The 55,630-nt window shown below is 60.6% G+C and carries 59 protein-coding genes (1 of these 59 cut by a window edge); 27 read left to right on the top strand and 32 right to left on the bottom strand.

Annotated elements, in window-relative coordinates:
- Together BMZ24_RS15375 and BMZ24_RS15370 are read left to right on the top strand one after the other, a co-directional pair.
- A protein-coding gene (locus tag BMZ24_RS15375; protein WP_161949185.1) for a PilZ domain-containing protein crosses the window boundary here: on the top strand, positions 1-43 show its final stretch. 293 nt of this gene lie to the left of the window's left edge; only the last 43 of its 336 coding nucleotides appear in the window; its start codon lies off the left edge, out of view; the stop codon is at positions 41-43.
- A gap of 97 nt (positions 44-140) precedes the next feature.
- Positions 141-485, top strand: a complete 345-nt coding sequence (locus BMZ24_RS15370) for a PilZ domain-containing protein (RefSeq protein ID WP_092193648.1) — start codon at positions 141-143, stop codon at positions 483-485.
- Positions 486-609: 124 nt separating this feature from the next.
- On the opposite strand, the gene BMZ24_RS15365 is transcribed toward BMZ24_RS15370, so the two are convergent.
- From BMZ24_RS15365 to nifH, 11 genes are all read right to left on the bottom strand, one after another.
- Positions 610-1,806 (bottom strand): D-alanyl-D-alanine carboxypeptidase family protein, encoded by a 1,197-nt coding sequence (locus BMZ24_RS15365; protein ID WP_092193647.1) that lies wholly within the window; start codon positions 1,804-1,806, stop codon positions 610-612.
- Between the two features lie 455 nt (positions 1,807-2,261).
- Complete coding sequence (gene nifB, locus BMZ24_RS15360; protein WP_092193646.1) at positions 2,262-3,518, bottom strand: nitrogenase cofactor biosynthesis protein NifB; 1,257 nt, start codon at positions 3,516-3,518, stop codon at positions 2,262-2,264.
- 216 nt (positions 3,519-3,734) lie between these two features.
- A complete protein-coding gene (locus BMZ24_RS15355; protein WP_092193645.1) occupies positions 3,735-5,087 on the bottom strand; it encodes a nitrogenase component 1 in 1,353 nt (450 codons plus the stop codon).
- Positions 5,080-6,483 carry a nitrogenase iron-molybdenum cofactor biosynthesis protein NifE gene (gene nifE, locus BMZ24_RS15350; protein ID WP_092193644.1) on the bottom strand — a complete coding sequence of 468 codons (1,404 nt, stop codon included), beginning with the start codon at positions 6,481-6,483 and terminating at the stop codon, positions 5,080-5,082. The genes BMZ24_RS15355 and nifE overlap by 8 nt, the downstream gene beginning before the upstream one ends.
- A 168-nt stretch (positions 6,484-6,651) precedes the next feature.
- Positions 6,652-6,954 carry a (2Fe-2S) ferredoxin domain-containing protein gene (locus tag BMZ24_RS15345; protein WP_092193643.1) on the bottom strand — a complete coding sequence of 101 codons (303 nt, stop codon included), beginning with the start codon at positions 6,952-6,954 and terminating at the stop codon, positions 6,652-6,654.
- Between the two features lie 17 nt (positions 6,955-6,971).
- The gene (locus BMZ24_RS15340; RefSeq protein ID WP_092193642.1) at positions 6,972-7,334 is read right to left on the bottom strand and encodes a NifB/NifX family molybdenum-iron cluster-binding protein; all 363 of its coding nucleotides are present in this window, start codon (positions 7,332-7,334) and stop codon (positions 6,972-6,974) included.
- Between the two features lie 46 nt (positions 7,335-7,380).
- The gene (gene nifK, locus BMZ24_RS15335) at positions 7,381-8,757 is read right to left on the bottom strand and encodes a nitrogenase molybdenum-iron protein subunit beta (RefSeq protein ID WP_092193641.1); all 1,377 of its coding nucleotides are present in this window, start codon (positions 8,755-8,757) and stop codon (positions 7,381-7,383) included.
- Between the two features lie 12 nt (positions 8,758-8,769).
- Positions 8,770-10,410, bottom strand: a complete 1,641-nt coding sequence (gene nifD / locus BMZ24_RS15330; protein WP_092193640.1) for a nitrogenase molybdenum-iron protein alpha chain — start codon at positions 10,408-10,410, stop codon at positions 8,770-8,772.
- 45 nt (positions 10,411-10,455) lie between these two features.
- Positions 10,456-10,830, bottom strand: a complete 375-nt coding sequence (locus BMZ24_RS15325) for a P-II family nitrogen regulator (RefSeq protein WP_092193639.1) — start codon at positions 10,828-10,830, stop codon at positions 10,456-10,458.
- Between the two features lie 2 nt (positions 10,831-10,832).
- Positions 10,833-11,189, bottom strand: a complete 357-nt coding sequence (locus BMZ24_RS15320; protein WP_092193638.1) for a P-II family nitrogen regulator — start codon at positions 11,187-11,189, stop codon at positions 10,833-10,835.
- A gap of 181 nt (positions 11,190-11,370) precedes the next feature.
- Positions 11,371-12,201, bottom strand: coding sequence for a nitrogenase iron protein (gene nifH / locus BMZ24_RS15315; protein ID WP_092193637.1), 831 nt, complete (start codon positions 12,199-12,201; stop codon positions 11,371-11,373).
- A gap of 310 nt (positions 12,202-12,511) precedes the next feature.
- Between nifH and BMZ24_RS15310 the strand changes: the two genes are divergently transcribed.
- Both BMZ24_RS15310 and BMZ24_RS15305 read left to right on the top strand, forming a co-directional pair.
- Positions 12,512-13,633 (top strand): LeuA family protein, encoded by a 1,122-nt coding sequence (locus BMZ24_RS15310; protein ID WP_092193636.1) that lies wholly within the window; start codon positions 12,512-12,514, stop codon positions 13,631-13,633.
- Positions 13,634-13,786: 153 nt separating this feature from the next.
- Entirely contained in the window at positions 13,787-13,972 is a 186-nt protein-coding gene (locus BMZ24_RS15305; protein WP_092193635.1) for a hypothetical protein, read from the top strand.
- Between the two features lie 35 nt (positions 13,973-14,007).
- Here the strand turns inward: BMZ24_RS15305 and BMZ24_RS19560 are convergent, their stop codons facing one another.
- The 4 genes from BMZ24_RS19560 to BMZ24_RS15285 all read right to left on the bottom strand — a co-directional run bounded on the left by BMZ24_RS19560 (position 14,008) and on the right by BMZ24_RS15285 (position 18,571).
- A complete protein-coding gene (locus tag BMZ24_RS19560; RefSeq protein ID WP_161949184.1) occupies positions 14,008-15,231 on the bottom strand; it encodes a tetratricopeptide repeat protein in 1,224 nt (407 codons plus the stop codon).
- A gap of 597 nt (positions 15,232-15,828) precedes the next feature.
- Positions 15,829-17,085 carry a TRAP transporter large permease gene (locus BMZ24_RS15295; protein ID WP_092193633.1) on the bottom strand — a complete coding sequence of 419 codons (1,257 nt, stop codon included), beginning with the start codon at positions 17,083-17,085 and terminating at the stop codon, positions 15,829-15,831.
- Positions 17,085-17,576 (bottom strand): TRAP transporter small permease, encoded by a 492-nt coding sequence (locus BMZ24_RS15290; RefSeq protein ID WP_092193632.1) that lies wholly within the window; start codon positions 17,574-17,576, stop codon positions 17,085-17,087. The genes BMZ24_RS15295 and BMZ24_RS15290 overlap by 1 nt, the downstream gene beginning before the upstream one ends.
- Positions 17,573-18,571, bottom strand: a complete 999-nt coding sequence (locus tag BMZ24_RS15285; RefSeq protein WP_092193631.1) for a TRAP transporter substrate-binding protein — start codon at positions 18,569-18,571, stop codon at positions 17,573-17,575. Before BMZ24_RS15285 ends, BMZ24_RS15290 begins: the two co-directional genes overlap by 4 nt.
- A gap of 367 nt (positions 18,572-18,938) precedes the next feature.
- Here BMZ24_RS15285 and phnC point away from each other — a divergent pair, with 367 nt between their 5' ends.
- From phnC to BMZ24_RS15250, 7 genes are all read left to right on the top strand, one after another.
- Complete coding sequence (gene phnC / locus BMZ24_RS15280; RefSeq protein WP_092193630.1) at positions 18,939-19,781, top strand: phosphonate ABC transporter ATP-binding protein; 843 nt, start codon at positions 18,939-18,941, stop codon at positions 19,779-19,781.
- 182 nt (positions 19,782-19,963) lie between these two features.
- Positions 19,964-20,929, top strand: a complete 966-nt coding sequence (phnD, locus tag BMZ24_RS15275) for a phosphonate ABC transporter substrate-binding protein (RefSeq protein ID WP_092193629.1) — start codon at positions 19,964-19,966, stop codon at positions 20,927-20,929.
- Between the two features lie 61 nt (positions 20,930-20,990).
- Entirely contained in the window at positions 20,991-21,794 is an 804-nt protein-coding gene (phnE, locus tag BMZ24_RS15270; protein ID WP_208599865.1) for a phosphonate ABC transporter, permease protein PhnE, read from the top strand.
- 13 nt (positions 21,795-21,807) lie between these two features.
- Positions 21,808-22,944, top strand: coding sequence for an alpha-D-ribose 1-methylphosphonate 5-triphosphate diphosphatase (locus tag BMZ24_RS15265; RefSeq protein ID WP_092193628.1), 1,137 nt, complete (start codon positions 21,808-21,810; stop codon positions 22,942-22,944).
- A 110-nt stretch (positions 22,945-23,054) separates the two neighbouring features.
- The gene (locus BMZ24_RS15260; protein ID WP_092193627.1) at positions 23,055-23,759 is read left to right on the top strand and encodes a DUF1045 domain-containing protein; all 705 of its coding nucleotides are present in this window, start codon (positions 23,055-23,057) and stop codon (positions 23,757-23,759) included.
- Positions 23,760-23,867: 108 nt separating this feature from the next.
- Complete coding sequence (locus tag BMZ24_RS15255; protein WP_092193708.1) at positions 23,868-24,101, top strand: CopG family transcriptional regulator; 234 nt, start codon at positions 23,868-23,870, stop codon at positions 24,099-24,101.
- A complete protein-coding gene (locus tag BMZ24_RS15250; protein ID WP_092193626.1) occupies positions 24,088-24,351 on the top strand; it encodes a type II toxin-antitoxin system RelE family toxin in 264 nt (87 codons plus the stop codon). The genes BMZ24_RS15255 and BMZ24_RS15250 overlap by 14 nt, the downstream gene beginning before the upstream one ends.
- 20 nt (positions 24,352-24,371) lie before the next feature.
- On the opposite strand, the gene BMZ24_RS15245 is transcribed toward BMZ24_RS15250, so the two are convergent.
- The 9 genes from BMZ24_RS15245 to phnG form a co-directional block, all read right to left on the bottom strand.
- Positions 24,372-24,980 carry an LbetaH domain-containing protein gene (locus BMZ24_RS15245; RefSeq protein WP_225940327.1) on the bottom strand — a complete coding sequence of 203 codons (609 nt, stop codon included), beginning with the start codon at positions 24,978-24,980 and terminating at the stop codon, positions 24,372-24,374.
- Positions 24,977-25,540: a phosphonate metabolism protein/1,5-bisphosphokinase (PRPP-forming) PhnN gene (gene phnN, locus BMZ24_RS15240; RefSeq protein WP_092193625.1), complete on the bottom strand. Its 564-nt coding sequence runs from the start codon at positions 25,538-25,540 to the stop codon at positions 24,977-24,979. The genes BMZ24_RS15245 and phnN overlap by 4 nt, the downstream gene beginning before the upstream one ends.
- A gap of 679 nt (positions 25,541-26,219) precedes the next feature.
- Positions 26,220-27,362, bottom strand: a complete 1,143-nt coding sequence (locus BMZ24_RS15235; protein ID WP_092193624.1) for an alpha-D-ribose 1-methylphosphonate 5-triphosphate diphosphatase — start codon at positions 27,360-27,362, stop codon at positions 26,220-26,222.
- Positions 27,363-27,365: 3 nt separating this feature from the next.
- Complete coding sequence (phnL, locus tag BMZ24_RS15230; protein ID WP_092193623.1) at positions 27,366-28,058, bottom strand: phosphonate C-P lyase system protein PhnL; 693 nt, start codon at positions 28,056-28,058, stop codon at positions 27,366-27,368.
- Between the two features lie 7 nt (positions 28,059-28,065).
- Positions 28,066-28,839 (bottom strand): phosphonate C-P lyase system protein PhnK, encoded by a 774-nt coding sequence (gene phnK / locus BMZ24_RS15225; protein ID WP_092193622.1) that lies wholly within the window; start codon positions 28,837-28,839, stop codon positions 28,066-28,068.
- The gene (locus BMZ24_RS15220; protein WP_092193621.1) at positions 28,839-29,693 is read right to left on the bottom strand and encodes an alpha-D-ribose 1-methylphosphonate 5-phosphate C-P-lyase PhnJ; all 855 of its coding nucleotides are present in this window, start codon (positions 29,691-29,693) and stop codon (positions 28,839-28,841) included. Before BMZ24_RS15220 ends, phnK begins: the two co-directional genes overlap by 1 nt.
- Positions 29,683-30,873: a carbon-phosphorus lyase complex subunit gene (locus BMZ24_RS15215; protein WP_092193620.1), complete on the bottom strand. Its 1,191-nt coding sequence runs from the start codon at positions 30,871-30,873 to the stop codon at positions 29,683-29,685. The genes BMZ24_RS15220 and BMZ24_RS15215 overlap by 11 nt, the downstream gene beginning before the upstream one ends.
- The gene (gene phnH, locus BMZ24_RS15210; protein ID WP_092193619.1) at positions 30,864-31,469 is read right to left on the bottom strand and encodes a phosphonate C-P lyase system protein PhnH; all 606 of its coding nucleotides are present in this window, start codon (positions 31,467-31,469) and stop codon (positions 30,864-30,866) included. The genes BMZ24_RS15215 and phnH overlap by 10 nt, the downstream gene beginning before the upstream one ends.
- Positions 31,469-31,918: a phosphonate C-P lyase system protein PhnG gene (phnG, locus tag BMZ24_RS15205; RefSeq protein ID WP_092193618.1), complete on the bottom strand. Its 450-nt coding sequence runs from the start codon at positions 31,916-31,918 to the stop codon at positions 31,469-31,471. The genes phnH and phnG overlap by 1 nt, the downstream gene beginning before the upstream one ends.
- A 102-nt stretch (positions 31,919-32,020) precedes the next feature.
- Between phnG and phnF the strand changes: the two genes are divergently transcribed.
- Both phnF and BMZ24_RS15195 read left to right on the top strand, forming a co-directional pair.
- Positions 32,021-32,743, top strand: coding sequence for a phosphonate metabolism transcriptional regulator PhnF (phnF, locus tag BMZ24_RS15200; RefSeq protein ID WP_092193617.1), 723 nt, complete (start codon positions 32,021-32,023; stop codon positions 32,741-32,743).
- Positions 32,744-33,238: 495 nt separating this feature from the next.
- Entirely contained in the window at positions 33,239-34,114 is an 876-nt protein-coding gene (locus BMZ24_RS15195) for a hypothetical protein (protein ID WP_092193616.1), read from the top strand.
- 95 nt (positions 34,115-34,209) lie between these two features.
- Here BMZ24_RS15195 and BMZ24_RS15190 read toward each other — a convergent pair whose 3' ends face one another.
- The 6 genes from BMZ24_RS15190 to BMZ24_RS15165 form a co-directional block, all read right to left on the bottom strand.
- Complete coding sequence (locus tag BMZ24_RS15190) at positions 34,210-34,662, bottom strand: methyltransferase family protein (protein ID WP_161949183.1); 453 nt, start codon at positions 34,660-34,662, stop codon at positions 34,210-34,212.
- A gap of 121 nt (positions 34,663-34,783) precedes the next feature.
- Positions 34,784-36,466, bottom strand: a complete 1,683-nt coding sequence (gene ettA / locus BMZ24_RS15185; RefSeq protein WP_092193706.1) for an energy-dependent translational throttle protein EttA — start codon at positions 36,464-36,466, stop codon at positions 34,784-34,786.
- A 127-nt stretch (positions 36,467-36,593) separates the two neighbouring features.
- The gene (locus BMZ24_RS15180; RefSeq protein ID WP_092193614.1) at positions 36,594-37,262 is read right to left on the bottom strand and encodes an amino acid ABC transporter permease; all 669 of its coding nucleotides are present in this window, start codon (positions 37,260-37,262) and stop codon (positions 36,594-36,596) included.
- The gene (locus BMZ24_RS15175) at positions 37,259-38,032 is read right to left on the bottom strand and encodes an amino acid ABC transporter ATP-binding protein (RefSeq protein WP_092193613.1); all 774 of its coding nucleotides are present in this window, start codon (positions 38,030-38,032) and stop codon (positions 37,259-37,261) included. The genes BMZ24_RS15180 and BMZ24_RS15175 overlap by 4 nt, the downstream gene beginning before the upstream one ends.
- The gene (locus tag BMZ24_RS15170) at positions 38,032-38,700 is read right to left on the bottom strand and encodes an amino acid ABC transporter permease (RefSeq protein WP_092193612.1); all 669 of its coding nucleotides are present in this window, start codon (positions 38,698-38,700) and stop codon (positions 38,032-38,034) included. Before BMZ24_RS15170 ends, BMZ24_RS15175 begins: the two co-directional genes overlap by 1 nt.
- A 91-nt stretch (positions 38,701-38,791) precedes the next feature.
- Complete coding sequence (locus BMZ24_RS15165; RefSeq protein WP_092193705.1) at positions 38,792-39,535, bottom strand: ABC transporter substrate-binding protein; 744 nt, start codon at positions 39,533-39,535, stop codon at positions 38,792-38,794.
- 215 nt (positions 39,536-39,750) lie between these two features.
- Here BMZ24_RS15165 and BMZ24_RS15160 point away from each other — a divergent pair, with 215 nt between their 5' ends.
- The 4 genes from BMZ24_RS15160 (at position 39,751) to BMZ24_RS15145 (ending at position 42,377) form a co-directional block, all read left to right on the top strand.
- On the top strand, positions 39,751-40,644 hold the full coding sequence (locus BMZ24_RS15160; protein WP_341864731.1) for a DMT family transporter: 894 nt from the start codon (positions 39,751-39,753) through the stop codon (positions 40,642-40,644).
- Positions 40,645-40,870: 226 nt separating this feature from the next.
- Complete coding sequence (locus BMZ24_RS15155; protein WP_092193610.1) at positions 40,871-41,128, top strand: RNA recognition motif domain-containing protein; 258 nt, start codon at positions 40,871-40,873, stop codon at positions 41,126-41,128.
- A 154-nt stretch (positions 41,129-41,282) separates the two neighbouring features.
- Positions 41,283-42,005, top strand: coding sequence for a CHAP domain-containing protein (locus BMZ24_RS15150; RefSeq protein ID WP_092193609.1), 723 nt, complete (start codon positions 41,283-41,285; stop codon positions 42,003-42,005).
- A 3-nt stretch (positions 42,006-42,008) separates the two neighbouring features.
- Positions 42,009-42,377 (top strand): cupin domain-containing protein, encoded by a 369-nt coding sequence (locus BMZ24_RS15145; protein ID WP_092193608.1) that lies wholly within the window; start codon positions 42,009-42,011, stop codon positions 42,375-42,377.
- A 924-nt stretch (positions 42,378-43,301) separates the two neighbouring features.
- Here BMZ24_RS15145 and gpmI read toward each other — a convergent pair.
- Both gpmI and rsfS read right to left on the bottom strand, forming a co-directional pair.
- Positions 43,302-44,834 (bottom strand): 2,3-bisphosphoglycerate-independent phosphoglycerate mutase, encoded by a 1,533-nt coding sequence (gene gpmI / locus BMZ24_RS15140; RefSeq protein WP_092193607.1) that lies wholly within the window; start codon positions 44,832-44,834, stop codon positions 43,302-43,304.
- On the bottom strand, positions 44,831-45,193 hold the full coding sequence (gene rsfS / locus BMZ24_RS15135) for a ribosome silencing factor (RefSeq protein ID WP_092193606.1): 363 nt from the start codon (positions 45,191-45,193) through the stop codon (positions 44,831-44,833). Before rsfS ends, gpmI begins: the two co-directional genes overlap by 4 nt.
- A 278-nt stretch (positions 45,194-45,471) precedes the next feature.
- Here rsfS and BMZ24_RS15130 point away from each other — a divergent pair, with 278 nt between their 5' ends.
- The 10 genes from BMZ24_RS15130 to BMZ24_RS15085 all read left to right on the top strand — a co-directional run bounded on the left by BMZ24_RS15130 (position 45,472) and on the right by BMZ24_RS15085 (position 55,534).
- Entirely contained in the window at positions 45,472-46,773 is a 1,302-nt protein-coding gene (locus BMZ24_RS15130) for a phenylacetate--CoA ligase family protein (protein ID WP_092193605.1), read from the top strand.
- A 51-nt stretch (positions 46,774-46,824) separates the two neighbouring features.
- The gene (locus BMZ24_RS15125) at positions 46,825-47,256 is read left to right on the top strand and encodes an ACT domain-containing protein (RefSeq protein WP_092193604.1); all 432 of its coding nucleotides are present in this window, start codon (positions 46,825-46,827) and stop codon (positions 47,254-47,256) included.
- A gap of 200 nt (positions 47,257-47,456) precedes the next feature.
- Positions 47,457-48,350: a radical SAM/SPASM domain-containing protein gene (locus tag BMZ24_RS15120; RefSeq protein ID WP_092193603.1), complete on the top strand. Its 894-nt coding sequence runs from the start codon at positions 47,457-47,459 to the stop codon at positions 48,348-48,350.
- Positions 48,351-48,403: 53 nt separating this feature from the next.
- A complete protein-coding gene (gene nudC / locus BMZ24_RS15115; RefSeq protein ID WP_092193602.1) occupies positions 48,404-49,354 on the top strand; it encodes an NAD(+) diphosphatase in 951 nt (316 codons plus the stop codon).
- A 132-nt stretch (positions 49,355-49,486) separates the two neighbouring features.
- A complete protein-coding gene (locus BMZ24_RS15110; protein WP_092193601.1) occupies positions 49,487-50,602 on the top strand; it encodes an NAD(P)/FAD-dependent oxidoreductase in 1,116 nt (371 codons plus the stop codon).
- Entirely contained in the window at positions 50,592-51,590 is a 999-nt protein-coding gene (locus BMZ24_RS15105; RefSeq protein WP_225940329.1) for an ABC transporter ATP-binding protein, read from the top strand. The genes BMZ24_RS15110 and BMZ24_RS15105 overlap by 11 nt, the downstream gene beginning before the upstream one ends.
- On the top strand, positions 51,581-52,795 hold the full coding sequence (locus BMZ24_RS15100) for an ABC transporter substrate-binding protein (protein ID WP_092193600.1): 1,215 nt from the start codon (positions 51,581-51,583) through the stop codon (positions 52,793-52,795). The genes BMZ24_RS15105 and BMZ24_RS15100 overlap by 10 nt, the downstream gene beginning before the upstream one ends.
- Before the next feature lies 1 nt (position 52,796).
- Positions 52,797-53,660: an ABC transporter permease gene (locus BMZ24_RS15095; RefSeq protein WP_092193599.1), complete on the top strand. Its 864-nt coding sequence runs from the start codon at positions 52,797-52,799 to the stop codon at positions 53,658-53,660.
- Positions 53,657-54,439, top strand: a complete 783-nt coding sequence (locus BMZ24_RS15090; protein WP_092193598.1) for an ABC transporter permease — start codon at positions 53,657-53,659, stop codon at positions 54,437-54,439. The genes BMZ24_RS15095 and BMZ24_RS15090 overlap by 4 nt, the downstream gene beginning before the upstream one ends.
- Positions 54,440-54,493: 54 nt before the next feature.
- Positions 54,494-55,534, top strand: a complete 1,041-nt coding sequence (locus tag BMZ24_RS15085; RefSeq protein ID WP_092193597.1) for a GSU2403 family nucleotidyltransferase fold protein — start codon at positions 54,494-54,496, stop codon at positions 55,532-55,534.
- Positions 55,535-55,630 lie beyond the last annotated feature (96 nt).

Genomic DNA, 55,630 nt, shown 5'->3' with positions numbered 1-55,630 from the left:
GGAGCGTGAACTGCCGCGCAGAATGGTGCTGACTGAGCAATAATCGCGTCCATTCTCCTTGTGTTGTCTTCGCGCATCCTCTATAGACCCAGAAAATTTGGCTTTTCCAAAAAAACCTGCCGCAGCGAGAGGACCTTTCCATGGCTCATGAGATGCAGAAAAACAGGAAATGGAAGCGCTTCGGCTGTCTGCTTCCGTGCAGGATCATCCCGCAAAACGAGACCGACATGGTCGTCTCGGCACGGATCATAAACATCGGCCGAGGCGGTCTGCTCATCGAAGCCGACTATGGTTTCAACATGGGAGACAGGGTCATCGTGGCGGCAGCGAATGCGGGGTTCGAACGCTTCGAGGCCATCGAGGAAGTGCACGGGACCGTGCGCTGGGGACAAATCGACGACAGTTCACTGATGGGACTCTATTACATCGGGGTCGAATTCGACGAACTGCTCCCCCTCAAACAGGCGGTGGCCGACCAGGACTGACTCGCCTCTTCACCACGATTGGGTCACACAGTCGGGCTTGTTTCAGACGCCAGGCGGCGCGCGCAAAAAAAGGGATTCCGTGAAATCCCTTTTTTTACGCGTACCGACAAGGCTCGGACGCCGGTCAGGCTTCCGGCTTCTTGGCCGCGCCTGAAGGCTTTTTGGCGAGCTTCTCGTCCTTGGCGGCTCGCCGGAATCCGTAATCAAGCAGCCGGGCCGTCTCACGCTGACGCACGGCGGAATTCTGGGCCCCGAGCACCACGGCCACAAGCCGAGTCTTGCCGCGCTTGGCCGTGGCCGTGATATTGTAACCCGCGTCACAGACAAAACCGGTCTTGAGCCCGTCCACGCCCTTGTAGGTACGCAGCAAGGTATTGGCGTTGCGATGCGTCGCCCCATGATACGTGTGACTCGTCATGGAGTGCACCTTCAGCGCTTCGGGAAACGTGCGCAGATAGGCCACGGACAGCTTGGCGATGTCCCGGGCGGTGGAAAGCTGGCCCGATGCGGGCAGGCCGTTGGGATTCTTGAAGCGGCTGTTGATCATGCCGATCTTCTTGGCTTTCGCGTTCATCTGCGCCACGAACTTGGAAGGATCGCCCTTGCCGAAATATTCGGCCACGGCCACGCAGGCATTGTTGGCCGAAACCACGCTGATCCCCTTGATAAGCTCGCTCAGCGGGACTTTTTCATTGCGTTTGAGACGCATGCGCGACCCTCCGGTCTTGACGGCCGTGGCGCTGACGGGAATGGGCGTCGTAGGCGCGAGCTTGCCCTGGGCCAGGGCTTCACGAATGATGTACAACGTCAGGAGCTTGGTGATCGATGCCGGCGCGATGGTCTTGTCCGGATTGTGCTCGTAATAGACTTCTCCGGTGGACATGTTGATCAGCAATGCGGCCTGCGCGTTCAGGTACAGGTCCTTGGAGGTGCCCGGCTTCACGGCCTGCTTGGCCGGTTCGACCTTGTCGGCGAGGGATTTCTTGGCCTTGGCTTCTGCGGCCTGCGGCTTGGCGGCCTGCTTCGGAGCGGGCGTTGTGGCTTGCTCTGCCGCTTCGGACTTGGGAACGGCAGGCTTGGTCTTGGATGAGGCGGTCTTTTTGACTGGTGGCTTGGGAGCGGACGAAACGGCTTCCACGGGCTCGGTCCGAACCAGGGCCTGAGTGTCGGGACCGGCGGCCTCGGGCCTCGGCACCACGGAGGCCCGGAAGACGTGCGATCCGGAAGACGCAAATGCGGAAAAGCCGATTCCGGCCAATCCGCTGATCAGGGCATATACGATCAATAAGATCAGAAATCGCGTAGCGCATTTTTTCGTCATGGGCCTTGCCTTTACGGTTCAAGTACGTAGCGGTCAAGCGCCGAACGGGCGAAGAGGCCAAAACAAACACAACATATTCAGTCGGTTATCAAAACAAAACACATCCTGCGCAATGAACGGCAAGTGCATGTCAATTGCCAAGATGCAAGTGCCTTACATGCAACACCCTCATTTTTCAACAAGAAACGGAAAAAATAACCAACTAAGGACGTGCGGCCTCATCGCTCCAATCAAACCTGAACGACATAGTTCCATCCTTCATACAGCACAAAGTCGCTTTCAAGACGCACCTTAAAGAATCGGAAACAGGACCCCGGTTTGCACGGGGCAGCGCCTGACGTTCTATTTCACCGGCAGAATTTCAAAAAAGAAGGCCATCAGCGGTTTCGCGTGAACGCAAAATGGCGACAGGAGTCCCTGCCGCCATTTTACGCTCACGCATCACGAAACATTGTTCATCCGCAGCCGCTCCCCATGCCTGCACATCCTGCCTTGTGGGTGCGCGTCTTGTAACGCATGATGTCCCTTCCCTGATAATGTTCCGTCACGATGTCGGAAATCAAGCCCGTGCATTCAAGCACCATGATCCCATGCTCCCCAAGAACCTGCCGGGGTTGCTTCCCGGCCGCTTCGACCAGGACCAGGGAACAGTCATGCAGGATTTCGGCAAGCCTGTGCCAGCGATCCGGTCCGCAGCCCACTTCCGGCGCCAGCCTCTCCTCGATCATGCGCGCGCCCTTGCCATGGGGGGCCCAGATCTGAAAACCGGGCGCCTCGCCCAGGTGCATGTTGACAAGCATCCCTTCCCGCGTGGCCACGGCCACATAAGGCCTGGCGTCCTTCGTGGAGCCGCAGGCCAGCTTGTTCAGGGTCGGGATCAGTTCGCTGGAGCGGTCCGAGCACAAGAGGCCCACGGCATCGGCCCGGCAGCGCTTGCAATGGGTCATCTGCGGCACCAACTCCCCGCCTTTTGCCCTCAGTTCATGGATGAGCGCCTTGGTCGGCTCTTCCATTCCGGCAAAGGGCGTGTCCGCCGTCGGATGCAACGGAATGAGATTCTGGATGTCCGCGCCAAGTTCCGCGGCCACCTTGGCCACCTCAATCAGATGATGATCGTTCACGCCGGGGATGATGATGCTGTTCACCTTCACGGTGATGCCCTTGGCCTTGAGCAGACGGATGGATTCGAGCTGGCGTTCGAGCAGAATCCTCGCGCCCTCGACGCCCCGGTAAACCACCTTTCCGACCCGGACCCAGGAATAGATCTTCGCGCCGATCTCCGGGTCCACGGCGTTCATGGTCACGGTCACATGGGTCACGCCCAGCTCGGCCAGGCGGTCCACATGCTCGGGCAGGGCCAGCCCGTTGGAGGACAGGCAATAGAGCATGTCCGGATATTTCTCGTTGATCCGCTCGATGGTCTCGATGGTGCGCTTGGCCTCGGCCATGGGATCGCCGGGCCCGGCAATGCCGACCACGGTGATGCGCGGCTCTTTCTTCAGGACTTCATCCAGGTATTCCACCGCCTTGTCCGGAGGCAGGATCGCGCTGGTGACGCCCGGCCGGGACTCGTTCACGCAGTCGTACTTGCGGTTGCAGTAGTTGCACTGGATATTGCAGCCGGGGGCCACGGGCAGATGCACACGGCCGCAGGAACCTGAAGTCTCTTTATTGAAACAGGGATGCTTTGATCTGTCTTTTGCTTCGGACATGGGGTTCTCCCTTGTATGTTGATGCGTCTGTGACGCAGATGAAAGCTGAAGATGGATTCCCGCCTTCGCGGGAATGACACAAACGCTTTGCGGCTGGCGGTGCCTGATACCTTGACGAATTCCCGATAGATGCGCGCAAGCAGCGCTTCGCCCCGATGTCATTCCCGCGAAGGCGGGAATCCATGCCGTTCAATCCTGGCAGTTCAAAAACCCCGCCTACAAATACCCATACCCCACCGGGCACTCGTCCTGGCTCTTCTCCAGCACGGCGTTGACCAGCATGTCGTAGAGGGACAAAGCGCCTTCGTAACCGACATGCAGGATGCGCTGGCCCCCGAAGCGGTCATGGATGGGAAAGCCGACCCGGATGAGCGGGATGCCTGACGCCCGGGCCAGCTTGTAGCCTTTGCTGTGGCCGACCAGCAGATCCGGAGCCAGTTCGGCGGCCTCTTCCTCGATGTCCTTGAAATCCGCGCCGCTCCTGATCACGGGCATGTTCACGCAGACATCGCCGAGGGCCTCGGTGACCGCTTCCCTGAAACGCTCGCCCTGGGTGCCGGTGGCGGCCAGGACCGGCTGGATGCCGATCTCGCCCAGAAAGGAGCACATCGCGATCACGAAGTCCTCCTCGCCGTAAACCACGGCCCGCTTGCCAAAAATGTACTTGTGCCCGTCGACCATGGCGTCGAGCAGCCTGCCCCGGTCAAAGGCGTCCTTTTCGGGCATGTCGCAGCCCGCGAATTCGCTCAAAGTGTCCATGAAGCCGTCCGTGGCCCGAAGGCCGATGGGGATCATGGTCTTGCGGGCCGGAACCCCGAACTTGCGCTCAAGCACTCTGGAGGCCGATTCCGCCAGCCCCCCGGACATGCCGAACTCGATGGTCCCGGCCGCGCCGCCCATGGCCCGGATATCGGCCACGGGCGTGCCGCCGTCGGGCAGGGAGTGGTAGTCGTCCCAGATCACGCCATCCATGGTCCGGGAGAGGTCGGGAAGCATGGTGAAGCGCACGCCGGAGCGTTCGCCCAAACCGCGCAGGAAGCGATAATCCGCCGGGGACAGGAAGCCGGGCAGCAGATTCACGCCGCCGTGGGAGGCCCCCTTCTCCTTGACCACCTGATCGGCCAGGGAACGCACGGCCGCGTGCCAGCCTTCCATATGCGTGCCCGAGTAGCTGGGGGTGGACACATGGACCAGCTCCGGCAGCGGCAGATCGGCAAATTCCTCACGAAATTCATACAGATAGCGGCCGACATCGTCGCCGATGGTCTCGGTCAGGCAGGTCGTGGCCACGCCGACCAGATCCACGTCGTACTTGCGCATGACATTGAGGATGCCCTTCTTCAGGTTCGGCCCGCCGCCGTACACCGCGCTCTTCTCGCCCAGGGCCGAGGAGGCGATGTCCACGGGTTCGCGGTAATGGCTGATGATATAGCGCCGCATGTAGGTGGCGCAGCCCTGGGAGCCGTGCAGAAAGGGGACGGCGTTCTCGATACCCTTGAAGACCAGGGCCGCGCCCATGGGCGTGCACATCTTGCATGCGTTGGTGGTGGAAACGTAGGTGTTAGCCATTGACGGCCTCCTTGGGGGTGCAGGTCACGCGGGCGGATGTGGCCGGACGCGCGTTGCGCCGGGGCATGAACCTCCAGATCGGACTCATGACCGAGGCGTGGATTTCCCTGGCGAAATTGTACATGCCGATGAAGCCTTCCAACGCAATCTTGCGCTCGTGGTTGTGGTCGCAGAAACCGACGCCCAGCTTGTAGGCAATGGGCCGCTCCTTGACCCCGCCAACGAACACGTCCACATCCTTTTCCTTGATGAACTGGGCCAGTTCGAGGGGATTGGCGTCATCGACGATGATGGTCCCGGGATCGGAGATGGCGGCCAGCTCCTTGTAATCCTCCTCGGTTCCTGTCTGGGAACCGACCACGACCACCGACATGCCGAGGTGCCTGAAGGCCTTGACCAGCGAGAAGGCCTTGAAGGACCCGCCCACGTACATGGCCACCTTCTTGCCTTCGAGATCGCGGCGCAGCTCGGCCAGCTTCGGCATCAGCACGGAAAGCTCCCCGCGAACCAGCTCCACGGTCTTGGCCTTTATTTCCGGATCCCTGTCCGAGAAAAAATCGGCCACCTTGTAGAGTGAATCGGCCATGTCCTCCACGCCAAGGTAGGATACCCGCTGGTAGGGAATGCCGTATTTCTCCTCCATCATCTTCGCCAGCTCCATGGTCGCCCCGGAGCACTGCACCAGATTCAGCGCCGCGCCGTGACAGCGCCGGATATCGTCCACCCGCCCGTCGCCGGTGATGTTGGCCACGGTCTCGACCCCCATCTTCTTGAAATATTCGCGCACGATCCATGTCTCACCCGCCAGGTTGAAGTCGCCAAGGATGTTCACGCTCATGGGCGAGATGCCCGTGGTGTCGCCCGTGCCCACCAGGCGGAACATGGCCTTGCAGGCGGCGGCGTAGCCTTCGCGCTTGTTGCCCTTGAAGCCTTCGCTCATGACCGGCAGGACCGTTATGCCCGTGTCTTCGGAAACGCGGCGGCACACGGCCTCCAGGTCGTCGCCGATGAGGCCGACGATGCAGGTCGAATAGACGAAGGCGGCCTTGGGATTGTGCAGGCCGATGAGTTCGCGAAGGCTTGCTTCGAGCTTCTTCTCGCCGCCGAAGATGACGTCCATTTCCTGCAGGTCCGTGGAAAAGCTCAGGCGGTGCAGCTGCGGACCCGAGGAGATGGCCCCCCGGATGTCCCAGGTGTAGGTGGCGCAGCCGATGGGGCCGTGCACGAGATGCAGGGCGTCGGCTATGGGATAGAGCACCACCCGTGAACCGCAAAACACGCAGGCCCGCTGGCTGACCGCGCCGGCCAGGCTGGGGCGGTTGCACGCCATGGCAAAGGGCTCTTCGCCGATACGGTGCATCTGGCTTTTCCGTTCTTCGAGTATGGTCTTGTTCATGGTGTGCTCCTTGGGGCGGTATCGCTGTGTTTGCGCCCGAAAATTCATCTCTGTATGGCCGCTTGGCCCATCGATCCAAAAATGTGGCTCATGGCTCCCGAATCCGCCGCAGGGCCGATGGAGGAGACCCTCCGGCGGATTCGGGGCAAAAATTCAATCAGTCAAAACCTAGGACAAAAGATATTCGGCGCAGGGCTCGCCCGCCTCGATTCCGTCCAGGATGGCGTCGATGGCCTCTTCGCTGTCCACGCCGCCAAACCACCAGTTGTCGGGCTGGACGACCATGATCGGACCCTTTTCACACAGCTTCATGCAGCCCGTAGCCGTGATCAGGATATCGAGGCCCCGGGCCAGGATCTCTTCTTCCATGTACTGCAGGAATCCGTCGGTCTGCTTGAAGCACACGCCCTTGGGGTCGCCCCCGGCGCGAAAGCTCTGGCAAACGAGAATCTGTTTTTCGGGAATGGCCATATCTGTCTCCAAATTTTTTAAGAGTGATTTTCCGGCGCAAAATCCGCCGAACCATAAAGCTGGCGCACCAGGCTGAGCACGAAGCCTTCGGCCTCGATGACCGTGAGGCCCTTGGCGGCCAGGACTTCGAGGGGCTTTGGGCCTACGCTCGCGACCAGCAGGTAGGCGCAGTCGCTCAAGACCTCGGCCACCCCTTCCCAGCGGATGCTCCCGCCGCCGGGAGTCGGCGCGGGCCGGGTTCCGAGGAGACCGACCATGCCCTGGTCACGGCCGTAGATCCTGAACTCCCGGACATGGCCGAGATGCATGTCCACGGTCTTGCCGGTGCTGCTGGCCACGGCCACCAGCGGTCGATTTCCCTGGGGAGGCGCGAAAGTCATGATCCTGCTCCTTCAAGAGGCGGCGGGTCGCCCCGCCGCCGGACATCTAGTAGACGAGTTCAAACTTCTCTTCCGTTTCATCACGATCCGTGCGGGTCAGGATGAGATCGAGGATTCTGGTCAGCATGTGCAGCCCGCCCTTGTAACCGACGGTCGGAAAGTACTGGTGGCCGACGCGGTCGAAGATGGGAAACCCGAAGCGCAGGAACGGGATGTCCTCGTCGCGGGCGATGTACTTGCAGTAGGTGTTGCCGATGATCAGATCCACGGGCTCGTTCTTGATCCACTGATGCAGCAGGAACATGTCCCCGCCCGCCTTGACGTTGGCCTTGTAACCGGCCTCGGACGTGATCTCGTCGATGCGCTTCTCGAACTTGTTGCCGGGGGTTCCGGTGACGATATGCACGGGCTTCATGTCGATGGAGGCCAGGAATTCGGTCAGGGCGATGACCTGATCGGGATCGCCGACCAGGGCCACCTTCTTGCCGTGAAAGTACTGGTGCATGTCGGAGATCAGATCGACCAGCTGCCCGCGCTCGAAGGCGATGGTGTCGGGCACGTTCACGCCCGCGACCTTGCGCAGGGTGTCTATGAAGCGGTCCGTGGCCTTGAGGCCGAAGGGCATGTCGAGCACGGTGCAGGGCACCTTGCACTGGGTGTCCAGCCAGCGGGCCGCATCGGCCGAGCACCATTCGCCAAGGGCCAGGGTGCCGATGGCGTCGCCGGAGGCGACGAGATCCGCGACCGGAGTGCCGCCATCGGGGAACATCTTGTATTCGCCGTTCAGCGCGCCGTTCAGGACGCCGGAGGTGTCCGGGAAGAGGATGATGTCAAGACCCATGAGGGTGGCCATGCGCCTCACTTCCTCCATGTCCGAGGGCTCGACCCAGCCGGGAATGATGTTCACGCGGCCGTTCTTCTTGCCGGTGTTCACGGCGAAGCCCTTGGCCATGCCCTTGACCATGTTGGAGAAGCCGGTGACATGCGAGCCCACGTAGCTTGGCGTATTGGCGTAGATCACGTGCTTGCCTTCGGGCACCTTGCCGCTCTTCTTGGCCTTGTCGGTCATCTGCGGCAGATCGTCGCCTATGGTCTCGGACAGGCAGGTGGTGTGCACGGCGATGACGTCGGGCTCATAGACGGTGAAGATGTTCTCGATGGCCGAGACCAGGTTAGCGCCGCCGCCGAAGACCGAGGCGCCTTCGGTGAAGGAGCTGGTGGCGGCCGAAACGGGCTCCTTGTAGTGTCGGGTCAGTGCGCTGCGGTGATAGGCGCAGCAGCCCTGGGAGCCGTGAGAATGCGGCAGGCAGCCGTGAATGCCGAGCGCCGCGTACATGGCGCCGATGGGCTGGCAGGTCTTGGCCGGGTTGATGGCCAGGGCGCTGCGTTCCTTTATTTCCTTGGGGGTATGTCTAAGTAGCATGATTATTTCCTCTTATTCCCAGACGTACGTGGCGGACAGTTCCGGGTTTTCCTGCCAGGGGGCCTTCATGTAACTCCAGACCTTGCTGTTCACGAGGCGGTCGATCTCGTGATAGAAATTGACCGCACCCTGAAAACCGGCATAGGGGCCGCCGGAATCGTAGCTGTGCAGCTGCTTCATGGGGATGCCCAGCTTCTGGATGGAGAACTTTTCCTTGATGCCCGCGCAGAAAACATCGGGTTTGATGATTTCGACCAGCTTTTCGGCCTCGTACTGATTGAGGTCGTCGATAACGAGGGTCTGATGATCCATGTCCGGGATCAGGCCGTCGTATTCCTTGAACTTCAGTCCGGCGGCTTCGAGCTTGGCCATCTCTTCGGAGGTCTTGCGCGGGGCGTAACGCTTCTCGTCCGCCTGAACCTCGATTTCCTCGATGTTGCGGCTGTCGGCGTCGACCTTCAGATTCGGGATGACATGGCGGCCTTCGTAGTCGTCGCGGTGGGCGAACTCGTAGCCCGCGGCCAGGGTCTTCATGCCCATCTCGGCAAAGAGGTCCTGGTAATGATGGGCGCGGGAACCGCCGACAAAGAGCATGGCGGTCTTGCCTTCGGTGCGGGGACGGATCTCGGCGATGACTTCCTCCACCACCGGCATCTCCTCTGCGATGACCTCTTCCACACGGGCGGTCAGGCCCGGATCACCGAAGTATTCAGCGATCTTGCGCAGGGACTTGGCCGTGGATTTGGCGCCGATGAAGTTGACCTTGATCCACGGGATGCCGAACTTGGTTTCGAGCATGTCGGCCACGTAGTTGATGGAGCGGTGGCACATGACCGCGGACAGATCGGCCTTGTGCGCCGAGGCGAACTGATCGTAGGTCGAGTTGCCGGAGAAGGTGGAGATATTGGTGATGCCGCATTTCTTGAGGATGCGGTCGATCTCGAACCCGTCGCCGCCGATGTTGTATTCGCCCAAAAGGTTGATCTTGAACTCGCCGGGCTTCTCGGCATCGTTCTCGCCCACCACTTCGCTGAAGATCTTGTTGTTGGCGATGTGGTGACCGGCGGACTGGCTGACGCCCTTGTATCCTTCACAGCTGAAGGCGAAGACGTTGCAGTCGCCGAACTTGGCCTTCATCTTGCGGGCCACTGCGTGGATGTCGTCGCCGATGAGACCCACGGGACAGGTCGCGAAGATGGCGATGGCTTTGGGATGGAAGAGGTCGTAGGCTTCCTGGATGGCGGCCTGGAGTTTCTTTTCGCCGCCGAAGATGATGTCCTGGTCCTGCATGTCCGTGGAAAAACAGTACGGCATGAAGTTTTCCGCGCCCTCGGCCGAAGCGTCGGTCTGGTTGCGGCGAGTCAGCCAGGAATAGAATCCGCAGCCGATGGGGCCGTGGGTGATGTTGACGATGTCGCGGGTGGGCCCCAGAATGACGCCCTTGCAGCCGGCGTAGGTACAGCCGCGCATGGTGATTATGCCTGGAATGGTGCGCACGTTGGCGGATATTTCAGGGGTCTCGTTGCCCAGGGCCTCGTTGACGAGGATCTGGGAGGCGCGCTTTCTGGCCACCTTGGGCGGATACTTGGCGAGCATGTCCGCTTTTATGTCCGTGGGCGTCCAGTTGACGAGCTTCTTGGCAGATGATGGCATGATGTTCTCCTTCGTGTGTCCTGGTTTCAATGGATGAAACCGGCTCTATTCAATGGACTTGGCGCCCTTTTCTCCGGTTCTGACCCGTACCGCGTCGACCATGGGCAAAACGAAAATCTTGCCGTCGCCGGGCTGGCCGGTCCTGTTGACGTCCGTGACGACCTTGACCACCTCCGAGACCAGATCATCGGTGACCACGACGGTCAGCATGCGTTTGGGATAAAGCTTGCCCTTCTCCCCCAGCACCGCCACCGCTTCCTCGATGCCCTTTCTGGCCCCTTCAAGAGGCTTCACGTCCACCAGACCCTTGCCACGACCAAATGCTTCGTGGGCGAAGAAAGCGACCACGCCCGCGTCCTGCAAAGCCTTCTTGGTCTTGTTCATCATGTTCATGCGGATGACCGCGATCACTTCTTTCATGGCTATGCCCCTGCGCTCGCGCATCCTGCCGGGGCGCTGTCACAGATGCCGGAACTGATGGTGAAGACATCGCTCACTTCGCTGACGAAAATCTTGCCGTCGCCGAAAGCGCCCTTGGCGCCGCTGCGGGCGGCCTTCATGATCACGCTGATGACGAAGTCCTTGTCCTCGGCCTTGACCACGCTCATGAGCATGGTCTTGGGGATCTCGTCATAGGTCACTTCGCCAATCTTGATGCCGCGCTGCTTGCCGCGACCGGCCACGGAATATTTGGTCACCGCCGGAAAACCTGCGTCCATGAGGGCTGCGAGGACGTCATCGGACTTTTCGGGACGTACGATTGCTCTGACCATGATCATATGTTTTCTCTCCTTCGTTTCTTCTATAACTCTTTTTATTATTTAACTTTCACGCCAAGGTCGTTCAAAAATTCGTTGTGGCAAGGCGCGAGTCGAATTTGAAGGGTGAAGTGTAGCCGACTACATGAGCCCTTCAAAATCTGGGAGCAACGCAGTCCAGAACGGATTTTTGGACGACCGCCTAGACGGCTTCGAGCAGGCCGAAGTCCATGAGCAGCTGCTCCAGTTCCTCGATTTCAAGCGGCTTCGGCACGACGAACATCTTGTTCTGGTCGATGGCCTTGGCCAGATTGCGGTAGTGATCGGCCTGGGGAGCGTCCGGCTTCCATTCGATGACGGTCATGCGGTTGATCTCGGCGCGCTGCACGTCGTTGTCGCGGGGGACGAAGTAGATCATCTGCGTGCCGATCTTCTTGGCCAGTTCTTCGATCATCTCGCGTTCGTTATCGACGTTGCGGGAGTTGCAGATCAGGCCGCCCAGACGCACTCCGCCGGATTCGGCGTATTTCATGATGCCCTTGCAGATGTTGTTGGCCGCATACATGGCCATCATCTCGCCGGAACAGACGATGTAGATCTCTTCGGCCTTGCCGTCGCGGATGGGCATGGCGAACCCGCCGCAGACAACGTCGCCCAGAACATCATAGAATGCGTAATCCAGGGCTTCGGACTCGTGGTAGGCGCCAAGCGATTCCAGCATGTTGATGGAGGTGATGATGCCGCGACCGGCGCAACCGACGCCCGGCTCGGGTCCGCCGGATTCGACGCACCAGGTGCCGCTGAAGCCGGCCTTGCGGATGTCGGGCAGTTCCACGTCCTCGCCTTCGTCGCGCAGGGTATCCAGAACGGACTTCTGCGCCAGGCCGCCGAGCAGCAGGCGGGTGGAGTCGGCCTTGGGATCACAGCCGACGACCATGATCTTCTTGCCCATTTCAGCCAGGCCCGCGACCGTGTTCTGTGTGGTGGTGGATTTGCCGATGCCGCCCTTTCCGTAAATTGCGATCTTCCTCATGACGTGCGCTCCTTTATGTGAGAGTTTTTGGTGTAGTTGTGTGCCGTACCTGAACCTCCCTAGGGCAACGCGCGTGCCAAAAATTACGCAAGCTCTCAACCATCTGAAAATAAAGGAGAAAAAAAACAGACACCGTCCTGCCATCCCGAAATATACACAAACAACAACTACGAAAATGTAGGTTCAAACATTAGTGTCCGCACACCCAAGACCTCTCGTAAAAGCAATAAAACCATAAAATTCAAGATAATGAAGAAATCATAAAACGTGGCACCGACCGTGCAATGACAAAGCAAACACGGGAGGACGCATGTTGATCGACACGACACTCAGGGAAGGGGCGCAAATGTTCGGGACCTGCATCCCAAATCAGATCGGAATCGAAATCGCCGGACGCATCGCGGACATGGGTGTGGAAGAGATAGAGATCGGCTGGATGGGGCAACAGGGACTTGAAGAGTTGGTAAGGGCTCTGCGGCACCAGGGCGCGACCTGTGACCTGAGCGTATGGTCTCCCTGCCGCACGGTGGATGTGTACCGGGCAGCGGGGCTGGGCATCGACACGATCAACATCGGTCTGCCCGTTTCGGATCTGCACATCGCCGAGCGCCTGCGCACGGACCGTGACGGCCTGACCGCCATGCTGCGCGAAACCGTGGGCCTGGCCCACTCCTGCGGCATCCGCCGCATCAGCATCGGCCTTGAGGACGTGACCCGCGCTGATCAGGAATTCGCCCTGTCCATGGCCCGCATGGCCCGGGACCTCGGCGCCGTGCGCATCCGCCTGGCCGACACGCTGGGCGTCATGACTCCGACCCGCATCGCCGAACTGGTGCGCTTCTTCGCCGCCGGAGCGGACATGGAGATCGCCATCCACTGCCACAACGATTTCGGCATGGCCACGGCCAACGCCATCACGGCCCTGGAAGCGGGCGCGCACTGGGCCGACGTCTCGGTGCTCGGAATCGGCGAGCGCTCGGGCATCTCCGCCCTGGAGGAAGTGGCAGGACACCTGCGCCTGGTGCAGGGCTACGATATTTACGACATGAATCTGGTGCGCGGACTGTGCGATATGGTGGCCGAACTCGCGCGCATCCCGGTGGCCCGCAACCGGCCGGTTTCAGGCGATGACATTTTCGCGGCCGAATCGGGCCTGCACGTGGACGGCATCCTCAAAAACCCGGCGCTCTTCGAACCCTACGACCCGGCCCAGACAGGAGCCAACCGCATCCTGGCCCTGGGCGCCAAGGCCGGGCGTGGAGCGGTCAGGACCATGCTCCGCCAGGTGGGCCTTGAAGGACCGCTGCACTCCATCGGCAGTCTGGTCGACACCATCCGCCAGCGCGCCGCCGGCGCGGGCCGCCCCTTGAGTCAGGTCGAGGTGCAGGATCTGGCCAAGACACAGAATTGCCTGGAAGGCGGGATTTGCTGAGACAAGAGGAAAAGCGGACCGAAGAGCTGAAGCTCCGGGTCCTCAAGCGCACGGCAGGAACGCACAGCGGGAACAAGCCCGGCGGACTCGCGACGCATTTTGGGCGAACGTCGGACGAAAGATGAAAGAACATCAACGCGGATTGGAGGCCCCATGCTCATTAACAGAATACAGGCGCGCATCTTCGCCCAGCTCAGCGAGCGGTTGAACATGGACCGCGACGAATATGTCCACGCCCACTCGCGGCACTATCTCGGCAGGCTCGTATCCAGTCTGGAGAGCCTGACCGAGGAGGACGGCGACTTGTGGATTGCCAGGGCGTATTTGCAGTCCCTGTGACGAAAGAGCTGGAAAAATGAACGCATCGTCAGGCATCAAGCCTGCTTGGAGCCGATTTTTTCAAGAATTGTCTTGGCACGTTCGAAATTCGGGTCACATTTCAATGCAGCCTTCATGAACCGCTCCACTTCCTGAAGGCGGTTCATCTGAAAATAGACCATCCCGATATTGAAGGGGATGAGCGGTGATTCCTGAAGCAGGTCGGGAGAAGCCGAAATCGCTTTTTCAAACTCGCAGACGGCCTTGTAATGCTCCTTTCCCTGGGCATAGGCCATGCCCATGTTGTAGTGCAAACCTCCCTCGTTCGGAATCACGCCCAGCGCCTGCTGGTAGGTCTGCACCGCGCCCTTCCAATCACCTTTCTTGCGTAGCGAAACGCCCATTTCATTGACCATCCACAGGTCCTCGCGGGTCATGTCGCTGCCCTTGGTTTCAAGCGCCTGGTTCATGAACTGGATACTCTGCTCGGGATTGATTTCACGGAGTTTCACGCCGATATCCATGAGCGTTGAGGCAAGCATGTCGTTGGCCTGTGAGCGAACTATATTGACTGCGTCCTGATAAAATTTCCTGGCCTTATCTTCCTGGCCATCCTTGCTGTACTGCTCTCCAATGTTGATTTTTCTCGTGTGATTCAAAGGAGATATCTTATCCATGAGCAGCAGGTATCTGATATATTCTTTGGGATCGTTGATTTCGAAATAAAGATCCGCAAGTTTTTGCAAGGGCTTCAGGTTGAGTCGTGATTCCTTGACAGCCTCTTTATAAAAAAATTCAGCATCTTTGAATTTTCCATTCTTTCTGGCAATATCGCCCTTGAGAACCATGCAAATGGAACTGCCTGGTTTCTCTTCAAGCAACATGTCTATCCTTGAATCAGCCTCTTCATACTGCCCTTTCTCTATCAGTTCCCTAATATTTTCGACTTCAGTGTGGAACATGTTTGAAGGCTTTATCGTAAAAGCAATTTTTTGAATTATATTATTTATTGAAATTGGCTTTACGATGATTGAATCGACATCGTTTTCCGCGATGAATGAAACATATTCTTCGGAAACCTCAGGCGTGATGCAAATAATTTTCAGTCTGTTCCGAAAAACATCCTTCAAGGACTTGAAATCAAAAACATTGGATCTTCCATTAATTTTAGATTCGATGAACATGACCACTTGCGAACTGGTATCCAGAAGTTCTCGGCATTTCTTTCCGATATCAGCAGACGCATGTGCAATAGCGAGCGAATCGTAATTCAGCCCCATGGTACGCAATGCTCCGCGCATTGTTCTTATGAATATATCGTCATTGGTGACAATAAAAAAAGAACCGTTCTGATTCTGCAAAAAATTTATGACTATTCTATCATAAATCGGGGCAATTTCTTTTCGTATGAGCTTGTGAGACACAAAAAAACCTCTGAGATACAAATATATGAAATGGGCATACTACGCCCGGAATCAAAAATAAAATAAACAAACCTCACAAAAGGCCCTCTCAAGCAAAGCCGGGATAATGATAAGGCATTGTACCGCCCCGGGCAACCTTTGTAATACACCGAAATATTTCAGAATATTATCCCGGCGCATATTCGGGACCACACACCCGGGCCACTGCCAAGCCCGCGTCATCACTTGAAAGGCAATTCCTCAAAACTTCCGGCAGTTATCCCAAGCGAAACGAACCGGACCGGACTTGAGCAAGTCGGCCACCGCGAAGTCAAGACCCGATTTTCCTGAATGCTGAAACGTGAGAATAACGGCAAGGTTGTGATCATCGTCAGCGGAGGCGGCCGGATGACCGGCCGCCTCCGCCGCAGCAGCGTGCCGCTACGGCGCAAAGGGGACGGTCACGACCGGCGCTTACATGCCTGCGGCGATCATGGGCAGGTAGACGACCAGGGCCAGCGCACCGAGCAGGACTGCGAGGTAGGGAAGGATGGCTCTGGAAATGCGTTCGATGGGCAACCCCGTGATGGACGAGGCCACGTAGAGATTGATGGCCACGGGCGGCGTGACCATGCCGATGGCCAGGCCGACCACGATGATCAGGCCGAAATGGATCAGGTCGATACCCATGCTGGTGACAAGGGGCAAAAAAACGGGGGTCAGGATGATCAACGCGCTGGCGGTCTCCACGAAGAAACCGGTCAGCAGGATGACTCCGGTGATGAGCAGCATGATGACGTAGGGGTCCGAGGACAACGACAGGACTGCCTTGGCAACCATGGTGGGAATGTTCTGGTTGGCAAGAATCCAGCTCAGGACCGCCGAAGTGGCAATGACGAACATGATCACCGAAGTGGTGATCACGCAGCGCACCATGATCTCGTAGAGCTGCTTCAGATTGATGTCCCGATAGATGAACAGGGACACGAACAGGGCGTAGTTCACGGCGATGACCGCGGATTCGCTGGGCGTGAAGAACCCGCTGAAGATGCCACCCAGGATGATGACCGGAGTCAAGAGGCCCCAGACGGCCTTGCGGAACGCGGCCCAGATGGTGCGCAGGGAAAAAGGCGCGCCCTTGGGGTAATCGCGCCGGTAGGCCTGCGTGATGGCCATGATCATCAGCATTACGCCCATGAGCACTCCGGGCAGAAAGCCGTTGAGGAATAGCTTGGCCACGGACTGGTCGGCGATGACCGCATAGATGATCATGGGCACGCTGGGCGGGATGACCACGCCAATGGTGCCGCTGGCGGCGATGAGACTGGCTGCACTGTCCTCGGCGTACCCCTTGCGCTTGAGTTCAGGCACCAGGGTCGCGCCGACGGCTGCCGTCGTGGCCGCGCCGGAGCCCGAGATGGCGGCGAAGAACATGGCCGCCAGGACGGAAACCACCGAAAGCCCGCCTTTCAGAAAGCCGAAGATGGAATCGGCGAAATCCACCAGAGTCTTGCTGACCTTCCCGCTGGCCATGAGATCGCCGGCCAGGATGAAGAACGGCACCGCGATCAGGGCGAAGGAGTCGGTTCCGGCGAACATGCGCTGGGTGACGAGCATCAGCGGAAGCCCCTGTTTGGCCAGGGCAGCCATGGAGGCCATGCCGATGGACAGGGCCACCGGCACGCCGAGGAGCAGCAGGACGAAAAAAGAGATGAACAAAAGCGCTGCCATCAGGATTTTTCCCCGGGAGACAGGAGTTCAAGCAGGTCCCCCACCGCGTAAAGGAACATCACCGCCGACGACAGCGGGATCACGGCGTAGACCAAGCCCATGGAGATACGCAGGGACGCGGACAATTGAGCGCTCTGCAACCCCATGTATTTCATGCCCGTGTAGGCCACCACCGCGAAAAACGTCATGGAGGCCAGAATGGTGGCGGCGCGCACGAGTCGGCCAAGGGCCGGGGGCAACGCATCCACCAGAAAGGTCACGGCGATGTGGCGCCCGTGCTTGTAGGCGACGGACGCCCCGATGAACGTAATCCAGACCAGCAGGAACCGGGAAACCTCCTCGGACCAGGTCAGGGCCTGGAAGAAAACCCGGAAGACGATCTGCATGCTGATGACCACGAGCATGGCAACGAGGGCCGTAAAGGCCGCTCGTTGCATGATCGCGTTCACTGCGTTCTCGACATGCAGCAGAAGGGACCGCAGGCGGTTCATTTCTTGAGCTGCTCCTGGATGCGCTGCAGGTATGTCCCGAACTTGGTGCCGTATTTCTCGTAGACCGGGGCGACCTTGGCCTGGAAGGCAGGAATGTCCGGGTTTTCAACGATCTGCATGCCGTTGTCCCGCAGGTCCTGGGTCTGCTCCGCGCTCATCTTGGCGTTCATCTCGCGCTCGTATTCGGCAGCCTCCTGGGCGGCGGCGGCGACAATACCCTGCACGTCGGCCGGCAGACCGTTCCACAGGTTGAGAGACATGACGATGATGGCCGGAGCATAGGTGTGCCTGGTCATGGAGAGGTGCTTCTGGGGCTCGTAGAGCTTGAAGGAATGGATGACGTTGATGGGATTTTCCTGACCGTCGATGGTGCCCTGCTGCATGGCCGTCAGGGCCTCGGTCCAGGCCATGGGCACGGTGTTGGCGCCAAGGGCCTGGAAGGTGTCGATGTACACGGGATTTTCCATGACGCGGATCTTCAGGCCTTCCATGTCCTTGGGGGTGCTGACGGGACGAACGTTGTTGGTCAGGTTGCGGAAGCCCCGCTCGGCGAAGGCCAGGCCCTTAAGCTGCACCCTGCCTAGGGAAGCCAGGATCTCCTTGCCGATCTCGCCGTCCAGGACCGAATAGGCCGCTTCAGGCGAAGCGAAGAGGAAAGGCAGCTCGAACACGGCGATCTCCTCGACGAAGTTCGCCACGGGCCCATTGGTGATGATGCCCATGTCCACGGAGCCGATCTGCATGCCTTCCAGCAAGGTCCGCTCGTCGCCGAGCTGTGCGTTGGGGTAGAGTTCAACACTGACCTTGCCGCCGGTACGGTCCTCGACGATCTCCTTGAACCTGGTCGCGGCAATGTGAAAACCGTCCTTCTCGTTGACCACATGGGCCAGCTTGATGGTCATGGGGGACATTTCCGCCAGCGCTGAACCCGCCCCGCCGAATCCGAAAGACAGAATGCCAGCCATCAGAACCGCCAGAAAGAAACGTTTCGTCATGATACCTCCCGGTAAAAAAATATGAGATTTCATCTGCATGAAAACGCCCAAGCGTGCCCGACAGACGGAATTCGTACCGAACATGTCGGAATGTCAGGCCATTCTCGAAAAGGAAGATGTACGTACGATTTCATTACGGATGGTGTCAACAATATCGATTATTGATCCTTGCCATTTAATACGTACAACTGATTATAAAAATATGCCCGCCACTACCTGCCAAACCTGACAGCACGGCAGGCATTTTTTATTGCCGACCCGCAACAACCGCCTAATTTGTCTATACATATCACGTCGCAATTGTCATCCGCCGGACGCATTGCCGTAACAGTCGTTTCCTAGTGATTGCAAAACACGAGGGAACGACATGATCCAGATCAAGCAGCTGACCAAGACCTTCAAGAACACCAAGGGCCTTAGCGACATCAACGCCACCATCGAGTCCGGCGAAATGGTCGCGCTCATCGGTTCGTCCGGTTCGGGCAAATCAACGCTCATGCGCCACATATCGGGGCTCATGTGCTGTGACCCGAACAGCGGCGGACAGATCGAGGTCCTGAGCCGCATCATGCAGCGCGACGGAAAACTTTCCAAGAATGCCCGCAAGGTCCGCGCCGAAGTGGGCGTCATCTTCCAGCAGTTCAACCTGGTCGACCGCCTGTCGGTGATGACCAACGTGCTCATGGGCGCCCTGGGACGGGTTCCCACCTGGCGGGCCGTGTCCAATCTCTTTCCTCCGTCGGAGCGCCGCCTCGGCATGGAGTCCCTGGCGCGGGTCGGCATGGCCGACAAGGCCTGGCAGCGGGCCTCGACCCTGTCCGGCGGTCAGCAGCAGCGCGTGGCCATCGCCCGCGCCCTGACGCAAAAAGCGCGCGTCCTGCTCGCCGACGAACCCATCGCCTCCCTTGACCCCGAATCGTCGCGGGTGGTCATGGACATTCTGGCGCAGATCCACCGCGAGGACAAAATCACCGTCATCGTCTCTCTGCACCAGGTCGAGTACGCCATCCGCTACTGCCCGCGAACCATTGCCCTGCGCCATGGCCGCGTCGTCTACGACGGTCCGAGCACCTCCCTGACCCCGTCCTTCCTGCAGGAAATCTACGGATCGCAAACCGAGGAGCTTTTTTCCCCCGCCGTGGACAACGCCATGCGCCAGCAGCCGAAAAACAGCCTGAACAGACCCGCCCCGGCGCCTGCCGCGGCATGACGGACTGTTGAAAAATCACAATTTGCAGGGCGTTCAAAAATGATGAGATGCAAGGAAGCGAAAAAAGCCAGGACACGCAGTGCATTGCGCATGGACAAGCGGTCCGGCTTTTTGGCTGACCCAGCAGATCGCTGTTTTGAGGCGGCCTGTTAACGACCATCCACAATTCAAAGGAGTACAGAATGTTTCGCAAATTATGTGGCCTGTTCACTCTTCTGGCGCTTTTCAGCGTCCAGAGCGTTTCCGCGGAAATGAAGGAAATCAACTTCGGCATTATCTCCACCGAAGCGTCCATGAACCTCAAGACCATCTGGAATCCTTTCCTGGCCGACATGGAAAAAGCCACCGGACTCAAGATCAACGCGTTCTTCGCCTCGGACTACGCCGGAATCATCGAGGGCATGCGCTTCAACAAGGTCCAGGTTGCCTGGTACGGAAACAAGAGCGCCATGGAAGCCGTGGATCGCGCCGATGGCGAGATCTTCGCCCAGACCGTTCCCGCGGACGGCGAGGCCGGTTATTATTCGCACCTCATCGTACACAAGGATTCCCCGCTGAACTCCCTGGAAGACGTGCTCAAGAACGCCGCGGGCCTCTCTTTCGGCAACGGCGATCCCAACTCCACTTCCGGATTCCTCGTGCCCAGCTACTACGTGTTCGCCGTGAACAAGGTCGACGCCAAGAAGATCTTCAAGAACGTGGTCAGCGCCAATCACGAAACCAACGCCCTGAGCGTGGCCAACAAGCAGGTTGATGTGGCCACCAACAACAGCGAGAACCTGGCTCGCCTGAACGTGACCCACCCTGACAAGCGCGGCCTGATCAAGGTCGTGTGGACCTCCCCGCTCATCCCCAGCGATCCGCTGGTCTGGCGCAAGGACCTGCCCGAAGACACCAAGGCCAAGCTCAAGAATTTCCTCATGACCTACGGCACCACCGGCAAGGAAAGCGAAGTCGCCGTCCTGAAGGCCCTGGGCTGGGCCCCTTTCAAGGAGTCAAACGACGACCAGCTCCTGCCCATCCGCCAGCTCGAACTCTTCAAGAAGCGCGTCAAGGTTGAAGGCGACACGACCATGTCCGCCGAGGAAAAGACCAAGACCCTCGCTGAAATAGACGCCAAGCTTGAAGCCATCAAAACCAGGATCTAGACATCTTACTCCAACGCATGCGGCCGGCCATATCTGACCGGCCGCATTCAAGGATGCATTCATGACCGCTCAGAACACGATTCTCGTCGACTCCCGCCCGCCCCGCAGCGTGCAATCATCCCTGTCAAAGCTTACGGGCTGGGCCATTGTCGTGGCCATCCTCGCCTGGTCCTGGGAAGGCGCGGACATGCGCCCCATGGCCCTGATCAGGGACTCCGGGAACATGGCCACCCTGGCCGGAGACTTTTTCCCGCCGAATTTTTCCGACTGGCGGCTCTACCTGGAAGAAATCGTCGTGACCTTTCACCTTGCGGTCTGGGGCACGTTTCTGGCCGTGGTCTGCGCGGTGCCTTTCGGAATACTCAGTTCCGAAAACATCGCCCCCTGGTGGGTCTACCAGCCCGTGCGCCGCGTCATGGACGCATGCAGGGCCATCAACGAAGTGGTCTTCGCCATGCTCTTCGTGGTCTCCGTGGGCCTTGGACCCTTTGCCGGCGTCCTTGCGCTCTGGGTTCACACCACGGGCGTTCTGGCCAAGCTCTTTTCCGAGGCCGTCGAGTCCATCGACCCCCAGCCCGTGGAAGGCATCCGCTCGACGGGCGCGACCGTGATCGAGGAAGTCATTTTCGGAGTCATCCCGCAAGTGCTCCCGCTGTGGATCTCCTATTCGCTGTATCGCTTCGAATCCAATGTGCGCTCCGCCACGGTGCTCGGCATAGTCGGCGCGGGCGGAATCGGCGTCGTGCTCTGGGAGATGATCCGAGGTTTCTACTTCGCCCAGACCTGCGCCATCATGATCCTTATCATCATCTCCGTGACCGCCATCGACCTCGTTTCACAACGTCTGCGCAAACTCTTTGTCTGAACCGGATCAATCCATGCACCTCCTTTGCTGCACCAATGCCCGTCTGGTCATGCCGGACGGTGTCGTCCACGGATCACTCACCGCCGAAAACGGACGCATCAGGGATGTCGATGCGCCGACATCCATCCCCGGGGCGCTGGATTTCAAGGGCGACTACCTCCTGCCCGGTCTGGTCGAGATCCACACCGACAACATCGAAAAACATTTCCTGCCCCGCTCCGGTGTGCGCTGGCCGACCAGCCTCTCCGCCATCCTGGCCCATGACACGCACATGGTCGGGGCCGGGATCACAACTGTCCTCGATGCGGTCAGCGCGGGCGAATTCAGCGCCAAGCGCATGCGCCGCGAAATCTTCACCGCCACCCTTGAAGCACTGGCCCAGGCCATGGACAACGATCTGCTGCGCGCCGAGCATCTGCTGCACATCCGCTGTGAACTGGCCGACCGGGCCGTGGTGGAGATGTTCACGTCAGTCATGGACCACAAGCTCCTGCACCTGGTGTCCATCATGGATCACACCCCGGGCCAGCGGCAATGGAGCGACCTGGAGAAGTACCGGTCCTTTCACGCCGACAAAAAATGGACCGACGAGGAGCTTCTGGCAGAGATCGAGCGCCTGCGCGCCGTGCAGAAAAGCCACGCCGAGCCCAACCGGGCCATCATTTTGAACCTCTGCGCGGAGCGGAACCTGCCATTGGCCAGCCACGACGACACCACGGCCGGACACGTCGAGGAGACGGCGCGACTGGGCATGGGCATCGCCGAATTTCCCACCACCCGCGAAGCCGCGTCCAGGGCGCGCGAACTGGGCCTCGCCACTGTCCTTGGCGCTCCCAACATAGTGCGCGGCGAATCGCATTCGGGCAACGTTTCGGCCCTGGACCTTGCCGCCGAGGGCCTGGTGGACATCCTCTCCTCCGACTACATGCCCGCCAGCCTGCTGCAGGCGCCATTCGTCATGGCGCAGCGGCTGGGCATGCCCCTGCACGAGGCCCTGGCCACCGTCACCGCCAATCCGGCCCGGGCCCTGGGGCTCACCGACCGGGGCGAACTGCTGCCCGGCAAACGCGCGGACCTTTTGCGTGTTCGCATGGTGGACGACGTGCCCGTGGTTGTTGCAGTGTGGCGGGAAGGCAGGCAAGTGATTTAGGATTGAAGGCATGCCTCCGGCGGCCAGGGGACTTGTCCCCTGGACCCCTCTCACCGGGAGGTTTTTCCTTGTCGTTTCGCCGAAACTTGCAGTGACAGAAGGATGGATTTGTGTCTGAAGCCCGCTACGCCATATATTTTGCCCCCGAAGCGGACAGCGCGCTGGAAAGGATCGGCTCCGAAATACTCGGTCGCCACGCAGGCGCAAAAGCGGAACTCGCGCAGCCGCGCCTGCCGGGCATCGCGTCCGAAAGATTCCGGGAACTGACCGCAGCGCCGAGGCACTACGGGCTGCATGCCACGCTGAAGCCACCCTTCTTTCTGGCCGGACACGATGATGAAACCCCATTGCTGGAAAACGTGGAGCACATCGCCGCACGAATGCGAGCGTTCGACCTGCCGGGGCTTGAGCTTGCCGACCTTGGTTCATTTCTCGCCCTGACCCTGACCGCCCCATGTCCGGAACTGGAAGATCTGGCCCGCATCTGCGTCACGGTCCCCGACCCCTTGCGCCGCCCTGCCGGCCCCGAGGAACTGGCCCGTCGCCGGGCCAAGGGCCTGACCCCGAACCAGGAGCGCCTGCTGAGTCTCTGGGGATACCCCTACGTACTGGAAGAAATGCGCTTTCACCTGACCCTGACCGGCAGCATCCACGATCCCGTAGAACTGGAACGCATCCGCGCCGGACTCGCCCCCCTGCTCGCCCCCGTACTCCGCAAGCCCGTTCCGGTGCGGGACATCTGCGTGTTCCGCCAGACGTGCCGGGAAGAACCCTTTGGCATTTTCCGACGGTTTCCGCTCCAGTTGCAGGGCTGACACTGATTTTCCGAGGGGGCAGGTCCGCTCTGAGGCATGATTACATAAACGGCCGAATGTTGACATCAAGACGTCATGACTACATGATGACAAAACGAGGTGATCATCATGCCCGAAACGACAAAGCGATCCACGATTTATTTCGACCCACAGCTGCATGCGGCCCTGCGCCTGAAAGCCGTGCACTCCAACCGCTCGCTTTCCGACCTTGTCAACGATGCTGTCCGGGTTGCACTGGCCGAAGACCAGGAGGACCTGGCGGCCTTCGAACATCGTCTGGCGGAGCCGGTCATGAGTTACGAAGAACTGTTGAACGACCTCAAGGCCCATGGGAAGATATAGGCTGAGCTTCAAGGCGTCCGTAGCCAAGGATTTGCGCCAACTCCCAAAACGAGACGTGCAGAGTGTCTTGAAGCGCATTGAAGGACTCGCAGATGATCCCAGGCCAAACGGCAGCGAAAAACTGTCCGGCCAGGAGCGATTCCGGGTCAGACAGGGAACATATCGAATCATCTATGAAATCAGGGATCAGGAACTCGTAGTCATGATCGTGAAGGTCGGACATCGGCGCGATGTCTACAGAACATTATAGACTCCGCGCCAGTCGCACCATCATCCGTACTTCTCCACAAAAGCCTCCACTGCCAATTCCCGAAAATCCTTCAGGGCCGCCGCCAGGCGCTCGTGCTCCCAGTCCCACCAGGCCAGGGCCGTCAGTTTTTCCCGGATTTCGGGGGAGAAGCGGTACTTGATGGGTTTGGCCGGGACTCCGGCGACAATGGCGTAGTCCGGCACGTCCTTGGTGACCACCGCGCCCGAGGCCACCACCGCGCCCGTGCCCACGGTCACACCGGGCATGACCAGGGCTCCGTGCCCGATCCAGACGTCATGTCCGAGCGACACGGAGTGCTCCTGGCGCCAGGCGAAAATCCCGTCATCATCAGGCCCCATGCCGAATTTGGCGCTGCGGTAGGTGAAATGGTGCTGGCTGGCCCGCGAGGTGGGATGGTTGCTCGGATTCAGGCGGGCGTGATTGGCGATGGAGCAGAATTTGCCGATGCGCGTGTACATGACGTGGCAGCGGTCGCACAGGTAGGAATATTCGCCTATCGTGGAGGAAATGATCTCGGTCTGCGCGCCGATCTCGGTCCAGGCACCGAGGGTGCTGTCGACGATGGCGGCCGTTGGGTGGATGCTCGGTTCCGGGGAAAGCATGGTCATGAGTCCGTGCCGTCGAGGGCGATTTCAAGAATCAGGCTGGCCAGGACCTGGCCTCGATCTGCCAAGGGGCCGGAGTTGTCGAAGCGTACCAGGGCGGGTGTTTCCGTCACGGCCATGCGCGCCCGTGCCAGCCTTTTCTCCATCTCGGCCGCGTTTTCCCGGCCACGTGCGTTCAACCGCTCGCGCAGAACCTCTTCGGTCACCTCCACCAGCACGGGCAACAATGCCGGATACGCGCCAAGGGCGCTTGGCAATGCCGCGCGCGAGCCGTTCACGACCACGCTGAGTCCCGCCTCCATCCAGATGTCGATCTCACGGCCGATGCCGTAGGAGAAACCGTGGCTGTCCCAGTGCAGGGCGAAAAGGCCGCGGGTCCGGCGAAGCTGGAATTCGGCCCGATTCAGGGCGACATGGTTTTCCCCGCCCGCATCGGCCGGACGGGTTATGTAGCGGTGCGCGAAGACCACGGGTGCTTCGGCGGGAAGACGCAAACGCGCCTCGGCCATGAGAGAATCCTTTCCGCAGCCCGACGGGCCCATGATGTAAGTCAGTCTTGGCATAAAAATCCTTTTTGGGGCGTTGGGGGAGGGCGAAAAATTTTTCGCCCCTACGATGTTTCACCACATCATACATCGCGTCATTGTCGCGACATCGTTTTCGGGCCGGTGTGGGTGTCTGGCCGTACACCGCGTTTGTGGCGGTAGGGGCGGTCCTGCGTGACCGCCCTTCTTCGGTCCTGCGTGGTCCTCCGGCCGGACACCGCGGTTGGGCAGACACGTAGGTCTGCCCCTACGATGCTTCGTGGTGAAATCATACCATACATCGCGTCTTTGTTGCGGCACCGTATACGGCCTGGTGTGGGCGTCTGGCCGTACACCGCGTTTGTGGCGGCGGTTGGGCAGACACGTAGGTCTGCCCCTACGATGCGTCGTGATAAAATCAAACATCGCGTCATTGTCGCGGCACCGTTTTTGGGCCGGTTTGGGCGTCTGGCCGGACACCGGGTTTGTGGCGGCGGTTGGGCAGACACGTAGGTCTGCCCCTACGATGCGTCATCACGAAATCAAACATCGCGTCATGGTCGCGACACGTAGGGGCGGTCCTGCGTGACCGCCCTTCTTTCGATCCTGCGTGACCGCCCTTCTTTCGATCCTGCGTGACCGCCCTTCTTTCGATCCTGCGTGACCGCCCTTCTTCGGTCCTGCATGATCGCCCTTCTTCCGGCGCGATGCCCCATCATTAATACACGCGTTCCCCATCGCGCCAGACCCTGCGTATGATGGGCAGGTCGCGGTCGATGTGGACGCGGACGAGATCGGCCCTGAGGCCCGGTTCGATGCGGCCCCGGTCGGTGAGGCCCAGGGCTCGGGCGGGGTTGGCCGTGACCAGGGCCATGGATTCATGCAGGGGCAGGCCCACTTCGGAATGCAGAATCCAGGCCGCGTGCAGAAGGCTCGCCGGGACGTAATCCGAGGACAGGCCGCCGAGCAGGCCGGCGGCGGCCACGTCGCGCACGGAGACGTTGCCCGAATGGGAGCCGTTTCGGACCACGTTGGGCGAGCCCATGAGGGTCAGAAGGCCCAGCTCGCAGGCGCGGCGCGCGGCATCCATGGTCGTCGGAAACTCGCTGATGGCGATGCCGTGTCCGTGGGCCCAGTCAACGTGCTCGGCCGTGGCGTCATCGTGGCTGGCCACGGGCACGCCCTTGCTCCGGCACCAGCCCAGGATGTCCTCGGCATGCGCTCCGGCGAAGCGGGCCTGCACGCCCTGCATGCGGGCCATCTCGACCGCGAACTCCTGGTCCGTCCACTGCCTGTCCTTGCTGTAATAGGTGCGATAGGCGTCGATGTCGACGAACTGGCGCTGGCCCGGGGTGTGATCCATGAGCGAGACCAGATGCACGTCGTCCATGTCCCGAAAAGGTTCAAAGAGGCGCGGCATCTCGGGGTCCGAAATTTCGCAGCGCACGTGCAGGAAATGGTCGGCCCTCAGGTGTCCCGTGGGCCGCAGCTCTTGCAGGGCGGTCAGAGTCAGGTCGAGCATGGTCCGGCGGTCGCTTTTTTCATAATACTGTCCGCAGGACAAAGCGTCGAGAACCGTGGTGATGCCCGCGGCCACAAGCTGCGCGTCATGGGCCAGCAGAGCGGCCCGAGCCGAGGGCCAGAGCACGCCGGGCCGGGGCAGGAGCTGCTTTTCGAGGTTGTCGGTATGCAGCTCGACCAGCCCGGGAATGAGCAGGTCGCCCGCGAAATCGACGGCGGCAGGCGTCGTGGTCGCGCCCGGCGCAATGTCGTGGATCAGCCCGTCGCGCACGGACAGGCTGCCCAGGATGACCTCGTCGGCCAGAACGATACGGGCGTTGGCAAGAATCAGCTCATGCATGGGTCACTCCGGTCTGTTCAGCAGCAGGCAGCGGTCCGCGACCCGCTCGCGCACGTCGTCATCATGAAAAATGCCCACGATAGCCGCGCCGCGCGCCTTGGCTTCGAGGATCATGTCCACGACGGTGTTGCGATTGTTCCCGTCCAGTGAGGCCGTTGGCTCGTCGAGGAGCAGGATGGGATAGTCGCGGATGAAGCCGCGCGCTATATTGACGCGCTGCTGCTCGCCTCCGGAAAAGGTGGCCGGAGCCAGGGACCACAGGCGCTCGGGAATGTTCAGCCGGGCCAGAAGCTCTCCGGCCCGCTCCCTGGCCTCCCGGAGGTCAACGCCCATGGCGGTGAGCCGCTCGGCCACCAGATCGAGGGAGGAGACACGCGGGATGACGCGCAGGAACTGGCTGACATAGCCGAGGCTGCGGCGGCGCACGTCGAGGATGGTGCGGGGCTGGGCGGAGGTCATGTCCACGCCGTCCCCGTCATGGCTGATGACGACGCTGCCCGCGCTTGGGCGGTAGTTCGCGTAGATGGAGCGCAAAAGGCTCGACTTGCCCGAGCCGGAGGGGCCGTGCAGGGCGATGCACTCCCCGGCCGCGACATCGAGATCCACGCCATCGAAAGCGCGGATGCACGTGCCGCCCTGGGTGTGCAGCACGAAGGTCTTGGCCAGGGATCGTATGGAAATCATGGGAATGTTCATGAATGCCTCAAGCTTGCAGGATGGAGGAGACCAGAAGCTGGGTATAGGGGTGACACGGATCGTCGAGGACCTGATCGGACAGGCCCGTCTCGACGACCTCGCCGCCGCGCATGACCATCATGCGGTGGGCCAGGATGCGGGCCACGGCCAGATCATGGGTGACCAGCACCACGGCCAGGCCCAGGGAGGAGACCAACTCGCGCAGGAGATCCAGAAGCCTGGCCTGGACCGAGACGTCGAGGCCGCTGGTGGGTTCGTCCATGAAGATCAGACGCGGGCCCGTGACCAGGTTGCGGGCGATCTGAAGGCGCTGCTGCATGCCGCCGGAAAAGGCCGACGGATGCTCGTCGATACGCTCCGGGTCCAGTTCGACCCGCTCCATCCAGTCAAGGCCCGCCCCGCGAATCCGGCCATAATGACGTTGCCCGAGCGCCATGAGACGCTCGCCGATGTTCCCTCCGGCGCTGACTCGCATGCGCAGACCGTCGCGGGGGTTCTGGTGCACCACTCCAAGATCGGTGCGCTGCAGGCGGCGGCGGTCGGCCTCGCCGAGTTCGGCCAGGGACAGCCAGAGCCCGTCGCGGTCCCGGTAGGCCACCTCGCCGGCCGTGGGCATGAGCCGCCCGGACAGGAGACTCAGGAGCGTGGACTTGCCAGACCCCGATTCGCCGACAATGGCCAGCACTTCGCCCGGCCACAGCGTGAAGTTCACGTCACGGCATCCGACGCGGTTTCCGTAGTAGCGGGTCAGGCCCGTGACGCGAAGCAGTTCATTCTCCATCAGTTGCCCTCCCGCTCTTGCACGCGCCGCGCACAGAAGTCCGAATCGGAACAGACGAACATGCGTCCGCCCTGGTCGTCGATGATGATTTCATCGAGAAAACTGCTGCCGCAGCCGCAGATGGCGCACGCCTCGTCCCATTTCTGGATTTCGAAGGGATGATCCTCGAAGTCCAGGCTCTTGACTCTGGTGTGGGGCGGAATGGCGTAGATGCGTTTTTCGCGGCCCGCGCCGAAAAGTTGCAGGGCCGGGCAATCGTCCATCTTGGGGTTGTCGAATTTGGGAATGGGAGACGGGCACATGATGTAGCGGTCCTCGACCTTGACGGGATAGTTGTAGCTGGTCGCGATGCGGCCGTGCTCGGCGATGTCCTCGTAGAGCCTTACGTGCATGACCCCGTATTCCTCCAGGGCGTGCATGGTCCGGGTCTCGGATTCGCTCGGCTCCATGAAACGCAGGGGTTCGGGGATGGGCACCTGGTAGACGAGAATCTGCCCCTCGCGCAGCGCGGCTTCGGGGATGCGATGGCGGGTCTGGATGACCGTGGCCTCTTCGGTGGCCGTGGTCGTGGTCACCTGGGCCGTTCTGGCAAAAAACGAGCGGATGGAGACGGCGTTGGTCGTATCGTCGGCGCCCTGGTCGATGACTTTGAGGACGTCGTCCGGGCCGATGATGGCGGCGGTGATCTGGATGCCGCCCGTGCCCCAGCCATAGGGCAACGGCATCTCGCGGCTGCCGAACGGGACCTGATAGCCGGGGATGGCCACGGCCTTGAGGATGGCCCGGCGGATCATGCCCTTGGTCTGCTCGTCCAGATAAGCGTAGTTGTAACCGGGCACGGATTCAGCGTTCATGACCGTCCTCCTTGTCGTTTGCGGCGTCCTGCCTGAGCCCGCGCACCAGGGCCAGCTCGGACTGAAAATCGACGTAATGCGGAAGCTTCAGGTGCTGCACAAAGCCCGAGGCCTCGACGTTGTCGCTGTGATACAGGACAAACTCCTCGTCCTGGGCCGGACCGCGCACCTCCTCGCCAAGCTCTTCGGCGCGCAGCGATCTGTCTACCAGGGCCATGCTCATGGCCTTGCGTTCCCCCTGTCCGAAGGTCAGGCCGTAGCCACGGGTGAAACGCGCGTCGCCGGAGCCGATGAACTGGTTCACCGTCTCGCATTCGGTCATGGTCATCTCGCCGATGGTCACGGCGAAGCCCAGCTCCTCGGGTACGAACTCGACTTCCAGCTCACCCATGCGGATCTCGCCCACGAAGGGATGGGAATTGCCGAAGCCGCGCTGGGTCGAATAGCCCATGGCCAGAAGAAAGCCCTCGTCGGCACGGGCCAGATTTTGAAGGCGCATGGAGCGCCCGGCGGGCAGGGTCAGGGGCTCACGGGTCAGGTCGTCCGGTTCCGGATCGTCCCCCCTGCCTTCGGATTCGATGATGCCTTCGCGGCCCAGCACTTCGAGCACTCGCGGCATGGCTTCAGGCGTTGCACCCATCAATTCGTCTGAAATTTCTGAAGGCATCGTGCCGGCCGTTGCACCAGACTTCATTTGAGTCGTTGTCTCCGGCGTCGCATCGCGCGCCGTTTCGGATGCCGGTTCGGGCGCGAAGCGATTTTTCCGCAAACAGTTTCCGGCCAGCTCCCAATCAAGCAGGCGGTGGGTATAGTCGAAGGTCGGTCCCAGGACCTGTCCCCCCGGGACATCCTTGAATGTGGCGGAGATGCGGCGGCGGACATGCATTCGCGAGGTGTCGACGGGCTGGGAGTATCCGAATCGCGGCAGGGTCGTGCGGTAGGCGCGCAGCAGAAAAATGGCCTCCATCAGGTCGCCCCTCGCCTGTTTGACGGCCAGGGACGCAAGGATGGGATCGTAGAGGGAGCCTTCGCTCATGACCCGATCCACGGACAGCGACAGCTGCTCGCGGATCTGGTCCAGGGAAAGTTCCGGAACGGACTCCTGGCCCCGCCGCTCCCGGGCCAGCAGCCGGTGCGCCTCGGCAATGGCTTTCTCACCGCCCTTGACAGCTACATACATGGCCCGGCCTCCAGTTTCAGGGTTCTCGGCAAGCCCACGACCTGATCCTTGCCGACCAGGATAAGATCTACGCCTCGGGGAAAGAGGCGGCTGTTGTCACGCCACATTCGTGTGAAGCCCGCAGGGAGCCAGGACAGAGGAATGCGCCCTTCCCCATCCACGCCGGGCCCGCTGATCCGCGCGGCTTCCCCGACGTCGTTTGAGAAATCCGAGGTCAGCAGCACGGTGGTCGATTTTTCGGGATATTCCACGCTGCCAAGAGAAAATGTCTCCAAGGAAGGCATGCGCCCAGGCTGTGCGAGCACGGCGAAGGAGGCCTTGGCCGGGGTATCGGTCAGGGGGCATCCGCAATGAAAGCGCAGGAAACGCAGGGCCTCCTCGGTGTTGCATGCGGCGTCCAGCCAGACCGGGGTTTCCATGTCGCACAGGGTCAGGACCACCGAGGTCATGCTCCCGCTCCAGCCCACCGGACCTTCGGCCTGAACCGGCAATGGAACGAGGGTGCCCGGCCGGGACATGGCTTCGAGGATGACGCGGAACGTTCCCTGACTTTCGAATACGGGGCGGGTGAAGCCCGCGGGGATGGGTTGCAGCATCAGTCCTCCCCCCGCACCAGTGTGAAAAAATCCACCCTGCTCGGACTCACTTCATCGTGCCGCCGGGCCAGGTGCTCCCGCCGTTCGCGCTGCAACGGCTCGATCAATCCCCGGCGCAGATCTTCGCGCCGTTCCGGAAGTTGCATGAGGGCATCGAAAACAGCCGCCAGACAGGCGTGTTCGGGTTTGATACCGCCGATGAAGGCATGACCCATGATCCCGCCTGCAAGGCCGACGCTGCACCGGGTCACGGTCATTTCACCCAGATTGAAGCGCTCCCCCACGTTTCCCGACCGGGCCCTGACCATGACCAGTCCGGTTTCGGGCCCTCGCACGATCCGGTATTCCGGCCGTGCGGCCATGCTGTCCCAGGCGTCCCGCAGCCGGCCTTCATCGGCCAAGGCCAGGGCGGCCATCCATTCCTGCCGCTGTGTCTGTTCGGTTGACATCAATGAAACTCCACAATATGAAAATTTGTCTAGATATCTATGTCTTTTTGCTGAGACTCAATTCTCAGCATTCTGTGACAATTTGCATTCAAGGAGACGGCGATGGAGTTACAGCGCGGAAGTGGAGTGGCCCTGTGGCGGCAGATTCAGGATTGGCTGGAGTTCAGGATCAAGGAGAGGGAAATGCCGCCCGGCAGCAAATTACCCACGGAGCAGGAGCTCGCCGACCGCTTCAAGGTCAATCGGCACACCGTGCGCCGTGCGCTGACTCTGCTGGCGGAAAAGGATCTCATCCGCACGGAACAGGGCAGCGGCAGCTTCGTGCGCGAGCAGATCATAGACTATGCCGTGGGAGTGCGGACCCGCTTTCATGAGAACCTGCTGCGCCAGGAACGAAAGCCGCGCGGGGAGCTCATCTCGTCGGGCATCATTCCCGCCACGACCGAAGTGGCCCGGGCGCTTGAAATGGACAAGGGCGAACCGGTCATCGTGCTTGAAACCCTTGGCGAGGCGGACTCCGTGCGTATCTGTCTGGCCAGCGCCCACTTTCCCCAGAGCCGCTTTCCGGGCCTTGACGAACATTTCCGCGCCACCGGCTCCGTGACCCAGGCGCTGCGCCATTACGGAGTCATGGATTACCGGCGCAAAAGCACGCACATATCGAGCCGTCTGCCCACCGCCCGTGAAGCACGCATCCTGCATCAGTCAAAAACCCGCCCGGTGCTCGTGACGGAGAGCATCAACGTCGACCCCAGAGACTGGCCCATCGAATTCTGCGAAACACGCTTCGCGTCCGAGCGGGTTCAATTCACCATTGAAACATGACCGTTTTTTGTCTTTTCAGACGACACTGCAAAAAAAACACAAAAGAACCCGAGTGTCATTCCCGCGAAGTCGGGCCATGTCGGGCAATAGCGCGAAATCCATTCTTTTCAGATAGTTAAAAAGGCATGGACCCCCTTCATCAAGGGGATGACGACTTTTTGCAGTGACATCTTTTCAAGCAAGGTCGCGACGCAAAATCATATTTCAGAGACACGCTGTCGCACGTTGTAATACGAAGCTCGCGATTCTCCATGTAATGAGCAGTCAGCCTCAATACATACGCTTTCAGCAAAAATTGACGCCTTGCCGATACCAGCACAATAAAATTCATGCCCTTCCCAAAAACCTTAAAAATGTATGACAGAAGATCTTTTGCTGAATTTCTTGATAAAAAAATATACAGCATGTATTATCAGAGCGCTGTTGTTCGTGCTCACATCTATAAAGCACATTGTGCTTTTCAAGACAGCGATACATCACTCGAAGGATCTCAACATGAAACATATACTGATTGCCTGCGCCTTCTTTTGCGCGTTCCTGTCCGGTTGCGCCACCAACACCTTGCAGCGCAACGCCCTGGAAAACTTCGGCCTGGCCACGGAAAGGGTCGGACGCATGAGCGAATCCGAGTTCCTTTCCATGCGCGACGAAATCATCGAAATGAACTCGCTGCTCATGATTCTCGACAACTCCAAAAATGCCGAAAGCCGCACCTACGACGAACCGGCCCTGGCCGATACGACAGCCATGCGCGTTGCCGCATGCAAATCACTGCGCATGTACGGCGACCTGCTCATGCGCCTTGCAGCCGATGATCGTACCGGAATGGTGCGAAAGTCCGCACGGGTTTTTCTGGACAACATCACCGAGACACTGGGGCCGGATCTGACCCTCGCCCAGGAAGAGGCAGTGCAAAACGTGGCTCTGGGCCTTGATGCCCGCTGGACGGCGCGCAAGAAATCCGAGACCATTCAAGGCGTGGTGCTGGCCTTTGCCGATGCCCTGACCATTCTTTCGGGCAGGCTTCTGGCCGATTTCTCCCTGGACGAGTCCTCCACCAGCCATTTGAAGGCATACGCCGACACGGCCAAGGAACTGAAAACCCTGTCCGCGGCCATCATCGACGCCGGAGACAGGGAAACGCTCGACAAGCGGAACAAGGCGGTGAAGGCGTTCGTGCTGGCGCAAAAGGCGATTGCCCGCGCCGAGGCCATGGGCGCGCGGATTCACGAGGCCATGGCCACCCTGCAAAAAGCCAACGCCCATGTAGTGGCCGCCATTCAGGACAACAGCTACGACCTGCGGGAAATCAGGGAGTATGGAAAACAGATTCAGAAGATAGGCACGATGCAGCAGGTTCTTTCCCGCTGAGAAGAGACGGACACGAAGCTTTCGAAGCGCCCCATGCGGGCGCTTTTTTTTGTAAAAAAAACGGCAGCCCGGAGGCTGCCGTGATCACGCGGGAATCAGTTTCTGGGGCAGGACGGGAGGGGAATCAGACGGCTGACTCGCTCACGGTACGCCTGATAGGTTTCGCCGAACTGGTCTTCAAGCTCCACCTCTTCGGCCCCGACATTCTTGAAAAAGAGGAAAGTTGCGACGGCAATGCCCAGAATCCCCAAATTGGTATTCAGGATCAGGCACAACCCAGGCATGATGCCGAGCAGGTTCGCAGCCAGGATCGGGTTGCGGCTCCAGGCGAAGGGGCCGGACTCGACCAGCATGTAACCCTCGCCCTTCCTGAGCTCACGCACGGCCAGCGCCAGACCGGCCACTCCCGCCGCCAGCCACAGGAGCCCGATCACCGACCCGAGCAGAAACCATTCCGTGCCAAGGAGCAGATTTTCGAGAATGCTGCCGGCCACGATGATCCCATAAGCAGGCACAAGTACTTTGCAGGCAAGACCTTTTGTATTCATCATGTTCTCCTCAAGGACAAAATTAAGTATGCCGTCACCTAACGACATAAGTACCACCACGGACCGCGATTGAAAAGAACCCGGGCCGGATTAATCCGGGCCGGGTTCATTCGCATTGGGCCTAGCGGGTCAACTGACGGTAACGGATGCGGCGCGGCACCGTCAGGGTGTTTCCTGTGCGGCGCTTCAAATCCTTTTCGTACTCCGAATAGTTGCCCTCGAACCAGACCACCTGGCTGTCGCCCTCGAAGGCCAGGATGTGGGTCGCGATGCGGTCCAGGAACCAGCGGTCATGGGAGATGACCACGGCGCATCCGGCGAAGTTTTCAAGCGCCTCTTCCAGAGCGCGCATGGTGTTCACGTCCAAGTCGTTGGTCGGCTCGTCAAGAAGGAGTACGTTGGCCTCCTTTTTGAGCATGAGCGCCAGATGCAGGCGATTGCGCTCGCCGCCGGACAGCATGCCCACGGTTTTCTGCTGGTCAGGCCCCGCGAAGTTGAACTTGCTGACGTAGGCGCGGGAGTTGATCTCACGGCCGCCCAGATTGATCGTGTCGTACCCGCCGGAGACCATCTCCCAGACTGATTTCTTGGGATCAAGCACGCCGCGATCCTGGTCCACATGGGCCAGTTTCACGGTCTGACCGAGACGGATCTCCCCGCCATCGGGCTGCTCCTGCCCTGTGATCATGCGAAAAAGAGTGGTCTTGCCCGCGCCGTTGGGTCCGATGACGCCGACGATTCCACCCGGAGGCAGGGCAAAATTCATGTCCTCGATGAGCAGCTTGTCCTCAAAGGCCTTCTTCACGTGGCTGGCTTCGATGACCACATCCCCAAGGCGGGGACCTGAAGGGATGAACAGCTCCAGGGTCTTGATCTTGTCCTTGGTCTCCTGGTTGAGCAGGTTCTCGTAGGACGAGATTCTGGCCTTGGCCTTGGCATGGCGGCCCTTGGGCGACATGTTGATCCATTCCAGCTCGTGCTTCAGGGTACGCTGGCGAGCGCTCTCCTCCTTTTCCTCCTGGGCCAGGCGATTCTGCTTCTGTTCCAGCCAGGAAGAATAGTTACCCTTCCACGGAATGCCCACGCCCCGGTCCAGCTCCAGAATCCAGCCCGCGACGTTGTCCAGGAAATAGCGGTCATGGGTCACGGCGATGATGGTGCCCTGATACTGCTGCAGATGATGCTCAAGCCAGGCGATGGTCTCGGCGTCTAGATGGTTGGTGGGTTCGTCCAGGAGCAGGATGTCGGGCTTCTGCAACAGCAGGCGGCACAGGGCCACGCGACGCTTCTCGCCGCCGGACAGGACGCCGACCTTGGTCTCGGGATCGGGGCAGCGCAGGGCCTCCATGGCCATCTCAAGACGCGAATCGAGCTCCCAGGCATCCTGGGCGTCGAGCTTCTCCTGCACGTCGCCCTGGCGGGCGATGAGCGCGTCCATCTCGTCGTCGCTCATGGGCTCGGCGAACTTGGCGTTGATCTCCTCGAACTCCTGCATGAGGTCGACGGTCTCCTGCACGGCCTCCTGCACGATCTCGCGCACGGTCCGCTCGGGATCAAGCTGCGGCTCCTGCTCCAGGTAGCCTACGGAATACCCGGGAGAGATGACGATGTTGCCGTTGTACTCCTTGTCCACACCGGCCATGATCTTAAGCAGCGAGCTCTTGCCGGAGCCGTTCAGGCCCAGAACGCCAATCTTGGCCCCGTAGAAAAAGGACAGGGAAATGTCCTTGATGACCGGCTTTTTGTCATAAAACCGGGACACCTTCATCATGGAATAAATGATCTTATTTGGTTCGTCGCTCATGAAAATACCCTCGAAATGTGAATTGATTGCATAAATGCCGGCCGGTTCGGCCGTGGTGGACAAACCGGGAATGAGAGCGGCCGACAAAAGGCCGGCCGCATGAAATATTGCCTGGATTCAGGATATGCTAATGGCCGAAGCCCGGAATTTCCAGTCTCTTTTCCAACCTGCGCAGGCCGTAGGAAGCCACGCTGACCAGTACAAGGTAATAGACGCCCACGACCATGAACACCTCGCTGAAGCGGAAACTCTCGCTGGCCACGATCTTGGCCTGCCCGGTCAGCTCGAAGCAGGTGATGACGTAGGCCAGGGACGAATACTTGATCAGGTACACGATCTCGTTCCCGCAGCCTGGCAGCGCCCGACGAAAGGCCTGGGGAATGATGATCCAGACCAGGGTCGTGAACGTTGAAAAACCGAGCGCCTGGGCCGCGAGCACCTGACCACGCTTGATGGAGAGCAGTCCGCCACGGATATATTCCGAATGATAGGCCGCGCTGCACAGGGTGAATCCGATCACGGCCGCCGTGTACGGCTGGAAATAGATGCCCACGCCCGGCAGGCCGAAATAGAGGATGAAGAGCTGGATCACCAGGGGCGTGCCCCGGAAAAGCGCGGCGTAGCCATTGGCCACGGCCTGCAGGATCCCGCCGCCAAATGCCCGGCACGCTCCGACGATCACTCCGAAAAAGATGCCCAGCAGGGCCGAGGGCACGATCAGCTGCACGCTCACGAGCACGCCCTTGTTCAGAGCGGGCACCAGCCGTTCCAGCAGAAAGACGAACTCCTCGTTCATGAGCCGGCACCCTCCACATCAAGAATCTGGGAACAGAAATCAAGGGTGCGGGTGCCCGAGCCATCGGCCAGAAGTTCCTTGGGGCTGCCCTGCTCGATGATCCGGCCTTCCTGCATGAAAAGCACCTCGTCGGCCAGGGAGCGGGTGAAACCCATCTGGTGCGTGGCCATGACCATGGTCATGCCGTTCTGGGCCAGTCCGCGGATGACGGTCAGCACTTCGCTGACCAATTCCGGATCGAGGGCGGATGTAGGCTCGTCCAGCAGCATGACCTTGGGGTCCATGGCCAGAGCGCGGGCGATGGAAACGCGCTGCTTCTGCCCACCGGACAGCTCCGCCGGATAGAGGTGCCCCTTGTCGCCGAGGCCGACGCGCTCCAGCTCCGCCATGGCGCGGTCCCTGGCCCGCGCGCGGCTCATGCCCTTGACCTTGCGCAGGGCGATGCCGACATTGTCCGACGCGGTCAGGTGATCAAAAAGATTGAAGTCCTGAAAAATCATGCCCACCTGCTGACGAAATTCGCACAGCTCGCGGGCCTTGTGCGGATCCACACGCCTGCCGTCCAGCTCGATTTCCCCCCGGTCGGGCACGATGAGATAGTTCATGCACTGCAGGAGCGTGCTTTTGCCTCCCCCCGAGGGGCCGATGAGCACCTTCATTTCACCTTCGTAGAGGTTCAGGCTCACGGATTTGAGTATCTCGCGCCCACCCAGGACCTTGGATATGCCCTGCACCCGCATGAGCAGGTTTCGTGTTTTCTTATTCTCCATTAATGCACATAACCCTTTATTCTGACACGTTTTTCAAGGGCGCGCAGTGCAATGACCCCGGCCCAGGTCAATAAAAAATAAAGCACTGCCGCGCTGACGTACATGGGCAGATGCTGGTAGGTCCGCGAAGCCACGAAGTGCGTCCGCGCCATGATCTCGCTCGCCCCAAGCACAAAGGCCAGGGCCGAATCCTTCAATATGATGGAGTATTCGTTGGACCAGCCGGGAATGGACAGGCGCAAGGCCTGGGGCAGGATGATGGAGCGGATGGCCAGGCCGTCGGACATGCCGAGCGCGCGGGCCGCCTTGAGCTGCCCTTTGGACAGAGACAGGATGGAGCCGCGAAAAATTTGGGACTGATAGGCTCCGCTGGTCATGCCGAGCACGATGGTGGCCGCCGCGACCGCGTTCAGGTTGAGCCCCACGAGGTTGAACAGTCCGAAATAGAAAAGAAAAAGCAGCACCAGGATCGGCACTCCGCGAAAAAACCAGACGTAAAGGCCGCAGAACGCCCGCGCAGGCCACGAGCCGTAAACCTGTCCCACGGCCAGGGGCACGCCGATGAAAAGACCCAAAAACATTGCGCCGACCACTGCGATCACAGTGACGGCCGCGCCCTGCAACACATAGGGCATGGCGTCCAGGAGGACGGTGACGGTTTCGTTCATGATCAGGGCTGAATCCTTGGCACGGCTTGGCAAAAAAACGGGAAGGCCGGAGCATTGCCAGGCCTTCCCGAGGTTTCAAAAAAAGGTCGGACTACTTGTTCAGGTGCTTGGCGATGAGCTCTTCCCAGTAAGGGTCGGCTTTGAGCATCTCGAAGCCCTTGTTCAGAGTGTCGAGCAGTTCCTTGTCTTCCTTGCGCACGGCGGCGCCAAAGGGCTCGACTTCGCCGAAGATGCCGATGATCTGCACAGGCTTCTTCTTCTCGGCGTCACGGGCCGGGGGATAGTTCATGGCGGCGGCGTCAATGCGGCCGTTGACGACGTCCTCGATGGCCATGGGAGCGGAATCATAGTGGCGGATGGTGAACTTCCAGCCCTGCTTTTCCTTCTCGTCGGCCATCCACTTGGCTTCGGAGGTGCCGGCCTGCATGCCGATGGTCAGTTCCTTGCCGTAGATTTCATCGGCCTTGAGCTCGGAACCCTTCTTGGTCACGAACACGTTCTTCACTTCCCAGTAGGGAGCGGTGAAGTTGACCTTCTCGGCTCGCTCGGCAGTGATGGTCATGCCGGAACAGATGAAGTCGATCTTCTTGGCCAGCAGGTTGGGGATAATGCCATCCCAGTCAACGGGAACGTGCTTGACCTTGAAACCCATCTTGGCCGCGATCCAGTCCACGGCGTCGACATCGAAGCCGCTGGGCTTGCCGCTCTGATCCACGTAGGCGAACGGAGGATAGTTGGCGTCGATGCCGTTCAACAGGACTTTTTCCTCGGCCAGGGCCGGACCGGCGGCCATGCACACAAGACAGGCGATCACAAAAGCAGCGCGTTTCAGCATGTTTTTCATCCTCATGAAAACGTTTGACAAAAAATCAGGTTCCCCCACAAGTAACAATGAACCGTCCGGGCCGACCCGTTTTTCCAAGCGGACCCAAACCAGTTCATTTCACGGCACAACACTTCCAAATGCCGAATGATTTGCAGCATTGTGACACGTACACACCGGTATATTCATTTTCCAAAAACCGCAACACATGCCCGGCGGCCATGAAAATGCAAAAGAACCAAAAGAAAGCCTATATTTGCGGACTTGCAGCCGTCTGCCTGTGGTCGACCGTGGCCACCGCCTTCAAGCTGTCCCTGCGCCACCTCGGCCCGGAACCGCTGCTTTTCTACGCCAGCCTGACCTCGGTGTTCGTCCTGCTCCTGATCCTGACCATCCAGGGCAGGATAGGCGAACTGTCGGGGCTGACATTGAAGGAAGCCCGCTTCTCCCTGCTTCTTGGCGGTCTGAACCCCTTTCTCTACTACCTTGTCCTGATCCGCGCCTACGATCTGCTCCGAGCCCAGGAAGCCCAGGCCATCAACTACACCTGGGCCATCACCATGAGCCTCCTGGCCATCCCCCTCCTGGGGCAGCGCCTGCGGGGCCTGCAATTCGTGGCCATCGGCCTTGGCTACCTCGGCGCGCTCATCATCTCCACCCGGGGCAATCTGCTTGGATTCGAGATGGAGAGCCCTCTGGGCTTTGCCCTGGCCATGGGCAGCACGGTCATCTGGGCCCTGTTCTGGATTTTCGGGGTCAAGGACGCCATGGACCCGACCCTGCGCCTGCTGCTCAACTTCTGCTGCGGCGCGGTCTACACCGGGGCATGGGCGATCCTGTCCGGCATTTCGCTCATCCCCAACGCTCCGGGTCTGCTGGGCGCGATCTATCTCGGGGTCTTCGAGATGGGGGTGACGTTCGTGCTCTGGATGTCGGCCCTGCGCCTGTCCCGAACCACGGCGCAGGTCAGCAACCTGATCTATCTGGCCCCCTTTTTGTCCCTCTTCATCATTCACTTCCTGCTCGGCGAGACCATCCATGCAGCCACCCTGGCCGGACTGGGCTTCATCCTGGCTGGCACCCTGACCCAGAAATTCGCGGACGCGCAAGCCATGACCTGAAAACTCCGGGCCCCAAAGCTTTCTACATGCTACACCACACGCATTTCGATTTAAAAAAAACATATTGACAGGCCAGCAGCTCACCACTATTTCTATTCATTGTTTTGAAGCGTCATGCCATTTCATGGGAAATGATCGTGACGCTGGTGCGGACCAGCTGGTAGCTGTTTCCAGCCGGAATATCCGCATTTTTTTTACCTTTTTTTTCGGAGTTATAGTTTAGTCTATGAACATCTATGTTGGAAATCTGTCCTGGTCGACCACCGATGCCGACCTGAAGTCCCTGTTCTCCCAGTACGGCGAAGTCACCTCTGCTCACGTCATCGAAGACCGCGCCACCGGCCGCTCCCGTGGTTTTGGCTTTGTCGAGATGGATGACGAAGGCGCCCGCCAGGCCATCCAGGCAGTGAACGGCACCGATTTTCAGGGCCGCAACCTGAAGGTCAACGAATCTCAGCCCCGTGAGAGCCGCCCCCGCTACTAAGCGGTCTGTTCGATCATGAGGAAGCCCGTCCAAGGACGGGCTTTTTTTTGTCCAAAATCCGCCGCCGCCACTGCCCGAAAAGTGCATTGACGAGTTCCCCGCGTGCCGCATATTGGAGCCGACACCCAAGTCCCCATCCCCTCAGGAGTTATTGATGCGCCCCTGTTCCACGACGATCCGACTTTTCCTGCTCCTGCTCCTGACGCTGCTCGCGGCCTGTTCCAAGCCCGCGCCCGGGCCTTCGCAAGCCGCCCCGGCACAGACAAACGCGACGGTGGAAGCCCCCGCTCCCCAAAGCCCGGCGCCAACAGCCGAAATCCAGACCACGCCACGAAGCGAAACCGCGCCCACGCGGACCTCGGAGGCACAGGAAGCCCCGTGCCTCGAGTGTGACGCCGTCGATCCGAGCCTGGACCGCGCGGACTGTTTCAAGCTTCAGCCCGGCAAGACGAGCAAAAACAAACACGGCAAGACCGTGACCGGCCGCTGCCAGCCCCAATGCGTTCCCTACGCCCGCTGCCGCAGCGGGATCATGACCTGCCGCCTGGGCGACACGGGTCCCGTGGAGTGGTACGAATGCGCGCGCAAGAGCAAGGCGACGACCCTGGTTCCCAAGGCCGGGTCCATCATGGTCATCGACGTCAACAACCGCCGCAAGATGCCCACCGGCCACCTCGGTTATGTGGAAGAGGCCTGCCCCAACGCCGACGGAACCTGGAGCCTGCGTTTCAGCCACACCAACTTTGACCGCAAATGCCATCTGGACCTGGACGCCAAGGTCCTGTTCAATCCGACGACCATGACCGCCACGTTCCTGAGCGGACCATGGAAAACATGGGCCAAGGACCTGAAAATCCGCGGCTTCATCCTGAGGTGAACCATGCAGGCACGCATACTCGAACACGCTCCCGGGAATGAATACTTTTTCCGGGAAGGATGCTTCATCACCGAACTCTCCAACGCGGATCACGACCCGGCCGCATCCATGGCCCGCGCAAGGGTCGAGCCGGGACGCACCACGGCCTGGCATGCTCTTGCTCAAACCGTCGAGCGCTATGTGATCCTTGAAGGCCGGGGCCGCGTCGAAGTCGGCGACCTGCCGCCCCAAGACGTGGCTCCCGGCGACGTGGTCATCATCCCGCCGGAGGTCCGGCAGCGCATCACCTGCACCAGCGCATCCGACCTCATCTTCCTGGCCGTCTGCACCCCACGCTTCGACCCGCGAAACTACATCGCCCTGGAAGAATAAAAGATGGATCCCCGCCTGCGCAGGGATGACACAGAGTGACAACGCACCACAGTACCACGGCGGGCCTTGTTGGTCCGACTCTCCATCCAAACCAAGAAAAACAAGTCTTCTTCCCCCGAAAAACGCACCGCAGTACCGTGGCGGGCCTTGTTGGTTCGGTCAGGTTGCCTCGACTGTCTGACCGAGTCGGGCATCGTTGGCGGAATCGTTGCCGCTCGTCCTGCTCCGCTTTTACGCCCTGCACGCAACGATTACGCCGTACGAGGCCCGCGAGGGAGTTTCGAGGCGGCCTGACCGGACCAACAAGGCCCGCATCTCCAGCCAAACCAAGAAAAACACATCTTCTTCACCCCCAAAACACACCATATTAAACCGCAGTGACAACGCGCCGCAGTACCGCAGCGGACCTTGCTGGTCCGGTCAGGTTGCCTCGACTGTCTGACCGAGTCGGGCATCGTTGGCGGAATCGTTGCCGCTCGTCCTGCTCCGCTTTTACGCCCTGCACGCAACGATTACGCCGTACGAGGCCCGCGAGGGAGTTTCAAGGCGGCCTGATCGGACCAACAAGGCTCGCCTCTCCAGCCAAGCCAAGAAAAACACATCTTCTTCGCCCCCAAAACACACCATATTAAACCGCAATGACAACGCGCCGCAGTACCGCAGCGGGCCTTGTTGGCCCGGTCAGGTTGCTTCGACTGTCTGACCGAGCCTGGCATCGTTGGCGGAATCGTTGCCGCTCGTCCTGCTCCGCTTTTACGCCCTGCACGCAACGATTACGCCGTACGAGGCCCGCGAGGGAGTTTCGAAGCGGCCTGACCGGGCCAACAAGGCCCGCCTCTCCAGCCCACACAAAAAAAAACCGCCGGTTTCCCGGCGGATCGTTTCCCCCTGTCACGGGGACTTTTTCTTTCGCGCGCCTTCTGATCAGAGCGGCAGCAGCAGGCTCTCTCCGGTCATCTCCACGGGCTTTTCAATCCCGAGAATGGCCAAAATGGTCGGCGCCACATCGGCCAGGCGACCGTCGCGCACCCTGAAGTTTCCCGGCCCCAAATAAACGAAAGGCACGGGATTCAGGCTGTGGGAAGTCTTCACGTTGCCCTGCGCGTCCAGCATATCCTCGGCGTTGCCGTGGTCCGCCGTGACCAACAGAGTACCTCCCATCTTCACCACGCAGTCCATGACCCGCCCCAGACACTGATCCACGGCCTCGCAGGCCTTGATGGCGGCAGGGATGACCCCGGTGTGTCCGACCATGTCCAGGTTGGCGAAATTGCAGATCACCATGTCGTAGTTCCCCGACTCCAGCGCCTTAACAAGAGTGTCCGTGACCTTGTACACGCTCATCTCCGGCTTGAAATCGTAGGTGGGCACGTCCTTGGGTGAGGGCAGAAGTTCGCGGTCCTCTCCGGGAAAAGGCGTTTCCTGGCCGCCGTTGAAAAAGTAGGTCACGTGGGCGTATTTTTCCGTCTCGGCCGTGCGCAGCTGACGCATGCCCCGCTCGGACACGACCTGGCCCAGGATACGGTCCAGGCTGACCGGCGGAAAGAGCACGGACAGGCCAAAATCCTTTTCGTAGCGGGTCATGGTCACGAAGCGCGACAGGGCGATCTTGCGCGGCCGCGCGAACCCGGTGAAGCCATCCTCGTTCAGGGCACGGGTCAGCTCACGCGCCCGGTCGGCCCTGAAGTTGAAGAAGAGCACGGCGTCGCCGTCTTCGATCAGGCCCGAAGGCCGCCCATCGCGCAGGATCACGCGGGGTTTCACAAACTCGTCGTTCTCTCCGGCCTCGTATCCGTCGCTGACCGCATCGACCGCGCTCGGGGCGGTCAGGCCCCGGCCATCGGTCATGGCTGCATAGGCCAGCTCGACCCGATCCCAGCGCTGATCCCGGTCCATGGCGTAGTAGCGCCCCGAGACCGAAACGATGCGCCCCGCGCCCATGCGGGCCAGATCGGCTTCCAGGGCCTTTATGTAGCCCAGCCCGCTGCGCGGCGGCGTATCCCGGCCGTCCAGAAATGCGTGCACGCAGATGTCCGCCACGCCCTGATCGCTCAAGGCCTGGATCAGCGCCACGAGATGATCCTGCATGCTGTGCACCCCGCCATCGGAGACCAGGCCCATGAGATGCACGCGCCCCGAGCCCCCCTTGGCCGCGCCCGCAAGCTCGGCCAGTACGGGGTTGGCGGCCAGGGAACCGTCCTCTATGGCCAGGTTGATGCGCATGATGTCCTGATAGACTATACGCCCCGCGCCAAGATTCAGGTGCCCGACCTCCGAGTTGCCCATCTGTCCGTCAGGCAGGCCGACGTCCCGGCCCATGCACTTAAGCTCTCCCTTGGGGTGGGCGGAGAGCAGCGCTTCCATGCGCGGTGTGCGGGCCTGGCTGACGGCGTTCCCCGGACCAGGGGCGGCCTTGCCCCAACCGTCCAGAATGAGGAGCACGCAGGGCTTTTTCATTTTCCTTCCCCGGCCGAGACGCTCGCGGGCAGCTCAAGAACCGTGGCCTGCGAGTAAAGCCCCTCGACGTTGTACATGGAGCGCATCTCGTCCTGAAAAACATGCACGATGACGTCGTTGCAATCGACCAGCACCCATTGGCCGCTCTGCATTCCCTCGACGCCGAAAAATTCCCATTTCCTTTCCGCGAGGCGCTGCATGACTTCGTCCGCCAGGGACTGGGCATGCTTGGCCGATCTGGCCGTGACAAAGATCATGGTCTCGGTCAGGGGGGAAAATCCCCGCACGTCAAGGGCTTTGATATTCGTTCCTTTCTTGTCCGAAAGCCAGGTCACGATCTGTTCAATCTTTTCTTCCATAAGGTTCGCTTACACTCCGTATGCTATTTTATCGCTCAAACTCATATTTTCTACGTCAATTCTCCATGCAGGGCAATGAGGCAAACCTTGACGAATGCGGCGGGTCAAGGCATAGATCTTCAATGCAGTATATTATCGATTCAGACCTTTTCCTGATATTTAGAAGCCCCTTCGGTGAGGGGGCCACGGTGTAGCGCACGCCGCGCGAATGATTCAAATTGCCGTGAACAGCCCCTTGTTCACGGCTTTTTTCATTTTTTTTACCTGGAGGATCAACCATGCTTTACGATGTTTCGAACGAAACCATGCCCCGGGAAGAACTGGAAGCCCTGCAGCTCAGGCGGCTCAAGGCCATGGTTGAAAAGGTCTACTACAACGTACCCTTCTACCAGGCCAGATTCAACGAGATGAACGTCCGCCCGGAGCAGATCCGCTCCCTGGACGACCTCAAGTACCTGCCCTTCACCGAGAAACAGGACCTGCGCAACAACTATCCCTTCGGCCTCTTCGCCGTGCCCCGCGACAATGTCGTGCGCGTGCACGCCTCCTCCGGCACCACGGGCAAGGCCACCGTGGTCGGCTACACCCAGCGCGACGTGAACACCTGGGCCGAGCTGATGGCCCGCTCCCTCATGTGCGCCGGGGCCAGCCGCCGCGACATCGTGCACAACGCCTACGGCTACGGCCTCTTCACCGGGGGCCTCGGCATGCACTACGGCGTGGAGCGCCTGGGCGCGACCATCCTGCCCATATCCGGCGGCGGCACCAGGCGGCAGGTCATGCTCATGCGCGACTTCGGCTCGACCATCCTGTGCAGCACCCCGTCCTACGCGCTCTTCCTGTACGAATCGATCCTCGCGGCGGGCATGAGCATCTCCGACCTGAAGCTGCACACGGGCATCTTCGGCGCCGAACCCTGGAGCGAAAAGATGCGCTCCGAGATCGAATCCAAGCTGCAGATAAAGGCCCTCGACATCTACGGCCTGTCCGAAATCATGGGCCCGGGCGTAGGCATGGAATGCTGCGACGCCCAGGACGGCCTGCACATCTGGGAAGACCATTTCCTCATCGAGATCATCGATCCCGATACGGGCGAGCAGCTGCCTCTGGGCGAATCCGGCGAACTGGTCATCACCACCATCACCAAGGAAGCACAGCCGCTGATCCGCTACCGCACCCGCGACATCACGCGCATCGAGGCCATCCCCTGCCGGTGCGGCCGCACCCACCGGCGCATCTCGCGCATCCAGGGCCGCAGCGACGACATGCTCATCATCCGCGGCGTGAACGTGTTCCCGCAGCAGATCGAGACCATCCTGCTCGAAACCCAGGGCGTGGCCCCGCATTACCAGCTCATCCTGACCCGTCAGGGCAGCCTGGACATGCTTGAGGTCAAGGTCGAGGTGGACGAAAAGCTCTTCTCGGACGAGATCAGGCATTTACAGCGTATCGAAGCCAAGATACAAAAAAATATCAAGGAATTCCTGGGCGTCACCGCCAAGGTGACCCTGTCCGAACCGCAGAGTATCGAACGCTCCGAAGGTAAGGCCAAACGCATCATCGACCTGCGCAACTCGTAATCAACAGGGCAGGCGCCACCGGGCGTCCCCCACCCCAGACCGGGAGGAACCATGAAAGTTGAACAGATTTCCGTTTTTCTGGAAAACAGAGCCGGCCGCCTGGCCGAAGTGACCAAGACCCTGGCCGAAAACCAGATCAATATCCGCGCCCTGTCCCTGGCCGACACCTCCGATTTCGGCATCCTGCGCCTCATCGTGACCGACAACGAAAAGGCCAAGGAAGTGCTCAAGGCCAAGGGCTTCACCGTGGGCCGCACCAATGTCGTGGCCGCCGAGGTGGGCGATCGTCCCGGCGGACTGCACACCATCCTGGAGATGCTCAACGCCGGAGGGGTGAACGTGGAGTACATGTACGCCTTCGTGACCCAGAGCGGCCGCAACGCCATCCTCATCTTCCGTTTCGACCGCACGGACCAGGCCATCGAGGTCTTGCAGAAGAACAACGTGCGCATCCTGTCCGGAGACGAACTCTACACCCTCTGATTCCAGACCGCGCCGCGCCCGAAAGGGGCAGGCCCTTCCTGCAGTCAAACCCGGCCCTCGTCTCGCGACGGGGGCTTTTTCGTCCAAAGGGAAAATCACGTGCGCACCCACCAGCCCATGCCGACCGCCAGCCGACCGAACATCGTCGCGCCCCGTCCCGCGCCATCCAGCCCGGAAGTCGCCCGGACCACGGAGCACGCGTGACGTCCGCCCGATCCCTGCGATTTCAGCGTGTCTATGTCGAGATCACCAACATCTGCAACCTGCGTTGCGACTTCTGCGCCGGAACGACACGCCCCCCAGCGAGCATGGCCCCCGAGTTCTTCAGTCGCGTCCTGGATCAGCTCGCGCCGCTCACGGATCAGGTCTGCCTGCACGTCATGGGCGAACCGCTCCTGCATCCGCACCTTGAGGCAATCCTTGAACTGTGCGCGGCGGCAGGGATCGGGGTCAACCTGACCACCAACGCCGCCCTGCTCCACGGCAAGGCGGACATGCTGATGCGGGCGCGGGCCCTGCGACAGATCAATTTCTCCATGCAGTCCCTGCGCCGAGGCGAGGGCCTTGACCACGACACCCTGGAACGCATCCTTGAATTCAGCCTGCGCGCGGCGGATGCGCGGCCAGAGCTCTTCATCAACTTGCGACTCTGGACCCTGCAAAACCTCGGATCTCCCGAGCACAGCCAATTCAACGCGGCCATCCTGCAACGCATCGCAGCCGCCCTTGACCGCGAAATCCAGCCCCCTGCGCCGGGACGCAAGAGCTCACGGCTGCTGGGCCGCATCTATCTGCACACGGACACGGTCTTCGAATGGCCGGGCGACCTGACCACGCAGGAAAGATCGCGCGGGTTCTGCCACGCCCTAGCCACCCACTGCGCCATCCTGGTCGACGGCACGGTCTGCCCGTGCTGTCTCGACGCGGACGCAAGGCTCGCCCTGGGCAACATCCACGATGCCCAGCTTGCCGCCATCCTGGACTCGCCACGGGCCAGGGCCATGACCGCCGGTTTCGCGGCGGGCAGGCTCGTGGAAGAGGTCTGCCGCCACTGCACCTATTGCCGCAGGTTCAAAAGCAGGGCACAACGCTGAGTACGCCCCGCGCACAACCCGCGCCGAACACGCAGACCCATCCCGAGTGCCTCATGGATCATTACTCACGCTCCGCCCTCAACACCTTTGCCGGCCTGGTCCTGAACCGCAAACCATCTGCTCCCCTCGATGCCCCGGGCTGGGAAAAAAGCCTGACATCGAACCGCGCCGTCTTTGTCGTGGTCCGGGGGGACGAGATCCTCTTCGACGGGACCCGGCTCGAACCGCTCCTGCTGGCCCCGCCCATGCTCGGCGCATGCGACCGGGCCCATCTGCAGGCCATGCTCCTGGGCGACGACGGCAGCAGCAGCTATTTCGCCATCAACATCGAACGCCTCCCGGCTGGCACGGTCCAATGCCTGAGCAGCCTCGGGACCTTCGTCCCCCTGCGTCGGCACGCGGCCGTGCTGCCAAGGCAAATGGCCGCCCTGCTCGGGTACGCCCGCGCCGTCGCGGGCTGGCACAGCCTGGCCCGCTACTGCTGCCTGTGCGGCCACCCCACCATGCCAAGGCCAGGCTCACCGGCCCAGACATGCACCAACCCGGAATGCGGCGCGGTGCATTTTCCCCGCGTCAATCCGGCCATGATCGTTCTGGTGCACCACAGTGACAGCCAGGGCGACAGGTGCCTGCTCGGCCGTCAGTCCCTCTGGCAGCCGCGGATCTACTCGGCCCTCTCCGGTTATGTCGAACCCGGGGAAAGCGCCGAGGACGCGGTCCTGCGCGAGGTCATGGAGGAGACGGGAGTCACGGTGCGCGACATTCACTATTTTTCCTCCCAGCCCTGGCCGTTTTCCGGTTCGCTCATGCTCGGCTTTCATGCCCGCGCGACCAGTACCGAAATTCACATCGACGAGGCCGAGCTCGAGGACGCCCGCTGGTTCGCACGCCACGAAATCCCCGCCCTGCTCGATTCCGGCGAGCTGGCCCTGCCATCGGCCGAAACCATTGCCCGGCATCTCTTCGACGCCTGGTATCTTGGCGGCGACATCGGCCGGGATTGAACCCTTTTGCCTTCCGGCAGGCAAACCGCGCGGCAGGCCGGATCGGGTCAGATCATTGCATCCGCCCGATGATTATGGTTAAAGATATGAAAGCAGACTGCCGGTTTTGAAATATCACCACGGGAGAAAACCATGGGTAAAAAATTGCTCCTGGCCGGAGGCGGCCACGCACATATGACCATCCTGGCCCACATGCGGGATCTGGTCCGGGAAGGACACGAAGTAACCGTCGTACAGCCGTCGGATTTTCATTATTATTCCGGCATGGGCCCAGGCATGCTCGGCACGACCTACACTCCGGACGAGATCCGCTTCGCCACCCGCCAGGTTGTCGAAAGCATGGGCGGAACCTTCGTGCGGGACAAAGTCACGCACATAGCCGCCGCCGAGCGGCAGGTCACCCTGGCCTCCGGCAGCACCCTGGAATACGACGTGCTGTCATGCAACGCGGGCAGCTTCATTCCCTTTGACAATATCCACGGCGACACGTCGAACATCTTCACGGTCAAGCCCATCGAACGGCTGCAGGAAGCGCAGCGGGCCGTGATATCCCTCTGCGCGGCCAGGACACGGCCCCATGTGGCCGTGGTCGGCGGCGGTCCGGCCGCGCTCGAAATCGCGGGCAACGTGCGCAAGCTCGCCAAACTGCGCGGACGGCACGCGCCTCGAATCACCCTCTTTGCAGGACGCCAACTCCTGGGCCGCTTTCCGGAAAAGATCCAGACCATGGCCCGAGATTCCCTCACTCTTCAAGACATCACTATCAATGAAGACGGCTATGTGGACGAAATCCGCAACGGCGTCATCATCCAGAACGGAAAACATCATCACCCGGACATGGTCTTCGTGGCCACGGGCGTGCGCCCCTCACGGATTTTTGCCGACTCGGGACTGCCCACGGGAGTCACGGGAGGCCTGCTGGTCAACGAATGGCTGCAAAGCGTGCAACACCCCGAAATTTTCGGCGGCGGCGACTGCATCGATTTCGAACCCAAGGCTCTGGACAAGGTCGGCGTCTATGCCGTGCGCGAAAACCCGGTCCTGCTGCGCAATGTCCGCGCCAGCCTGAACGGAACCAGGCTGCAGCGCTTCGATCCCGGCGGAAGCTACCTGCTCCTCTTCAACATGGGCGACGACACGGCCATTTTCAGCAAGGGACCGCTCATGTTCCGCAACTGGCTGGGATTTTTAATCAAAGACTATATAGATCGACGCTTCATGCGTCACTTCCAGGCTCTTGAACGCTGACGCCGAAACGACGGATCTGCTGCGGGTCACGGCCCTCGGCAAACGCTTCGGCGGCATGGAGGTCTTTCGGGACATAAGCTTCGGCGTGCCCCGGGGCAGCCTCGTCTCCCTGGTCGGGCCGTCCGGGGCGGGCAAGACGACCCTGCTGCACATCATCGCCGGGCTTGAGACCGCCGACAGCGGGACCGTCAGCCACTTCGGCGGCGAAGGGAAGAAGCCGCAGGCCATCCTCGTCTTTCAGGACTACGTGCTCTTCCCGAACATGACGGTCTTCCAGAACATCGCCTTTGGCCTGAAGGCCCGGAAGATGTCCAGGGACGCCATCCGGGACAAGGTCATGCCCATGCTCGGCTACTTCCACCTTGAGGACAGGCGGGATGCCTATCCGTCAGAGCTCTCGGGCGGACAGAAGCAGCGCGTGGCCATTGCCAGGGCCATGGTTCTTGAACCCTCACTGCTGCTTCTGGACGAACCCTTCGCCAACCTCGACCGCAACCTGAAGATGGAGACGGCCCTCTTCATCCGCTCCACCCAGCGCAGCTTCGGCATCACCACGATCTGCGTGACCCACGACCTGCAGGAAGCGCTGGCCATGTCCGACCGCATCGGGGTCATGCTCGGGGGCAGCCTGCGTCAATACGCGCCGCCGCTGGACGTCTACCGGCGGCCCGTGGACATGGAAACGGCGCGCTTTCTGGGGCCGGTCAACACCATCACCGCCCCCCTGGCCCGTCTTCTGGGCCTTGAGACCTGCCGACTGCGGCCCGAAGCCCTGCGCCTGGAGCCGGACCCGGACGGCCCCGCTGTCATAACAGCCACGCATTTCGCGGGGCACTACCTGTGCTACACTCTGCGCGTCCTGGACCAGGACCTCGTGGTCTACGCCCTGGAACCCATGGGGCAGCCAGGGGACAGGATGCACATCCGCGTTTCAAACCAGTATCCGCCCATCTTCAGCGGCTCTCTTCCGGAGGATTCATGCGCATAAAATTACTTTTCATCATGCTCCTTGCGGCCCTGACCGCCGGATGCTCCGACGCCCCGGAACAGACCTCCGTGCTGCAGCAGGACTTCGCGAGCCTGGAAAAGACTGTGCGTGGCACCGAGGTGCGCTGGCACATGTGGGGAGGCAGCGCCCAGATCAATCAATGGGTCGACACTTTCGTGACCTCCGAGATGAAACGCCTTTACGACGTGAACGTGGTCCGGGTGCCCATGGACGCGCCGGTCTTCGTCAACAAGCTGTTGACCGAGAAGGCCGCGGGCAAGACCACCGGGACCATGGACCTCCTGTGGATCAACGGCGAGAATTTCAAGAATTCCATGCAGGCCGGGGTGCTCTTCGGACCCTTCACGGACAGGCTGCCGAACTTTTCGGCCTGGTACGACCCGCAAAAATCGGCCCATGATTTCGGCTACCCCGTGAACGGCTTCGAGGCGCCCTACGGCCGTGCCCAGTTCGTCTTCGAGTACGACACGGCCCGCACGCCGACGCCTCCGGCCAACCTGGCCGAGCTTGCGGACTGGATAAGGGCCAACCCGGGGCGCTTCACCTACCCGCAGCCCCCGGATTTCACGGGATCGGCCTTCCTGCGCCAAGTCTTCTACGCCACCACCGGCGGCCACGAGCAGTACATGAACGGCTTCAACGCCGAACTCTATGCCAAGAACGCCCCCATGACCTTTGCCTGGCTTGGCGAACTCAAACCCCACCTGTGGCAGCAGGGGCGGACCTATCCCAAGGACGCCGCCGCGCTGGACACCCTGTTTGCAAGGGGTGAAATCGACATGGCCATGTCCTACCACCCGGCCCACGCGCAGATGAAAATCCTGGAAAAGACCTACCCCGATACGGTGCGAACCTTTGTCCTGGCCGAGGGTGCCATCTTCAACACCCACTTCACGGCCATCCCCTTCAATGCCCCGAACAAGGCGGGCGCCATGGTCCTGGCTAATTTCCTGATGAGTCCCGAGGCCCAGCTCTCCAAGTTCAGACCCGAAAACTGGGGCGACCTGCCCGCTCTCGAGGTTACAAAACTCGAAGAGACGCAGCGCAAGGCCTTTGACGAGGTCGATCTGGGCGCGGCCACCCTCGGGATGGACGTCCTCTCCTCGGCAGCCGTGCCGGAGATCAGCCCCGAATATCTGGAGCTTCTTGAAAGGGACTGGGACACGTTCATTCTCGGGCACTAGGATGCAACGCCGGACACTCCGGGGCCTTGCGCCCCTGCTGCTTCCATACTGCGCACTCTTCTGCGCGGGCATGGCCCTGACCCTGGCCCAGAGCCTGGGCCTCTTCCTGCCGCTGGGCACAGGGGAGGCGACCCTTGACCACTACCGGACCCTGCTCCAGGATCCGGCGATGGCCCAATCACTGGGCCTGTCCCTGTTCGTGGCCCTCGTCTCGGCGGCAGGCTCGGTGCTGGGCGGCACCGTCCTGGCTCTGGCCCTGTGGCGCATGCCGCCCGGACTGCGCCGGGTGGGCGTCGTCTCCAAGGTGGGACTCATCCTGCCTCACGTGGCGGTGGCGTTTCTGGTCCTTCTCTTCCTCGGCAGGACGGGCCTTGTATCTTCCGCCCTCTTTCAGACGGGGCTCATCGCCTCCCCGGAAGAATTCCCGAACATCCTGCACACGGGCAGCGGGCTGGGCATGATCATGGCATTTCTCATCAAGGGCGTGCCGTTTGCTCTGCTGCTGATCGGCGCCGTGCTCTTCGGCTTCGACGTCAGGCTGGTCCAGACGGCGCGCATGCTCGGGGCCGGGCCGTGGCGCACCTTTTGGTCCGTGACCCTGCCCCGGCTCCTGCCCGCGATGCACAGCGCCTTCATCATCCTCTTTCTGTACGCCTTCGGTTCTTTTGACATCCCCTTCGTGCTTGGCGAATCGCACCCCGGCATGCTCTCCATCCGGGTCTACGACATTTTTTTCCAGCGCGACCTTGACCAGCGCCCCCTGGCCATGGCCATCCTGACGCTCATGTTCCTCTTCGCCGGTCTTTTCGCCATGCTCTACAACCGCTTCGCGGCCTATCTCGACGGATGGAGGCGCAAGCTGTGAGACACGCCCCGACCATCATCGCCCTGGCCCTCATGTTCCTGCTGCCGGTCGTCGTGCTGATTTTGCAGGCCGGGGCTCCGGGCTGGCGCTTTCCGGAACTTTGGCCGGAGCTTTCCCTCGACGGACTGCGCTTCCTCGCGGCCCGTCCGGGCCCCTTCCTGACCGCCCTGGCCGGCTCGCTCGGATATTCACTGGCGACGGTGGCCCTGACCCTGGCCATGACCATCCTCCCGGCGCAGGTACTGGCCTTTGGATCCTTTGCCGGAAAGAACCTGCTCGAAGGCCTGCTCCTGCTCCCGGCCCTGGTTCCGGCCATGACCTTCTCCATGGGCCTGCACTTCATCTTCATCAAGATCGGCCTGGCCGACACCATACCCGGCGTGATCCTGGTCCTGTCCATGATCAGCTATCCGTACATGCTGCGCGCCCTGACCACAGGCTACTCGCTCATGGGCCGCGAGTACGGAATCTGCGCCCGCAATCTGGGAGCATCGAAGTGGACCGTCTTTCTGGAGGTTGAAATGCCACTGCTGCTTCCGGCCATGGCCGCTGGCGGAAGCGTGGTCTTTCTGGTGGCTTTTTCCGAATATTTTCTGGTCTTTCTGATCGGAGGCGGCAGCGTCGCGTCCTTCACCGGCTATCTCTTCCCGCTCATCACCTCCTCCAACCGGGGCCTCGGAGCCCTGGTGACCCTGGCCTTCCTGGCAGTGCCCATCGCGCTCTTCATCGTACTGGAACTGGTGCTGTACAGATATTACCGCAAACGGCGAATGCGATAGGAGTTTGCGCACGCGCGACTATACTTCATTTTCAAATTGAATTATAGCTGCAGTATGAAACGACTTCCGCTCATCACACACAGCCTCTTTGCCGAACTTGTCGACCAGTGCAGGTCGGAACCCCGAAGCCCCGAACTATGGCCGTTGAGTGGCAGCATCGTCACGGTGCCGGTCGGTGATCAGGAGCACTGGTATTTCCAGAAAAGCAGACGAACCACCTCCGGAAAATACCAGCAGCGCGAATATATCGGGCCTGTCGAGGATCAGGGTCTCGCCGCCAAGGTGGCTGCGTTCGAGGCGGCCAAGGCGGGATACAACGGACGCATGGAGATAATCAGCACGCTCAAATCGTCAGGAGTTGCCGCGCCAACGGGCAAGCTGGCCAATCTTCTGCTTAGATTGCATGAGGCAGGCGTACTTGAGCGGGCACTCGTAGTAGGGACCATCGCTTTCCAGGCATACGGCGCGATGCTCGGGGCAAAATTCGGTCAATCCGCATTTCACACCCTGGACCTCGACATGACCCAGGCCGAGACAATCTCCCTTGCGGTGGGAAAAAATGTCAACGTCCCGTTGCTGGAAGTGCTCACGGGGCTGGATGAAACATTCCGCGAAGTGCCCGGCATGGACCCGCGAACCCCGCCGGTATCCTACATCAATCAAGACAAAATCCGCCTGGACGTGCGCATGCCCTTCACCGATCCGGACAGGGGACCCATTCACTCCTTGAAACTCGGGAGTCATGGACAGCCGCAAAGACTGCTCGACTACCTCGTTGCTGATCCGGTTGAAACGATCCTGCTCGTCGGCGGCGGCGCGCCCACTCAGGTCCCGTCCCCCGCACGCTTCGCACTGCACAAGATAATCGTCTCGCAACGACGGAATTCGATCGAAACAGCCAAAAAGCGCAAGGATTTGCTCCAGGCGCAACAGCTCATCGAACTGCTCATGGAAGATGATCCGGATGCACTGCGCAGTGCTTATAAAGACCTCAAGGGTCGGGGGCAGAAATGGAACGCGTATTTCAAGGATGGGATTGAGGCGCTGGCCATGGCGGTCAAACAGAGTCTGACTGAAATTTGTGAAGAAAATTAGTTAGTCGATCCTGAAAAACTGTTAAAACGCCACGTCAGGCACAAACCTGTAGCGGCTGAACATTAGGTCGAAGTACGTGTCCAAGGAATTTGAGGC

Origin of the sequence: Desulfomicrobium norvegicum (assembly GCF_900114595.1) — a bacterium.
Taxonomy (GTDB): Bacteria; Desulfobacterota; Desulfovibrionia; order Desulfovibrionales; family Desulfomicrobiaceae; genus Desulfomicrobium; species Desulfomicrobium macestii.
The sequence above is the reverse complement of the archived record's forward strand: the minus strand, read 5'-3'. Positions and strand labels throughout refer to the sequence as shown.

Coding starts and splice junctions, on each gene's coding strand:
- BMZ24_RS15370 (WP_092193648.1), top strand. CDS start 141: ATGGCTCATGAGATGCAGAAAAACAGGAAATGGAAGCGCTTCGGCTGT.
- BMZ24_RS15365 (WP_092193647.1), bottom strand. CDS start 1,806: ATGACGAAAAAATGCGCTACGCGATTTCTGATCTTATTGATCGTATAT.
- nifB (WP_092193646.1), bottom strand. CDS start 3,518: ATGTCCGAAGCAAAAGACAGATCAAAGCATCCCTGTTTCAATAAAGAG.
- BMZ24_RS15355 (WP_092193645.1), bottom strand. CDS start 5,087: ATGGCTAACACCTACGTTTCCACCACCAACGCATGCAAGATGTGCACG.
- nifE (WP_092193644.1), bottom strand. CDS start 6,483: ATGAACAAGACCATACTCGAAGAACGGAAAAGCCAGATGCACCGTATC.
- BMZ24_RS15345 (WP_092193643.1), bottom strand. CDS start 6,954: ATGGCCATTCCCGAAAAACAGATTCTCGTTTGCCAGAGCTTTCGCGCC.
- BMZ24_RS15340 (WP_092193642.1), bottom strand. CDS start 7,334: ATGACTTTCGCGCCTCCCCAGGGAAATCGACCGCTGGTGGCCGTGGCC.
- nifK (WP_092193641.1), bottom strand. CDS start 8,757: ATGCTACTTAGACATACCCCCAAGGAAATAAAGGAACGCAGCGCCCTG.
- nifD (WP_092193640.1), bottom strand. CDS start 10,410: ATGCCATCATCTGCCAAGAAGCTCGTCAACTGGACGCCCACGGACATA.
- BMZ24_RS15325 (WP_092193639.1), bottom strand. CDS start 10,830: ATGAAAGAAGTGATCGCGGTCATCCGCATGAACATGATGAACAAGACC.
- BMZ24_RS15320 (WP_092193638.1), bottom strand. CDS start 11,189: ATGATCATGGTCAGAGCAATCGTACGTCCCGAAAAGTCCGATGACGTC.
- nifH (WP_092193637.1), bottom strand. CDS start 12,201: ATGAGGAAGATCGCAATTTACGGAAAGGGCGGCATCGGCAAATCCACC.
- BMZ24_RS15310 (WP_092193636.1), top strand. CDS start 12,512: ATGTTGATCGACACGACACTCAGGGAAGGGGCGCAAATGTTCGGGACC.
- BMZ24_RS15305 (WP_092193635.1), top strand. CDS start 13,787: ATGCTCATTAACAGAATACAGGCGCGCATCTTCGCCCAGCTCAGCGAG.
- BMZ24_RS19560 (WP_161949184.1), bottom strand. CDS start 15,231: ATGGGGCTGAATTACGATTCGCTCGCTATTGCACATGCGTCTGCTGAT.
- BMZ24_RS15295 (WP_092193633.1), bottom strand. CDS start 17,085: ATGGCAGCGCTTTTGTTCATCTCTTTTTTCGTCCTGCTGCTCCTCGGC.
- BMZ24_RS15290 (WP_092193632.1), bottom strand. CDS start 17,576: ATGAACCGCCTGCGGTCCCTTCTGCTGCATGTCGAGAACGCAGTGAAC.
- BMZ24_RS15285 (WP_092193631.1), bottom strand. CDS start 18,571: ATGACGAAACGTTTCTTTCTGGCGGTTCTGATGGCTGGCATTCTGTCT.
- phnC (WP_092193630.1), top strand. CDS start 18,939: ATGATCCAGATCAAGCAGCTGACCAAGACCTTCAAGAACACCAAGGGC.
- phnD (WP_092193629.1), top strand. CDS start 19,964: ATGTTTCGCAAATTATGTGGCCTGTTCACTCTTCTGGCGCTTTTCAGC.
- phnE (WP_208599865.1), top strand. CDS start 20,991: ATGACCGCTCAGAACACGATTCTCGTCGACTCCCGCCCGCCCCGCAGC.
- BMZ24_RS15265 (WP_092193628.1), top strand. CDS start 21,808: ATGCACCTCCTTTGCTGCACCAATGCCCGTCTGGTCATGCCGGACGGT.
- BMZ24_RS15255 (WP_092193708.1), top strand. CDS start 23,868: ATGCCCGAAACGACAAAGCGATCCACGATTTATTTCGACCCACAGCTG.
- BMZ24_RS15250 (WP_092193626.1), top strand. CDS start 24,088: ATGGGAAGATATAGGCTGAGCTTCAAGGCGTCCGTAGCCAAGGATTTG.
- BMZ24_RS15245 (WP_225940327.1), bottom strand. CDS start 24,980: ATGACCATGCTTTCCCCGGAACCGAGCATCCACCCAACGGCCGCCATC.
- phnN (WP_092193625.1), bottom strand. CDS start 25,540: ATGCCAAGACTGACTTACATCATGGGCCCGTCGGGCTGCGGAAAGGAT.
- BMZ24_RS15235 (WP_092193624.1), bottom strand. CDS start 27,362: ATGCATGAGCTGATTCTTGCCAACGCCCGTATCGTTCTGGCCGACGAG.
- phnL (WP_092193623.1), bottom strand. CDS start 28,058: ATGAACATTCCCATGATTTCCATACGATCCCTGGCCAAGACCTTCGTG.
- phnK (WP_092193622.1), bottom strand. CDS start 28,839: ATGGAGAATGAACTGCTTCGCGTCACGGGCCTGACCCGCTACTACGGA.
- BMZ24_RS15220 (WP_092193621.1), bottom strand. CDS start 29,693: ATGAACGCTGAATCCGTGCCCGGTTACAACTACGCTTATCTGGACGAG.
- BMZ24_RS15215 (WP_092193620.1), bottom strand. CDS start 30,873: ATGTATGTAGCTGTCAAGGGCGGTGAGAAAGCCATTGCCGAGGCGCAC.
- phnH (WP_092193619.1), bottom strand. CDS start 31,469: ATGCTGCAACCCATCCCCGCGGGCTTCACCCGCCCCGTATTCGAAAGT.
- phnG (WP_092193618.1), bottom strand. CDS start 31,918: ATGTCAACCGAACAGACACAGCGGCAGGAATGGATGGCCGCCCTGGCC.
- phnF (WP_092193617.1), top strand. CDS start 32,021: ATGGAGTTACAGCGCGGAAGTGGAGTGGCCCTGTGGCGGCAGATTCAG.
- BMZ24_RS15195 (WP_092193616.1), top strand. CDS start 33,239: ATGAAACATATACTGATTGCCTGCGCCTTCTTTTGCGCGTTCCTGTCC.
- BMZ24_RS15190 (WP_161949183.1), bottom strand. CDS start 34,662: ATGAATACAAAAGGTCTTGCCTGCAAAGTACTTGTGCCTGCTTATGGG.
- ettA (WP_092193706.1), bottom strand. CDS start 36,466: ATGAGCGACGAACCAAATAAGATCATTTATTCCATGATGAAGGTGTCC.
- BMZ24_RS15180 (WP_092193614.1), bottom strand. CDS start 37,262: ATGAACGAGGAGTTCGTCTTTCTGCTGGAACGGCTGGTGCCCGCTCTG.
- BMZ24_RS15175 (WP_092193613.1), bottom strand. CDS start 38,032: ATGGAGAATAAGAAAACACGAAACCTGCTCATGCGGGTGCAGGGCATA.
- BMZ24_RS15170 (WP_092193612.1), bottom strand. CDS start 38,700: ATGAACGAAACCGTCACCGTCCTCCTGGACGCCATGCCCTATGTGTTG.
- BMZ24_RS15165 (WP_092193705.1), bottom strand. CDS start 39,535: ATGCTGAAACGCGCTGCTTTTGTGATCGCCTGTCTTGTGTGCATGGCC.
- BMZ24_RS15160 (WP_341864731.1), top strand. CDS start 39,751: ATGCAAAAGAACCAAAAGAAAGCCTATATTTGCGGACTTGCAGCCGTC.
- BMZ24_RS15155 (WP_092193610.1), top strand. CDS start 40,871: ATGAACATCTATGTTGGAAATCTGTCCTGGTCGACCACCGATGCCGAC.
- BMZ24_RS15150 (WP_092193609.1), top strand. CDS start 41,283: ATGCGCCCCTGTTCCACGACGATCCGACTTTTCCTGCTCCTGCTCCTG.
- BMZ24_RS15145 (WP_092193608.1), top strand. CDS start 42,009: ATGCAGGCACGCATACTCGAACACGCTCCCGGGAATGAATACTTTTTC.
- gpmI (WP_092193607.1), bottom strand. CDS start 44,834: ATGAAAAAGCCCTGCGTGCTCCTCATTCTGGACGGTTGGGGCAAGGCC.
- rsfS (WP_092193606.1), bottom strand. CDS start 45,193: ATGGAAGAAAAGATTGAACAGATCGTGACCTGGCTTTCGGACAAGAAA.
- BMZ24_RS15130 (WP_092193605.1), top strand. CDS start 45,472: ATGCTTTACGATGTTTCGAACGAAACCATGCCCCGGGAAGAACTGGAA.
- BMZ24_RS15125 (WP_092193604.1), top strand. CDS start 46,825: ATGAAAGTTGAACAGATTTCCGTTTTTCTGGAAAACAGAGCCGGCCGC.
- nudC (WP_092193602.1), top strand. CDS start 48,404: ATGGATCATTACTCACGCTCCGCCCTCAACACCTTTGCCGGCCTGGTC.
- BMZ24_RS15110 (WP_092193601.1), top strand. CDS start 49,487: ATGGGTAAAAAATTGCTCCTGGCCGGAGGCGGCCACGCACATATGACC.
- BMZ24_RS15100 (WP_092193600.1), top strand. CDS start 51,581: ATGCGCATAAAATTACTTTTCATCATGCTCCTTGCGGCCCTGACCGCC.
- BMZ24_RS15095 (WP_092193599.1), top strand. CDS start 52,797: ATGCAACGCCGGACACTCCGGGGCCTTGCGCCCCTGCTGCTTCCATAC.
- BMZ24_RS15085 (WP_092193597.1), top strand. CDS start 54,494: ATGAAACGACTTCCGCTCATCACACACAGCCTCTTTGCCGAACTTGTC.